This is a genomic window from Brevundimonas sp. (genome assembly GCF_036400995.1).
GTDB lineage: Bacteria > Pseudomonadota > Alphaproteobacteria > Caulobacterales > Caulobacteraceae > Brevundimonas.
Genome location: NZ_DASWWG010000014.1, coordinates 1 through 56,788, shown reverse-complemented (window position 1 = coordinate 56,788; position 56,788 = coordinate 1). Strand labels below are relative to the sequence as shown.

Here is a 56,788-nt window from a genome sequence, read left to right as displayed (position 1 = left end):
CGAGCCGAGCTCCCCGTCCAGCTGGGCGGCGGTGCGCTCCAGCGCCCGCACCCGGGTCTGGGGCGCATAGCCCTTGGCCGCCAGGTCGCGCATGCCGACCAGCTCTTCCTGGATCAGCCGCTGCTGTTCGAGGTTGGACTCTATCTGGCGCTGGTAGCCGTCGATCTGGTCGTTCAACTGGGCGATCCGCTGGCTCAGCACGCCGGTTTCGGTCGAACGGCCGGTGCGGCGCGCGCCGAACTGCAGCTGCTGGATGCGCAGGCTCTCCTGCGCCAGGGCGGCGTCGTCGGGCGAGAGGTTGGCGAACTCCTGCGGCATCGGGATGCCGCCCAGTCCGTCGCGCTCGGCCACGAGCCGGGCCCGTTGGGCCAGCAGGGCGTACACCTGGCCGGCGACGCCGCGCTCGGTCGCCCGCAGCTCGCCGCTGGACAGGGTCAGCAGGATCTGGCCGCGCTGCACGGTGTCGCCTTCGCGGACATGCAGGGCGCTGACGACCCCGCCCTCGCGGTGCTGCACCGCCTGCCGGTTGCCCGAGACGGAGATCTGGCCGTGGGCGAAGGCGCCGGCGTCCAGCGGGGCGAAGGTGGCCCAACCCATGAACAGGCCGAAGAAGACGAGGATGATCGCCCCTCCGATCCACAGCTCACGCTTCGGATTGTCGGTGACGATGACCGGGCCTTCCGGCGCGGCAGCGGTCGTCGCGGCGGCGTCCGGCGCGGCGGCGGCCGGATCATGGGGCGCGGTGGCGTCGGTCATTGGGTGCGTCGCGGGGGCTGGGCGGGCGAGGCGATGCGGGCCTGCGGGGCCTGCGCATTCGCCTGGGGCTGCGGCTGGGCGGGACCGGGCTGGCCGGGCGCGCGGGGCGCGGTGGCGCGCATCTTCTCAAGCACTTCCTCGCGCGGTCCCTCAAGCTGGACCATGCCGTCGCGCATCATCAGCAGTCGGTCGACCCGGGCCAGCACACCCGCGCGGTGCGCGATGATGACCACGGCGGCGCCGCGCGCCGATGCACCGATGATCGCCTGCATCAGGGCGGCCTCGCCCTCCTGGTCGAGGTTGGAGTTGGGCTCGTCGAGCACCAGCAGGACCGGGTCGTTGTACAGCGCGCGCGCAAGGGCCACGCGCTGGGCCTGACCGGCCGACAGCCCCTGTCCGAACGGGCCCAGAAGGGTGTCGTAACCGTTGGGCAGGCGCAGGATCAGCTCATGCGCCCCGGCGGCCATGGCGGCCTTCACGGCCCCGCGGTCAGCCGTTTCCTGATCGACGCCCACGGCGGTCGAGAAGCGCGAGATATTGTCCTTGATGGTCCCGGCGAACAGGCTGGGGACCTGCGGCAGATAGCCGATCCACCGGGCCAGTTCGTCGCCTTCGCGGGCGTCGTACTCGGCGCCGTCCAGCCGGATGGCGCCCGCCTGCGGCTTCAGCGCGCCGGCCAGCACGCGGGCGAGGGTGGTCTTGCCCGAACCGCTGGCCCCGACCACGCCCAGGGTCTGGCCGGGCTGCAGGGTGAAGGCCACGCCCCGCAGCTGCGGGTTCTCGGTGTCGGGGAACTTCACCGACACCGCCTCGACCTGCAGGCGTCCCTTGGGCGCGGGCAGGGTGGTGCGCTCGCGCTCGACGGCGGCGGTGCTCGCGAACAGCTCGGTCAGGGTCTTCCAACTGGCGGTCGCCTGCACCAGCGAGGGCCAGACGCCGACGAGCAGTTCGACCGGCGCGACGGCGCGGCTCAGCAGGACCGACGAGGCGATGATGGAGCCGGGCGAAATCTCGCTCTTCACCGCCAGATAGGCGGCGAGGCCGAGGGCGGCCGACTGCATGACCAGCCGCAGGAATTTGATCGCTCCCGAGTAGTGTCCGCCGGTCAGTTGGGCGTCCGCCTGGGCGGCGGTGGCCTGACGGCGCTGCTCGATCTGGCGCGAGATGGAGGACTGGCGCATGCCCAGGGCGCGCACGACCTCCGCCTGTCCGGCGATGGCTTCCTGCGCCGAGTAGGCGTGGTTCTGGGACTGGATCGCCTTGGCCAGACGCGGACGCGTGTCCCGTTCGTTCAGCCAGGCCAGGGTGAACAGGATGCCGCCGCCGACAAGGGTCAGCAGGCCGATGGCCGGGTGCAGCAGGAAGCAGCACAACAGGTAGATCGGGGTCCACGGGGCATCGAACAGGGCCAGCATGCCCTGTCCGCCGATGGCGCTGCGGACGTTGTCGAACTCGCGCAGGGCCTGGGTCGACGGCGCCTTGGCCTGCAGGTCCATGACCCGCTGCAGCACCTTGCCCGACAGCAGGCGGTCCAGCCGCAGGCCCGCGCGCAGCATCAGCCGTCCGCGCAACCAGTCCAGGCCGGCCAGCGAAGCCAGGGCCAGCACGGCCACGCCGGTGACCAGCCACAGGGTCTCGATCCCGCCGGTCGGAACCACGCGGTCGTACACCTGCATCATGTAGAGGGTGGGGGTCAGGTACAGCAGGTTGACCAGGGCCGAGAACACGGCCGCCCACAGGAAGTGCGTCTTGCACGCCTTCAGCGCCTCGGCGAGGGGCTCGGTCCCCGGCTTGCTGGGAAGCAGGTTTTTCAGCACGGGCGGGGTCGGGTCCTGCGGTTGTCCGGTTTCATTCTAACCCGCTGGCGGGGCAAGACATAGTGGTGTCCGGTCGTCCCGTGCAAACGCCGCGCCAGCGGGCGTCGGCGGGGCGATTTCTGACCCAACTTTAACTTGCTGCTCATGTCCCCGCGCGACACGGTGAAAGCCTGGTACGGAGGGGACGCCTATGCTGACGATTGAGAACCTGACCCACATCTACGGCAACGGGACGCGGGCTCTGGACGGCGTCAGCCTGACGATCCCCAAGGGCATGTTCGGTCTGCTGGGTCCCAACGGGGCGGGGAAGTCGACGCTGATGCGTTCGATCGCCACGCTCCAGACCCCGACCTCGGGGTCGATCCGTTTCGGCGACATCGACGTGATCGCCGAGCCCGAGAAGCTCCGTCGTGTCCTGGGGTATCTGCCGCAGGACTTCGGCGTCTATCCGCGGGTCTCGGCCTACGACATGCTGGATCACATGGCGGTGCTGAAAGGCATCGCCAACGGCAAGGAGCGCAAGGCGACGGTCGAGGCCCTGCTGCATCAGGTCAACCTCTGGCCGGTGCGCGGCAAGGCTCTGGCCGGCTTCTCGGGCGGGATGCGCCAGCGTTTCGGCATCGCCCAGGCCCTGATCGGCAATCCCGAATTGATCATCGTCGATGAACCGACCGCCGGTCTGGACCCGGAAGAGCGCAACCGCTTCCTGAACCTGCTGGCCGAGGTCGGCGAGAACGTGGTCGTCATCCTCTCGACCCACATCGTCGGCGACGTGACCGACCTGTGTCCCCGTATGGCCGTCCTCGCGGGCGGGAAGATCCAGCTCGAGGGCGTGCCGACCGACCTGCAGCACAATCTGGAAGGCCGCATCTGGAAACGCGTCATCGACAAGGCCGAGCTGCCTGATTTCAGGAAGCGGTACGAGGTCATCTCGACCCGGCTCCTGGCCGGCCGCACCGTCATCCATGTGCTGGCGGACCACCATCCGGGTGACGGCTTCGAACACGCGCCGGGCGGCCTCGAGGACGTCTACATGGCGACCGTCGCCCAGTCGCGCAAAGCGGCCTGAGGCGCGCCCGCATGTTCGCCAAGATCGCCAGCTTCGAGTTCCGCTACCAGCTGCGCCAGCCGGCCTTCTGGGTCATCGCCATCGTCTTCGGCCTCCTGGCCTTCGGCGCGGTCGCCAGTGACAATGTCTCGCTGGGCTCCGGCGGGAATGTTCACCGCAACGCGCCGTATGCGCTGGCGGTGGCGCACATCATCTTCAACGTCTTCTTCATGCTGGGCACGACGGCCATCGTGGCCAATGTGGTCGCGCGCGACACCCAGACCGGTTTCGGCCCGATGATCCAGAGCACCCGGGTGACGAAGGGGGCCTATCTGTACGGCCGGTTCTTCGGGGCCTTCGGGGCGGTGGCGCTCTGCTATCTGAGCATCGCGATCGGCACCCTGACGGGCACCCTGATGCCCTGGGTCGATCCGGAGACGGTCGGCGCCTTCCGGCCGCTCGACTATCTGTACGCCTACGGGGTGTTCGGCCTGACCGGCCTGTTCCTGACCTCGGCGTTGTTCTTCACCCTGGCCACCGTGACCCGGTCGATGATGGCGACCTATATCGGCGTGGTCGGGGTGCTGATCGTCTATCTCGCCACCACCGGCGTCCTGGGCTCGCGGCCGGAGTTCGAGACCGCCCTGGCCTGGGCCGAGCCGTTCGGCAGCGGCGCCTATTCGCTGGTCACAAAATACTGGACCGCCACCGAGCGGAACTCGGTCAATGCGCCGCTGGAAGGCGTGCTGCTGTGGAACCGGGTGATCTTCATTGCTGTGGGCGCGGCCCTGCTGGCGGCGGCCCATGGGCTGTACCGGCCCGCTACCAAGGGTGCGAAGCCGCGCAAGCAGGAGCGCCTGCGCGCGCTCGCCGAAGCCGCGGCGCCGGTCGTCGCCCAGCCGGGCGCCCTGCCGGCCCCCAGCCACGGCTTCGCCGCCGGCTGGGCCCGGCTGGTGAAGCGCACGGCGTTCGAGGTCTCCATGGTCTTCCGGAGCCCGGCCTATGTCGTCCTGATCCTGCTCGGCTTCGCCTTCGCCATGACGACGCTGTTCTTCATCGGCGAAATCTACGGCGCGCCGCTGCTGCTGGTGACGCGGGTGGTCATCGACGGACTTCGGGGCGCCTTCAACCTGATCTCGGTCGTCATCGCCATCTACTATTCGGGCGAGCTGGTCTGGCGGGATCGTGACCGCAAATTCCACGAGATCGTGGATGCGACCTCGACGCCGGACTGGACCTTCCTCGTGCCCAAGACGCTGGCGCTGGCGCTGGTGCTGCTGTCCACCGCGCTGATGGGCGTGCTGGCGGGCGTCCTGACCCAGTTGATCAAGGGCTATACGGACTTCGAGTTCGGCAAATACCTGCTCTGGTACGTGCTGCCGCAGGCCCTCAGCTTCAGCCTTCTGGCGGTGCTGGCGATCTTCGTGCAGGCCCTGTCGCCGAACAAGTTCGTCGGCTGGGCGATCATGGTCGTCTACATGATCTCGACGATCGTGATGTCGAACCTCGGCTTCAATCACCCGCTGTACCTGTACGCGCAGGGCATCGGGGTCCCGCTGTCCGACATGAACGGCACCGGCGACTACGCGGGCTTCAACGCCTGGCTGGACGCCTACTGGACCGCCTTCGCGGTGATCCTGCTGGTCATCGGCTACGGCCTGTGGCGGCGCGGAACCGAAAGCCGGTTGCTGCCGCGCGTGAAGCGCTTCCCGCGCCGCCTCGCCGGTCCGGCGGGCCTGATCGGCGGCGCGGCCCTCGCGGCCTTTATCGGCCTCGGCGTCTTCATCTTCATCAACACCAACGTCTGGAACGAGTATCGCAGCCAGAAGCAGCTGGAGCAGCTTCAGGCTGACGCCGAGAAGACCCTGCTGCGTTACGAGGACACGCCGCAGCCGTCGGTGGTCGATGTGCGGATGACGCTGGACCTGCACCCTCATGCGCCCAGCCTTGAGACCACCGGGACCTATGTTCTGGAGAACAGGACCAACGCGCCGCTGCGCGAGGTGCACCTGCGCTGGAGCGACGATCTGGACATGGAGCGTCTGGAGGTCGAGGGCGCGCGGGTGGCCCGCGACTGGCCGGAGTTCAGCTACCGCATCTATCGCTTCGACACCCCGCTGCAGCCCGGCGACCGTCGCACGGTCCGCTTCGACAGCGTGCTGGCCCAGCGCGGTTTCATGGCCAGCGGGAACACGACCCGGCTGGTCGACAACGGCACCTTCGTGAACAATTTCGAGTTCGCGCCGCTGGTCGGCATGAGCCGCGACGGCCTGCTGACCGACCGCACCAAGCGCCGCAAGCACGGGCTGCCCGCCGAGCTGCGTCCGGCCAAGGTCGAGAACGAGGCCGCCCGGAACCGCAACTACATCGGCGCGGACTGGGTGACGGCGGACATCACCGTGACGACGGACGCCGATCAGACCGTCGTCGCGCCCGGCGAGAAGCGTTCGGACACGGTGACCGGCGGTCGCCGCACAGCCCGGTTCGTCACCGAGGCGCCGGTGCTGAACTTCTTCTCGGTGCAGTCGGCCCGGTATGCGCAGAGCCGGCGGATGCACAACGGGGTCGAGATGGTGGTCTTCCACGATCCCGCCCACACCCGGAACGTGCCGCGGATGCTGGACGCCCTGTCCAACTCGCTGGACTATTTCCAGGCCAACTTCAGCCCCTACCAATTCCGGCAGGCGCGGATCGTGGAGTTCCCGGACTACGCGTCCTTCGCCCAGTCCTATCCGAACACCTTCGCCTGGTCTGAAGGCCTCGGCTTCATCGCCGACCTGCGGGACCCCAACAAGATCGACTACGTGACCTATGTCGCGGCGCACGAGTTCGCGCACCAATGGTGGGCGCACCAGGTCGTGGGTTCCGACCAGCAGGGCATGACCCTGCTGTCCGAGACCCTGGCCCAGTACTCGGCCCTGATGGTCATGGAGAAGATGTACGGTCGCGACCAGATCCGGCGCTTCCTGAAGTTCGAACTGGATCGCTACCTGCGCTCGCGCGGCACCGAACGGCTTGAGGAGCTTCCGCTCTTCCGGGTCGAGAACCAGCAGTACATCCACTACCGGAAGGGCGCGCTGGTCATGTACCTGCTGCGCGACCAGCTGGGCGAGGACGTGGTCAACCGGGCGCTGCGCCGGGTGCTGGCCCAGTACGCCTTCAAGGGCGCGCCCTACGCCCGGTCGCTGGACCTGGTCGCCGCCCTGCGCGCCGAGGCCCCCGCCGACAAACAGGCGCTGATCACCGACCTGCTTGAGAAGATCACCCTCTATGACCTGAAGACGACCGGGGTGACGGCGCGCCGCCGCCCGGACGGGCGTTGGGACGTGGCGGTGACCGTGGACGCCCGCAAACTGTATGCGGATGGCCAGGGCAAGGAGACGCCCTCGCCGCTGAGCGAGATGATCGACGTCGGCCTGTTCACCGCCGAGCCGGGCAAGGGCGCCTTCGACCAGGGTGACGTCATCCTGCTGGAACGCCGCCGCATCCGCACCGGCGTGCAGGTCCTGCGCTTCGTCACCGACCGTGAGCCGAAGTTCGCGGGGGCCGATCCCTACAACAAATGGATCGACCGGAACGCCGACGACAATGTGAGGGCGGTGGGCTAACGCGTCCCGAACAGCCGGTCGCCCGCGTCCCCCAGACCGGGCACGATGTAGCCGTGGTCGTTCAGCCGTTCGTCCACGGCGGCGGCCCAGACCGGCACGTCGGGGTGCCAGCCGCGCAGCCGCTCCAGTCCCTCCGGCGAGGCGACAAGGCAGACGAAGCGCAGGTTGGTGACGCCGCGCTCCTTCAGTCGCTCGATGGCCGCGACCGCCGTGTTGGCCGTGGCCAGCATGGGGTCGATGACGATGCACAGGCGATCCGCCACATCCTCGGGCGCGCGGAAGTAATACTCGACCGCATCGAGGGTCTCGGGCTCGCGATACAGGCCGACGTGGCCGACGCGGGCCGACGGGACGAGGTCCAGCATGCCCTCGACCAGTCCGAGGCCGGCGCGAAGGATCGGCACGAAGACCAGCTTCTTGCCCTCGATCTTCTGGCCGACGGCGGGCCCGACCGGCGTCTCGACCGGATAGTCCTCCAGCGGCAGGTCGCGGGTGACCTCGTAGCAGAGCAGGGTCGAGATCTCGCGCAGCAGGGCGCGGAAGCGGGCGGTGGAGGTGTCCTTCGCGCGCATGATCGACAGCTTGTGGGCGACCAGCGGGTGATCGACGACGGTGACCCCGTCCATCTTGAAGGCGGCTTTCGGCATCAGAAGACGGTCCCGTCGGAAAGGATGGTCAGGGGCGGTCCGCCCCCCGGTCGGCGTTCGGCGGCGGCGCGGCGTCCGGCGGCCCAGGTGCCGCCCTCCAGCACGCTGGCCAGAGGCATGGCCTCCGCGCTGACGCCCAGTTCAGTTCGCACCAGCGGCGCGATCCTGTCCAGCAGGGCGACGGTCAGGGCGCGCCAGCCGACCACCAGCGGGTCGGAGACGGGCCAGGCCTTGTCCGCGTCGGTCGGGTCCTTGAGCGTAAGCACGCCGAGATCGGCGAACAGGCCGCCGTTCCGGTACTCCGCCAGCCCGGTCAGGCCGTCGAGGTCGACCACCTTCAGTCCCGCCGTCTGCAGCGGCTCGACCAGCGAATAGCTGAGCCACTGGGACAGTTTATGGATCGGCACGAGGCCGTCGGTGGCGTCGTCGCGCCTCATCGCCGGGTGCCGCCAGCAGTCGCCCAGATCAACGCCGCCGAGGCTCAGGCGGTCCTGCCAGACCGGCCCGAAGGCCTCGAGCAGCAGTTCCAGAATGGCGGGGGCGGGCAGGGCGCCGTTGGTCGCCCGGGCGATCAGGACATCGGCCAGTCCGCCGGGGCGGGCCGTGTCGGCGCGGGCGAACAGGTCGGGCCGTTTCAGGCACTGGTCGCCGAGGCGGCGCAGCAGGGCCGCGCGGCCCTCCAGCCCGGTCAGGGGATTGGCGTCCGATACCTGAAACCCCTCGGCCAGTGCATCGGTGGTCAGGTTGGCCAGCGCGTCCGCGTCCACCCGCCATGGATCATTAAGTGTCGAGGAGAAGGCCCCCGCCTCGAACATCCGCAAGCTGGCGATGGCCAGTCCTTCGGAGCGGGTCAGGGTCTTGCCGGTGCGCGTGTCCTGATAGCTCCAGCCGGGGCCGGAGCCGGCGTCCAACAGCACCGAGACGATGGCGAGATCGAACTCGGTCCGCGCGCGGGTCGCGGCGTCGGGCCAGGCCCGGCTTTCGGCCACCGGCCCCCACAGGTCCACCCCGCCGACGGCGAAGTGTCGCCAGCGGGCGTGGAAGGGCACGGCCAGCGTCGGATACTGGTCTCGGATGACGGCGGCCACATAGCCGGCCGTCTCCGGCAACCGGTCGAGATCGACCCGCCAGTGGTCGAGCCCGCCGGCGACGCCGATCTCCAGCATCTCGTGGGCGCGCTCGCGGACGGCGGCGGGGGTCAGCAGGCCTTTCGCCTGCGTCGCTTCAGAACTGCTCAAGATCGCGGCCCACCACGCGGGTCAGTTCATCGGCGGACTTGGCGCCCTCGGGGGTGAAGTAGCCGGCGGCCTTCTTGGCCTCCATCTCGACCGAGGCATCGGGCGGGATCAGGTAGTCCGGGATCGGCACGCGCTCCCCGATCTCGATGCCCGAGCCGGTCAGGGCGTCGTGCTTCATGTTGGACATGGAGACGAAGCGGTCGATCTTCGTGACGCCCAGCCAGTGCAGCACATCGGGCATCAGTTGCTGGAAGCGGGCGTCCTGCACCCCGGCGACGCATTCGGTCCGCTCGAAATAGGTGGCGGCCTGGTCCCCGCCGGGCTGGCGCTTGCGGGCGTTGTAGACGAGGAATTTGGTCACCTCGCCGAGGGCCCGGCCTTCCTTGCGGTTATAGACGATCAGGCCCGCGCCGCCGCTCTGGGCCTCCTGCACGCACTCCTCGATCCCGTGGGTCAGGTAGGGGCGGCATGTGCAGATGTCCGAGCCGAAGACGTCCGAGCCGTTGCACTCGTCATGGACCCGGCAGGTCAGGCGGCGCGCCGGGTCGGCGATCGCGGCCGGGTCGCCGAAGATGTACAGGGTGATGCCCCCGATCGGCGGCAGGAAGACCTTGATGTCCGGCCGGGTGACGAGGTCGGCGTACATGCCGCCGGTCTGTTCGAACAGGGTGCGGCGCAGGGCGGTCTCGGTGACGCCGAAGCGTTCGGCGATACCGGGCAAATACCAGACCGGATCGATGGCGGCCTTGGTCACGGCGACGTCGCCGGTGTCATGCACCACGGTCCCGTCGACCTTGATGCGCCCGGCCGCGATGGCCTCATTGATCTCGCCGAGCTGCAGCCGGGCGCGGGTCACGGCGATGGTCGGGCGGATGTCGACGCCGTCGCGAATCTCGTCGGCGAAGTCCTCGGCCACACGCGCGCCCCAGGGGTCCAGCGAGACGATCCTGCCGCCGTCCGTCCACTGCGGGAACGGCCCCATGGGCGTGGTCGGCGCGGTGTTGGTCAGGTCGGGCCGGTTGTTCGCGCTCATCGCGCCCGACGAGACGGCCAGGGCGCGATAGACCGAATAGGCGCCGCCGTGGGCGCCGATGGCGTTGCGGTCCGGCCCGGCGTTGACGGTGCCGATCACCGGGCCGCGTTCGCGCGCGGTGGGGGCTCCCCAATGGATGGGGAAGCGGGACGCGGTTCCCGCGCCGGGGTGGGAGTTGAGCCGAATGTGGCTCGGTCGGTTCGACATGTTTCCTCACTCGTCCCGGCTGTTGTTTTTCTTGAGCCGGACTCATCAGGACACACCCGGAACGGGAGGTTGTCCAGTCTGATCGCTGTTTCGAATTTGGTTCGGGTTCGGAGCAAAGCGACCGAAGCGTAACGACGGTCGCTTGACTCCCTCACACAGTATGTCGCATACACTGTGCGTCACACACTATGTGGCGCAGAGGGAGGAGCGACGTGAGCGTCGATCCGGAACTGTTTGAAAGCATGCGGCTGGAGCTGCGCCGCGGGTCCCTGGTGTTGGCGGTGCTCGCCTGCCTGAGGACCGAGCGGTACGGCTACACCCTGCGCCAGGCGCTGGCGGCGGACGGGCTGGAGATGGAGGAATCCACCCTCTACCCGCTGCTGCGCCGGCTGGAGAGCCAGGGGCTGCTGCAGAGCGAATGGCGCGAGGAAGAGAAGCGGAAGAAGCGCTTCTACGTCCTGTCGCCCGCGGGCGTGTCGATGCTGGCCGCCCTGACTGACGAATGGCGGGGCATCAGCGCCTCGTTGGACAAGCTGCTTTGAAGATCGAGGGACGAGGGGAAGTCTGATGGACCTGATTGATCGCTACCTGAACGCCGTCGCGGCCCAGCTGCCGCAGAGCCAGCGGGCCGACATTGTCGCCGAACTGCGCGACCTGATCCTGAACCGGTTCGAGGAGAAGGAGGAGGCGCTGGGTCGCCCCCTGACCGAGGCCGAGCAGGAGGAGATCCTGCGCGACATCGGCCACCCGCTGGCGGTCGCTGCCCGCTACGGCTCGGGGCCGCAGCACGTGGTCGGGCCCGAGCTGTTCCCGTGGTGGATGTTCGGCGTGCGCGCCGGGCTGATCGTCATCGCGGTGATCGCGGTGCTGGGCGCCTTCGTCCGGACGATCGTCGGGGACATCGAACTGGGGCAGGCGCTCGGACAGGCCATCGCGGGCGTGTTCAACAGCGGGGTCACCCTGATCGGCTTCGCCACCATCGCCGCCTTCTTCATTGAGCGACAGAAGGAGAAGCCCCGCTTCCTGCGGGAGTGGCGGGTCAAGGATCTGGGGCTGTTCGAGTTCGGCGGCAGCCTGAACGCCGAGGCCATGTCCCGGGGGCTGCAGGAGGGCGACTGGTCAGCCAAGTCCGTCCGGACCGGCAAGCGGCGGGCCTCGCCGACCGCGCGGGCGCTGGGCAGCGCCGTCGGCTGGGGCGTGGTGCTGCTGTGGTGGGTCGGCTGGCTGCCGCTGACGCATACGACGCCCGCGGACCTCGGGGCGGTGGTGAACGGCGTCGACTTCGGCCGCATCCTCGCCGAGATGCACGACCTGCTCTACTGGCCGGTGACCGCCTTCCTGCTGGTGCGGATCGCCTTCGACCTGACCCGGGCCCTGCATCCGAAGGGCGTCCGCTTCACCGCGCTGGGGGACATCGGCTTCGGCGTCGCCGAGGCGGCCCTGTTCGCCTGGGTCTGGCTGTACTCGCCGATGTCGCCGGTGGTGTTCGTGCCGGACGTCGAGACCTTCGTCGACCGGGTGCGCGAGATGTTCCAGTCCGGCTGGTGGCCGCTGCCGACCATCCTGATGCTGTGCGTCGCCTTCGGCTTCATCGTCGGCGTGTTCAAGGTGATCGGCGCGCTGGGGCGGCTGATCACGGGCAAGGACGACCGGCTGCCAAAGGAAGATTGACGGCTGGAACCGGCTTCGGCTTCAGGCCCCGGCGGCGATCCGGCCGCCGGGGCCTTTTCTGTTGCGGGGGATCACACCCGTGTCCGAAAACCGCGAGCGTTTCCCCGGCGCCCGGCCTATCTTCGGTTCATGGAAAACCCCGCCGAACTTGATCAGGAGGCCTGTTACCGCGCTGTGCTGACGCGCGACGCGCGGTTCGACGGGCGGTTCTTCGGCTGCGTGAAGACGACGGGCATCTACTGCCGGCCCGTCTGTCCGGCGCGGACGCCGAAGCGGGAGAACATGATCTTCGTCGCCTCGGCGGCGGCGGCGGAGGAGGCGGGCTTCCGGGCCTGTCTGCGCTGCCGACCCGAGACGGCGCCGGACATGGGCGCCTGGCGGGGCACCTCGAACACGGTAAGCCGGGCGTTGGCCCTGATCGAGGCGGGCGCTCTGGATGAAGGCGACGTCGATGCGCTGGCGGGGCGGCTGGGCGTGGGTGAACGGCACCTTCGCCGCCTGTTCCGCCAGCATCTGGGCGCGGCGCCGGTCAGCGTGGCGCAGACGCGGCGCGTGCTGCTGGCCAAGGCCCTGATCCATCAGACCGACCTGTCGATGGCGCAGGTGGCGCTGGCCTCCGGCTTCGGCAGCGTGCGGCGGTTCAATGAGACCTTTCAGGCCCTGTACGAGCGGCCGCCCTCGGCCCTGCGGCGGCGGGGCGAGCGGGTGCATGAGGGTGGGGTGGTGCTGAGCCTGCCCTATGCGCCGCCCTATGACTGGGACGCGATGCTGTCGACCCTGGGCCGGCGGGGTGACACGGTCGAGGGACGGCGGTGGTCGCGTGCGTTGGGCCGGGACGTCGACGGGGCTGAAGGCTGGGTCCGGGTCGAGCCGGGCGAGGACGGGCGGGTGTCGGTCTGTGTCGAGACGACCGACCTGAAGGCCCTGCCGGGCGTGCTGGCGCGGGTGCGGCGGGTGTTCGACCTGTCGGCGGACCCGGACGCCATCGCGCGGGACCTGTCCGCCGATCCGCTTTTGAAGCCGCTGGTGGCGGCGCGGCCGGGGCTGCGGCTGCCCGGCGACTGGATCGATGACGGCGCCGAGCCGCCGAACGACCGGCTGAACGATGACCGCCTGACCGCGCGCGCCGAGCTGTGGCGTCCGTGGCGGGCCTATGGGGCGCTGTATCTGGCCGTGGCCGAGATCGACCCCGTGACACTGGAGATGAACGATGACCGCGACGCGGCCTGAAACCCTGACGCTGGACCGGCTGGCGACCCCGGTGGGCGAGGTGCTGCTGATCACCGGCCCTGAAGGGGCGGTGAGGGCGCTGGACTTCGCCGGATACGAGGACCGGATGCACCGTCTGCTGGCGCGGCACAGTCCGGGGGCGTCGCTGGCGGAGGGCCGTGCGCCGGATGGCTTGCGCGCGGCGGTGCTGGCCTATTTCGCCGGTGACCTGACCGCGCTGGACGAACTGCCGGTGAAGACCGGCGGCACCGACTTCCAGAGGGCGGTCTGGGCCGCCCTGCGGGCCATCCCGGCGGGCGAGACGCGCAGCTACGGACAGCTGGCGTCGGCGATCGGCTCGCCCCGGGCGGTGAGGGCGGCGGGACTGGCGAACGGCCAGAATCCGATTGCGGTGATCGTGCCCTGCCATCGGGTGATCGGGGCCAATGGAACCTTGACGGGATACGCCGGAGGCCTTGAGCGCAAGCGCTGGTTGTTGGCCCATGAAGGGGTGGCGACGGCCGCTTGACGGGTCCTCGAGTCTGCGTGTCACTGCACGCGGGCTGTGAGGGAAAATGAGTATGAGGACGGTGCTTTTCGCCGGTCTGGCCATGGCGGCCGGGCTGGGAGCGGCCGCGGGGGCGGCGGCGCAGGACGACGACTGGGAGTTCCAGCAGGATCCGGCGCAGAACATCACCATCGCCGCGGCGCGCTATGACGCCGGGCAGATGATCGTGGTCCAGTGCCGCGGCGGCGCCCTGACGGCGGTGCTGACCGGCCTTCCGCAAGCGACCGGCGAACTGACCCTGACCGCCACGCGCGCGGACGGGCGCAGCGATGTGCAGACCTGGACCTCGGCCGGGGCGCCCGGGTCCTACCGCAGCGCGGTGCCGGCGCGGGATATCCGCTTCATGCGCGGCGGCGGCCTGTATCGGGTCCATACCGCCGAGGGGGAGACGCCCGCCTTCCAGGGGGCTTTCGACCTGCCGCCGCAGTCGGCGAACCTGGACCGGGTCCTGACCGCTTGCGGCTGGGGACTGACTGACGATCGTGACGCCCTGCCCCGGGCGGAGGTGTCGCTGCTCAACCCGGAAGCCGGACCGATCCGACCGACCCGACGGGGGGCGACCTCGCGCTCGCCGCGTCGTCAGGTGGACCTGCCGCCGCCGCCGTCGACACCCGCGCCGTCGGAAGGGCAGAAGAGCTGCATTGTTCGCGAACTGCGTCTGACCGAATGCCGGACCGACCATCCGAGCCCGCCGACTCCGCCGGAGGGGCAGGCCGGCTATCTGGAGCGTCTGGAAGGCCGCCCGGTTTTCGCCCTCGGCGAAGCCTCTCCCGAGGGCGGGGTCTATTATGTGCCGAACGGGCCGGTCGCCGCGCTGGACTATCTGGTCGTTCGTCGCCGCTGATTTCATCCGGCAGGGCTTGCATTCCTCCGTCATCCGCCTAGATTGCACCTGCTTATGCTGAAAGTGAGCATAAGTCGGCGGATGGCCTCAGGGGCTGACCGCCGTTCTTCGGATCACTGATTTGCTCAGTTCGAGCAAAAGGACGGATGCGATGGCGGACGGGATGTTCGGGCTGTCGAAGGAACTGGAGCGCGAGACCGCGCCGGTGTGGGAAAAGGTCAAGGACCACGTGACCCCGCTGGAGTGGCCCGGCTATGCGGCCCTGATCAGCGAAATCAATGCGCTGAAGAAGGAGCGCGACGCGGTCATTCTGGCGCACAACTACATGACGCCGGAAATCTTCCACGGGGTCGGCGACTATGTCGGCGACAGCCTGGGACTGGCGAAGGAGGCCGCCAAGTCGAAGGCGAAGGTGATCGTCCAGGCGGGCGTGCACTTCATGGCCGAGACGTCCAAGATCCTGAGCCCCGAGAAGACGGTGCTGATCCCCGACCTGCGCGCGGGTTGCAGCCTGGCCAGCTCGATCACGGGCGCGGACGTGCGGCTGATCAAGCAGCGCTACCCCGGCCTGCCGGTGGTCACCTATGTGAACACGACCGCCGACGTGAAGGCCGAGACGGATATCTGCTGCACCAGCGCCAATGCGGTGCAGATCGTCGAATGGGCGGCCAAGGAATGGCGCGTCGACAAGGTCATCCTGATCCCTGACGAGTATCTGGCGCGCAACGTCGCGGCCCAGACCGACATCAAGATCGTCGCGTGGAAGGGGCACTGCGAGGTCCACAAGCGTTTCACGACGCAGGATATCGCCGACATGCGCGACGCCTGGCCGGACGCCGAGGTGCTGGCGCACCCGGAATGCCCCGAGGAAATCCTGCAGGCGGCGGACTTCGCCGGCTCCACCGCGGCGATGACCGACTACGTCGAGGCCCGCAAGCCGAAGCGGGTGGTGTTGATCACCGAGTGCTCGATGGCGTCGAACATCAAGGGCGACGTGCCCGACGTGCAGTTCGTCGGGCCCTGCAACATGTGCCCGCACATGAAGCGGATCACGCTGGAGAATATCCGCGACTGCCTGCGCGACATGAAGTTTGAGGTGACCGTGCCCGACGACATGATCGACAAGGCGCGAATGGCGGTGCAGCGGATGATCGATCTGCCGCCGCCGGCTGTTCCGGCGCGCTACGACCTCGTAAAGGCGCGGCATCACGTGGATGTGGAGTTGATCTGAAGTGGTTCGAGTGTGGCGCGTACCGTTTGGCTACATGATCCTGATCTGGCGGTCCCAGCAGCGCTGGGTCGCCTACAAGCCGGTGCGGGACCTGCGCCGGGTCTATGAAATACTGGCGCGCCGGGGCGTGCCCAAGAACCTGACGCGCGCCGCCCTGGTGCGGGCCAATCCCGCCGAGGCGCGGGCGCACAATCTGGACTGACCTCCGATGCACTATGTCCCGCCCGTCCGCGCCGTCGCGACCGTCGATCGCAAGACCCTGCGGCTTCTCGCCGTACTGGCCTTGTGGCTGAAGGCCGAAAAGGCCACGTCGCGGGGATGAGCGATATGGACACCCCCCGCCGCCCCGGCCCCTGGGACCCCCGACCGGAAGACCTGCCGCCCCCCGCGCCCGCCGCGGCGCCGGAAGCCGAGCCGCGCGACTTTCCGCCGGTTCGCGAACAGGGGCTGGGCTCGGCCCTGATGTCGACCCTCTTGCTGGGCAGCATCGTCTATCTGCTGACCGGCAGTCTGGTGATGGTCGGCGCCCTGCTGTTCGCCATCCTTGTCCATGAGGTCGGGCATATGCTGGCGATGAACCGCCTCGGCATGGGGCCGGCGCGGGTCTACATCCTGCCCTTCCTCGGCGCGACCGTGGGGCAACGCCCGGCGAAGAGCGAGTGGCATGACGTGCTGGTCGCCCTGGCCGGACCGGCCTTCGGCCTGCTGGCCGCCGTGCCCTTCGCGGGCCTGTACCTGTGGACCGGCGACGCGATCTGGCTGGACGCCGTGCTGGTGGTCGCCTTCCTGAACCTGATCAATCTGGCTCCAGCCCCGCCGCTGGACGGTTCGCGCGCGATCGGGCCGGTGCTGGCGATGATCCATCCGATGGTCGAGCGGGTCGTCATCCTGATCCTCGGCGTCCTCGCGGTGATCTGGGGCGTCCTGAACGGCATGTGGTTGTTCGCCATCTTCCTGGCCATCGCCCTGATCGGACACCTGAAGGCGCGGCACTGGCGCGCGGTGGCCCGCAAGCTGACCGGCGTCGAGGCCGCCAAGTCGGTGGCCCTGTTCGTGCTGACCGCGGCGGCCTGCGCCGCGGTGGGTGTGGCCGCCCTGTTGCCGGACGCCGGAACCGCGGTCGAGGCCGCGACCCACGGCGCCCGCTTCCTGGGGATCGGCCGTTGAACCGTCTGCGCCACGATGGGCCGCTGATCATCGGCGGGGGTCTGGCGGGACTGTCGGCCGCGCTGGAGGCCGGGCCGCGCCCGACCCTGGTGGTGACGCCGGCGCCCCTGCTGCAGGCCTGCTCGTCCGCCTGGGCGCAGGGCGGCGTGGCCGCGGCCCTGTCGGCGCAGGACGATCCGGCCCTGCACGCGGCCGATACGGCGGCGGCGGGCGCGGGACTGGTCGATGAGGCGACCGCCCGGGCGCTGACGGCCGACGGCCGCGCGACCGTCGAGTGGCTGGCGGCGCTGGGCGCGCCGTTCGATCGCGACGTCGACGGCGGTTTTGCGGTCAGTCTGGAGGCCGCCCACTCGAAGGCGCGCGTGGCGCGCGTGGGCGGCGACGGGGCCGGGCGGGCGATCCTGTCGGCCCTCGTCGCCTCGGTCCGCGCGGCGCCGCATGTCGAGGTCTGGGAGAACGGCCGCCTGCGCGCCCTCGTGCAGGACGCCACCGGCCGCGTGCGCGGGGCGGTGATCGAGCGCGACGGACGGCTTACCGAGGTGCTGGCTCCGGCCGTGGTGCTGGCCACCGGCGGCGCCGGCGGACTGTTTGCGCGCACCACCACTCCGGTGGCCCTGCTGGGCGAGGGGATGGCGCTGGCCTGGCTGGCCGGGGCGGAGGTGCTGGATCCGGAGTTCGTGCAGTTCCACCCCACCGCGATCGACGTCGGGCTGGACCCCATGCCGCTGGCCACCGAGGCCCTGCGCGGCGAGGGCTCGCGCCTGATCGACGCCGAGGGCCGCTTCCTCCTGGGCGACGAGCCGGACGCCGATCTGAAGGCCCGCGATATTGTCGCCCGCGCGGTGCACGGCGCCCGGGCCGAGGGACGCGGCGCCTATCTGGACGCCCGTACGGCCGTGGGGGCGCATTTCCCGACCGAGTTTCCGGCGGTGTTCGCCGCCTGCATGCGGGCGGGACTGGATCCGCGCGAGACGCCGATCCCCGTCGCGCCGGGCGCTCATTATCACATGGGCGGGATCGCGGCCGGCCGGGACGGACACACCAGCCTGCCGGGCCTGTTCGCCGTGGGCGAGTGCGCGGCGACCGGGGTGCACGGCGCCAACCGGCTGGCCTCGAACTCCCTGCTGGAGGCGGCCGCCTTCGGGCGTCGCACCGGCCGTGCGGCGGCGGCCGAGACGGGCGTCGACGGCAAGGTGCTGAAGGCCGCGCTGACGCCGGACCTGTCGCCCGAGGCCCTGACGGCCCTGCGCGTGACGATGAGCGACAATGTCGGGGTCGTGCGCGACGCCGACGGCCTGACGCGGGCGCTGGCCCTGATGGAGCGGCTGGAGCAGGCGGCGCGCGGCGCCCTGCCGGTGCTGGCCGCCCGCCTGATCGCCGGCGCGGCTCTGGATCGCCGCGAGAGCCGGGGCGGGCACTATCGGGCCGACTATCCCGGGACCGACGCCGCGCCGCGGCATACCCGCCTGCGCCGGGACTCCGGGGCGGGCCTTTCCGAGATCATGGCCGCCGAATGAGCCCGACCCTTCCTGACATCCTGATCGAACCGGTGGTCCGGCTGGCGCTGGCGGAGGACCTGGGCCGCGCGGGCGATGTGACGGCGAAGGCCTGCATCCCCGAGGGCGCGCGCATGCGGGCGGTGTTCGCGGCGCGGAAGCCGGGCCTGCTGGCCGGGATCGACTGTGTGCGTCTGGCCGTGCTGGCGATGGACCCGGCGGCGAGGGTGGACCTGAAACTGCGCGACGGCGAGGCGTTTGAGGCGGGCGCGGTTCTGGCCGAGGTGGAAGCCGACGCCCGCGCCTTCCTGTCGGCCGAGCGGACGGCGCTGAACCTGCTGGGCCGCCTGTGCGGCATCGCTACCCTGACGCGGGCCTATGTGGACGCCGTGGCGGGGACGACGGCGCGGATCGCCGACACCCGCAAGACCACGCCGGGCCTGCGCGCGCTGGAGAAGCACGCGGTGCTATGCGGGGGCGGGCTGAACCATCGCTTCGGGCTGGATGACGCCATCCTGATCAAGGACAACCACGTCGCCGTCTGCGGCGGGGTGGGTGAGGCCGTGCGCCGGGCGAAGGCTGCCGCGGGTCACCTGATGAAGGTCGAGGTCGAGGTCGACGGCCTGGATCAGCTGGACGAGGCGCTGGCGGAACGGCCGGACGTGATTATGCTGGACAATTTCAGCCTCGCGGACCTGCGCGAGGCCGTGTCGCGGGTGGCCGGAGCGGTCACGCTGGAGGCGTCCGGCGGGGTCAATCTGGACACGGTGCGCGCCATCGCGGAGACCGGCGTGGACGTCATCTCGGTGGGCGCCCTGACCCATTCGGCCGCATCGCTGGACGTCGGCCTGGACGCGGTCTGAGAACATCGGTCCGGAACAGTCCCGGCGCGGGACGGTTGTGTCTTCCCAACGGAAGGAGTGGACCGATGACTCACAGTCCGAAAATCCCGAAGGAACAACGCAGCTTCGGAGACCGGGGCGGAACGCCGATGGCCGAGGCGATGAACGCCGACCGGCGCGACATCAGCACGGGCGCGCAGTCCGGCCAGCCGGGCGACGCGGACGTGAATCTGGAAACGCAGGGCCGGTTCGGCAATCTGCGTCAGAACATGACGACGCACTGGAAGACCCAGCAGCGCTGACGGATCAGGCGGCCGGGGCTTCGCCGGCCGGCGGAACGATCGCGGGCGCGGCCGCGGCGACCGGGGTCCGGGTCACGGCAGGCGCGGGCGTCTGGGCCTGGCCGGTGGCGGCCAGATACGGCACCGGGCCCGTCGGGGCGTCGGCTTCCAGATTGGCCTGAACGATCTGCGGCGTGTCGGCGTCGGTCGAGCGGCGGGCGGCGTAGCTGAAGGCGCCGCCGGAGCCGGCGCGGCCGCCGAAGCGATAGAACAGGTGATCGCCGACCTGGGTCACGCGGATCAGGCTGCTGCGCCACTGGGGCGAGACGGCGGTGGTGTGGAAGTGGGTGGCGTTGCCGACTTCGCCGTAGACCGAGCCCGACAGGGCCGACGAGGCGATCGCGCGGGCGCGGTCCCAGGCGGCGCGGTTGACGTTGCCGCGCATCGAGCCGTTGCAGGTGAAGCTGAACTGGCAACCGGTGCGACGACCGGCGCCCTGGAAGACGACGCCGCAGACGCTCTTGGGGAAGGCCGGGTGGCGAACGCGGTTCAGGACGACCTGGGCCACGGCGCGCATGCCGTTGCGGCCTTCGCCGCGGGCTTCGTAGTAGACGGCCTGGGTCAGGCACTCGAGATCCCGCGAGGCTTCCAGCGCGCCGCCGAGGCGGAAGGGCTGTGCCGCGACCGGAGCCGACAGGTTGGCCTGACGCAGGCCCGGCGCGCGGACGCCGCGCAGTTGTTCAAGACGCGCCGTCAGCAGTTCGGCCTGACGGTCGCGCTGGGTCGGGCCGGCGACCGTATAGGGATCGTGCCGACGGGCGATGGTCAGGGCGCTTTCGTCGAGGCCGCCGGCGGCCGCCGCCAGGGCTTCCTCGGTGAAGCCCGCCGAGCTGGCGCCGTCGATGCGCGCAGCCTGATCCTGAATTGCCGAGGCCTTCGCCGCCGCGCCGCCCAGATAGGCGCCGCCGACCGCCAGTCCCACCAGTGCGCCGAACATGGCCGCCGCCGTGCCGGGCCGGATACGGGCCACACGGTCTTCAGGCGGAGTCGCGCGCGTCTGGAAAGGGGTAGGCAAAGGCTCGGTCCTGTTCGGCAGGGCGCAGTGCCGCCCCCGGGTAGTCTTGCCGCCGGGCGATCCGGGATCGCGTTCCGACTGCAGCAATTCCGATGTTCGGCGAACGGCCGGGCTTCGGAGGACGCGCCTTAAGCCAGCCATTTGTGGCTCAAATGTGGTTGATTCGCAAGAATCGTGTACGCCGCGACATTAGGTGTTAATCCTTGTGTACGGTCAGTGATTTCGCGCCGGCTGTGGCAGCTCATGCTCTCAGTCAATGCGTCATGTACTGTATTGGATGTTCTGGCGTCTTTGTCACATAGCGCTGGCTCGGCTTTCGGGCGTCTTCGTCCATCGTCAGGTCTAGTCTTTCGAAGTCGAATCCGGTGGGTGGTGACTTTCGGTCGTTCCGGGGAACCCCGATGGCCACGGTTACGTTTGACTCCCCGAACAGGAGACCAGTCATGCGCCGTATTTCCACCGTACTCGCCGTCGCCGCTCTCACCCTGGGAGCCGCCGCCTGCGGAACCACCATTGAACAGAAGGCCGCCACCGGCGCGGTCGCGGGCGCGGTCGTCGCGGGTCCGGTCGGCGCGGCTGTGGGCGGCGCGGCGGGCGCGGCGGTCGGTCACGCCGAGCGCCCCAACTGACACACTGGCAGGAGGGTGTGCATTCGCGCGCCCTCCAAACCTTGCATTTCATCCCCATATGGGGTTAGCGGACCCGCCCGGGGCTGAGCCATGCTCGCTCCGGCGTACGCGCATCTGACAATTGATCAAGGATACGACGACTCCTCGCATGAGAGATCTGAAACAAACCGGCTTCACCGATCGCATCTCGGCCCAGAAAGACGCCAAGGCCGCCCTGCTCGCCAAGTTCAAGCCGAAGGCCGCCGCGCCGGACCCGGAATTCGAAAAGCTGGCCGAAAAGCGCGCCGCCGAGAAGGAAGCCCAGCGCCAGCAGCACGAACTGGCCAAGGCCGAGGTTCGCCGTGAGAAGGCCGAAAAGGAGGCTGCCCGCATGGCCGCCCAGCAGGCCGAGCAGGACGCCGTGGACGCCGAGAAGCGCGCCGCCCGCAAGGAGCGGAAGCAACTGTCCAAGGAAGAGCAGAAGGCTGCTCGCGACGCCCGCTATGCGGCGCGCAAGGCCCGCGGTTCGAAGCGCGGCTGATCCACTGGTCGCCCGGGGCGCATCGCTCCGGGCGTCAGTCCGCTCCGGCGGGAACCTGCCCCAGAATTTCGGCCAGTTGCTCGCCTGAATAGGGCTTGCGCAGGAAGGGCCAGGGCGCGTCCGACAGGGCTTCGTCCACATCCTCGCCGGCATAGCCCGAGGTCAGGACGATGCGCATGTCCGGCCAGTCGCGCGCGCAGACGCGCGCCAGCTCGATGCCCGTCATCCCGCCGGGCATGACCACATCACTCAGCATCAGGTCGAAGCGCTCGACCTTCAGCATCTCCAGGGCGCGCGGCGCCGTGTCCGCCGCGGCCACGTCCATGCCCATGGCGGTCAGCAGGTCCAGGGCGATGGCGGCCACGCCGACGTCGTCCTCGACCAGCAGGATGCGACGGGCCGGAATCGGCGCGTAGGGCGAGGCGGAACGGCTTTCGGTCTCGGGCTCGTCGACCCGGTCCAGCGGCGGCAGGTAGAGCCGGATTTCCGAACCCCGGCCCAAGGTCGAGGCCACTCGGACACCGCCGCCTGACTGGCGGGCGAAGCCGTACACCTGACTGAGGCCCAGCCCGGTGCCCTTGCCGATCGCCTTGGTGGTGAAGAAGGGCTCGAACACACGGCTGAGCACCTCGGGATCAATGCCCGTGCCGTTGTCCGCGACGGAGATACAGACATAGTTCCCGGGCGGCAGTTCGGGCACTTCGCCCGCGCGCACGCCGGTGGTCAGGGTCTGGACCGTGATCCGGCCGCCCCTCCGGTCGCCCAGGGCGTCGCGGGCGTTGACGACGAGGTTCAGCAGCGCCGCCTCAAACTGTGAGGGGTCGACGTTCACGCGCGCGCCGCCCCGGCGCAGCTTGAGCCGGAACTCGACAGCCTCGCCGACCGCACGCTTCAGAAGGGGCTCGCTTTCGCGGATGAGGGCGTTCAGGTCCAGCGCCTCGGGGCGAAGCGCCTGACGACGCGAGAAGGCCAGCAACTGATGGGTCAGGCCCTCGCCCCGGCGAGCGGCGGCCAGCGCGGCCTCGCCGAGCTTCTTCTGTCGCGCCTTGTCGTCGGGGGAGCGCAACATCATGTCGAGCGCCCCGATGACGACGGTCAGCAGGTTGTTGAAGTCGTGGGCGACCCCACCCGTCAGGCGGCCGACGGCTTCCATCCTTTGGGCGTGCATCAGGTCGGCCTCGGCCTTGGCCTTCTCGGCCATCGCCTCGCTGACGCGCTCTTCAAGCAGTTCGTTGATGCGCTTCAGGTCTTCCTCGGCCTGACGGGCTTCGGTGACGTCGATGTTGGCGCCCACATAGCCCTGGAAATGGCCGGCGCCGTCAAACCGGGGGATGCCTTCGCAGCGCAGCCAGCGTCGGCCCATCTGGGGATGCTCGACCTCCATGATGGCTTCGAAGCGGTCGCGGTTTTCCAGCGCGCCCATAAAGCCGGCGTAGAAGGCTTCGAGGCCGTTGGCCGTCATGGTCGCGCGCCAGTTCTCCTCCAGATCCTCGTCCCGGCGGACGCTGAAGAAGGTGCGGTAGCGCTTGTTGGCGAAGACGACGTGACCGGCGTCGTCGGTCATCCACATCTGGGCCGGGGCGCTGTCGGCCACGGTGCGGAAGCGGGTTTCGGATTCGAGCAGTCGCGCCTGCGCCTCGCGAATGTCGGTCACGTCGAAGGCCACGCCGACGAAGCCGATCACCTCGCCGTCGGCGTTCAGACGCGGGCGCGAGAAGGACTTGAGCCAGCGGTATTCGCCGTCGTGACGCAGGTAGCGCGCCTCCATGGAGAAGGGCTGGCCGGTGGCCTCGCCGGCGACGGACTCGCGGATGATCCGCTCATGGTCGTCGACATGGATGACGGTGCGCCAGTCGGCCAGCCGGGCGTCTTCATAGGTCCCGCCGTTGTAGGCGACGTAGGCCTGGTTCACGAACTCCCGCACCCGGTCCTGGCCGGTCACCCAGATCAGAACGGGGGCGGTGTCGGCGATGGCCCGGAAGCGCTCCTCGCTTTCGCGCACGGCGCCCTCGGCGCGGGCCCGCTCGATTTCGCTCCAGGTGCGCCCGGCGACCTCCTGCAGCAGGTCCGTTTCCGCGTCGGTCCACTCGCGCACTTCGGCGTCGTGGGCGTAGAGGAAGGCCCGCAGACGGCCGCCGCGAATGACCGGCGCGCGCATCAGGGCCCGGGTTTCCAGACGTTCGAACACCTCCAGCGCTTCACGGGTGCGCTTGTCGTTATGGACGTCGGCGATGCGGATGAACCGCCCCTCGGCCAGATCCCGGATCAGGTCGGCGCCGAGTTCGGCAAGGCTGAACTGGCCCTGCGCGCTGACCACGCCCGCGGTCCAGTCGCGGCTCATCGACACCAGCCCTCGCGCCTGGTCCACCTCGCCGTATCCGACCCGGTCCGCGCCCAATTCGGCGCCGAGGGACCGCTCGACCTCGACCATGATGTCATCGGGCGTGGTCAGGTCCCGCAGGCGATCGGTCAACGCCAGCAGGAAGGTCTGGCGCCGATCCTGCGCCTCCAGCGCCTCGATCGCGGTGCGGGTGTCGGTGCTGTCGAAGGACATGCCGACGTAGCCCATGAAGGTCCCGTCGGCGTCGAAGCGCGGGTTCACGGCGACCCGCATCCAGCGCCAGGCGCCGTCGAACCGGTGGAAGCGGGCCTCGAAGCCGTAGGGTCGATGCTCGGGGCGGGCGACATTCATCACCGCGATGACCTCGGGCAGGTCATCCGGGTGCACGCTCCTGCGCCAGTCGACGCCGATGACCTGTTCGGCCGGCCTGCCGTAGAACTCGACGAGCGCCTTGTTCACAAACTCCACCTCGGCGTCCGCATTGGTCATCCAGACGGGGGAGGGGGCGGTGTCGGCCATCAGGCGGAAGCGGGTTTCGCTCTCGCGCAGGGCGGCCTCCGCGGCCTTGGCGGCGGTGATGTCGACCAGCACGCCGATGAAACCGATCGGCGCGCCGTCCGGGGCGGTCAGGGCGCGGACGCTGGTCAGCGCCCAGACGATCGTGCCGTCGGGACGGATGTAGCGTTTCTCGAGCCGTCCCTCGCCGCCGCCCCTGGCGGTCTCAAGCGCCTGGCCGGTGCTCTCGACGTCATCGGGATGGGTGACGTCCCGCGTGGTGATGCCGATGATCTTGTCGGGCGTCAGTCCGAGGATTTCGGCGAAGCGGGCGTTGGCGCTGACGACCCGCCCGTTCAGGTCCACGCGGGCGATGCCGGCGGAAGCCTGTTCGACCATCGCGCGCAGTTCCTGGGTGGTCTCGTCGATCAGGGTGTCGGAGGCGCTGAGCCGACGGATGGTGTCGTCCAGATTGCGCAAGGTGGATCGCAGGGACGCGGCCAGCACGGTGCCGAAGACGCCGACGACGACGAACGAGGCGACCCCGACGGTCATCAGGTTGAAATTGCCCTGAAGCAGCCCGTCGAACTGCTGGCTGATGAACAGGGCGCCCAGAATGCTCAGCAGAATGGCGGTATAGCCGGCGAGCTGTCCGCCCCACAGGGCGGCGATCAACACGGCGGGGATCATCACCGTCAGGCCGGTGATGCTGCCGAACAGGGGCTGCAGCGCAAGCCGGAGCAACAGCCCCAGAGCGGCGCACAGCAGTCCTGTCAGGACTGCCTGTCCCGGTCTCCCGGGCTGGGCCAGCGCCAGCTGTCTGAAAAACCGGTCCGCCCCCAAGGCCGCTGTATCCCTCCGCACGCATTCTCCGGCGTGCTGACTGCAACGCTATGTCGATAAAGGCGTTCCCGAACGCCGCATATATCCCTTCGTATAGTCACGCTTTCCGCAAGGCGGGCTTGGCCGGAGGCGTCGCGGCGCCTAATTGTAACGCCGAAACGCGCTTTTCATTCAGGACATCTCCCCATGACCGTGACCATCGACACCGGCCTCAGCAAGACGGATCGCAATGAGGTCGCCCAGGAACTGACCAAGGTTCTGGCCGACAGCTTCGCGGTCTATTTGAAGACGCACGGCTATCACTGGAACGTGCGCGGGCCGGAGTTCTTCAGCTTCCACAATCTGCTGGAGCAGCAGTACCGCGACATCTGGAACGCCCTGGACGAAATCGCCGAACGCATCCGCGCCCTGGGCGTGGTGGCCCCGCAGAGCTTCTCGGGTTTCGGCAACCTGACCTCGATCAAGGACGGCGACCCGGACAAGGACGCCATCCCGATGCTGAAGGAACTGCTGGCCGACCACGACACCCTGATCGCCACCGCGCGCGCGGCGTTCGAGGTGGCCGACAAGGCGGGCGACGAGGCCTCGGCCGACCTGCTGACCCAGCGTCTGGCGGCGCATGAGAAGTTCGCCTGGATGCTGCGTTCGACCCTCGGCGGTCGCTGAGACTTGACCGAACGGCGCTTTTCAGCCTGAAAAGCGCCCCCCTTCGGGGGCATGACCCTTGCTTCGGCCAACCGGCCGGAGGCTTTGGAGGCGGACACTGAACCGGACGACCCTGACGTCGGTGATGAAGACAGCGCGACGGTTCGCCGCCGCCGCGCCCGTCGCGCTGGCTGTTTTCGGCGTCGCCATGGCCGCCTCCTCGACGCCCCGGCCGGAGATCGATCAGCGGGTCGAGAACGTGCGTCGCCTGACCGGCGGTGATCTGTCCAACAAGGGGCTGGCGGCCATCATGGCGGGGATGACCCCGTCGCAGGTGGCGCTGGCCGAGCGGATGGACCCGTCGGCCCGCCAGCCGGCCCTGTATGGTCTGACGCCGGGCTGGGAGAGCCTGACCCTGATCGGCAAGCCGACCCTCGGCTTCGGCGAGGACGGCATAGACGCGCTGCGCCTGAATGCCGCCACGCCCAATGTGTCGGGCCAGTTGCGCCCGGCGCGCCCCTTTGTCTTCCGTCCCGCCAGCGCCGAGGATCGCCGCCGCGCCGTGCGCTGCCTGACCCAGGCGATCTATTATGAGGCGGCGCTGGAGCCGACCGAGGGGCAGGAAGCCGTGGCCCAGGTCATCCTGAACCGCGTACGCGACCCCAACTACGCCAACACGGTCTGCGGCGTGGTGTTCGAGGGCGCCGAGCGGGTCACGGGCTGCCAGTTCAGCTTCACCTGCGACGGGGCCCTGTCACAGGCGCCGGTCGCATGGGCCTGGGAGCGGTCGCGCAAGGTCGCCGAGCGCGCCCTGTCCGGCTATGTCTCGGAGCGTGTCGGCACCGCGACCCACTACCACGCCGACTATGTCCACCCCTGGTGGGCGCCGACCCTGAACAAGCTGACCCAGATCGGGGCGCATATCTTCTATCGCTGGAAGGGCGTCTACGGTGAGACCGCCGCCTTCCGTCAGGCCTACGCCGGCCGGGAGCCGCTGATCGACGAGGCGCGGTTCTCGCGTCCGCGCATCCAGATTCCGGAAACCGTCACCCTGGCGGAAGCCGACGCCGCCCTGGCCGCGGCGGCCGCGGCCGGGACCGGCGCCACGCGCACCGTCGAGATCGACGGCCGCACCCGTGTGGTCGGCGTGGTTTCTCTGGGCGGTCGTCGTCAGGCCACCGCCGAAGACATCGCCACGATCAACCAGCGGCTGGCGGCCTTCGAGACCCCCGCGCCGGCCCCGGCCGCCGCGCCCGCGCCGCCGCCGCCCGGGGTGACGCCGATGAACGTCGAGGAAGTCGGGCGCCCCGGATCCTGATATTCAGCGTTCGAATGTTGCAACGTCGTCATCGGCTTCGCATTAGAGTCGGACGACAGGCGCACGGCGCCGCTTGAGGCGTAGGCGTGCGAGACAGCAAGACCGGACTGAGCAGCGCGCTGGAGCGCGAGAGGATCGCGGCCCTGCGCGCCTATGGCGTCCTGCATACCCAGCCGGAGACCGAGTACGACGAGATCGCTGTGCTGGCCGCGCGCCTGTGCGAGGCGCCGATCGCACTGGTCAGCCTGGTCGCCGAGGACGAGCAGTGGTTCAAGGCCCGGGTCGGACTGGACGCCTGCTCGACCGGGCGCGACGTTTCCTTCTGTGACCACGCGATGCGGGGCGAGGGCGTCATGGTGGTGCCGGACGCCACCCTCGATCCGCGCTTCGCCGAGAACGGTCTGGTCACCGGCCCGCCCCATATCCGCTTCTACGCCGGCGCGCCGCTGGTCAGCGCGGACGGCCAGCCGTTGGGATCGCTCTGCGTGATCGACAGCAAGCCGAGGCCCAAAGGTCTGACCGACCTGCAGGCCCAGGCCCTGACCGTGCTGGCGCATCAGGTCCAGACCCTGATGGAGTTGCGCAAGGTCACCGCCCAGGATGCGGCGATCATCGCCGCCGGCGCGCGTCGCATCGCCGAGCAGGAGGCGACCGCCCTTCGCCGCGACGCCAACGACGGCTTCCGCGATGCCCGCGACGTGCGGCTGGCCGCCGTGACCCGGCAACTGGCCGAAAGCGACGCCCGCTTCCAGGCCATCGCCGATTCCATGCCGCAGATGGTCTGGTCGACCCTGCCGGACGGCTTCCACGACTATTATAACGCCCGTTGGTACGAGTTCACCGGGGTCCCGGCGGGCTCGACGGACGGCGAGGGCTGGAACGAGATGTTCCATCCCGACGACCGGCAGCGGGCCTGGGCGCTGTGGCGACACTCGCTGGCGACCGGCGAACTGTACGAGATCGAGTACCGGCTCCGGCACCGCTCGGGGGTCTATCGCTGGACCCTGGGGCGAGCGGTCCCGATCCGGGACGAAACCGGCGTCATCACCCGCTGGTTCGGCACCTGCACCGACATCGACGACCTGAAGCGAATGGAGCAGTCCAAGGAGCTTCTGAGCCAGGAACTGAGCCACCGGATCAAGAACATCTTCGCGGTCGTTTCGGCCCTGATCGCCCTGTCGGCCCGCCAGTTTCCCGAGGCCAAGGCCTTCGCCTCGGCGGTGCGGACGCGGATCAATGCGCTGGCGCGGGCGCATGAGTTCGTACGGCCGCACACGGAGACGTCCCGTCCGCTGGTGGGCACGACCACCCTCCACGCCTTCCTGAACGACCTGTTCAAGGCCTATGCGGGACCCGACGGCGCGGCGCGGGTCCGGCTGAACGGCGATGATGCGACCTTCGACGATCAGGCCGCGACCTCGGTCGCCCTGCTGTTCCATGAACTGGCGACCAATGCGGCCAAGTACGGCGCGCTTTCGGTCGACGGCGGGCACGTCGAGCTGGACACCCGGAACGAAGGCGACCGCTTTATCCTGACCTGGCGCGAGATGGGCGGGCCCGAGATCGTGGGACCGCCGCAGCGGTCGGGCTTCGGTTCATCGCTGGCCACCCTGTCCGTCGAAGGGCAGTTGGGCGGGCGACTGGAACGGAACTGGGCGTCGGAGGGTTTGCGCGTGGTCGCCGATCTGCCCGCCACCGCCCTGTCCAGAAGACGGGCGGCGCTGGTTGTCTGATAACCGACATTGGCGCGAAACCTGCACGGGGCTTGTGCGTTCCCTGTGCGCCTTTCATACGCACGTCCGAGTTTAAAAGTCTGTCTGTCCGCCTCCCATGACCGCCCGCATCCTGATCATTGAGGACGAAGCCCTCGTCGCCATGGAACTCCGCTTTGTGCTGGAAGATCTCGGCCACGAGGTTGCCGGTGTGGCGGCTGATGCGCGGACCGCCCGCAATCTGGTGCGGGAGACGGAAGTCGATCTGGCCCTCGTCGACATCCACCTGTCCGACGGCCCCACCGGTGTCGAACTGGGACGCGAGCTGGCGCAAGAGATGGGCGTGACCGTCCTGTTCATGACGGCCAACCCCGGCATGGTCCGCAACGGCGTCGCCGGGACTATCGGTGTCCTGTCCAAGCCGTCGGACGAGCGGGCGGTGCAGAAGGCCGTCGACTATGCTCTTCGTCGCCGCACGGGCAAACCGGTCGATACGGCTCCGGCGGAACTGCAACTGTTCGGCTGACAAAGCCGTGAGGCGGTGGTTGCGGTCACGCTGACCTGCCCCAGATGAAAGGCTCCCCGAAACGCAGGAGCCTCCTCATGCAGAAACGCCCCCTCGGTCGCAGCGGCCTCGAAACCGCACCTCTGGTGTTCGGCGGCAATGTCTTCGGATGGACCGTGGACCGGGATCGGTCCTTCGCCTTGCTCGACGCCTTCGTGGACGCGGGTTTCAACGCCATCGATACGGCGGACGTCTATTCGCGCTGGGCGACCGGCAACCGGGGCGGTGAGAGCGAGACCATTATCGGTGAATGGCTGAAGGCGCGCGGCCGGCGCGACGATGTCCTGCTGCTGACCAAGGTCGGCTCGCCGATGGGGCAGCACGCGGACGACCGCACGGATCTGTCCGGCGCCTGGATCGAGCGGGCGGTCGAGGACAGCCTGAAGCGCCTCCAGACCGATGTGATCGACCTGTACCAGTCCCACTGGCCTGACCCGAACACGCCGCAGGAGGAGACCCTGCGCGCCTACGACAAGCTGGTGCAGGCCGGGAAGGTCCGCGCCATCGGGGTTTCGAACCACACGGCCGAGGCGACGTCCGAGGCGCTGGCGATCTCGGCCCGCGAGGGGCTGCCGCGCTACGAAACCCTGCAGCCGCACTACAACCTGTACAGCCGCAAGACCTTCGAGGGGCCGCTCCAGGAACTGGCGGTCGAGCAGGGGCTGGGGGTGATTACCTACTACAGCCTCGAAAGCGGCTTCCTGACCGGCAAGTACCGGACGGCGGAAGAGGCGGCCTCGACCACGCGCGGCGCCGGGCTGAAGGACCGGTTCGACGAGCGCGGCATGCGGGTGCTGGCCACGCTGCGCGGGGTGGCGGACCGGAATGAGGCGACGCCCGCCCAGGTCTCCCTGGCCTGGCTGTTGACCCGGCCCGCCGTGGCGGCGCCGATCGTCAGCGCGACCTCGCTGGAGCAGTTGTCCGATATCCTGAAGGCGGCGACCCTGACGCTGTCGGCCGAGGATGTGGCGGAGCTGACGGAGGCGTCGGAAGACTGACCTTGCCAACGGATCGGGGTCACCAGACCCCGATCTTCTCCGCTTCCTTGTGCGAAATCGGATGGTGGGCCTTGGCGTGGTCTTCCTCGGCGAGGAAGCGCACGGCCTCGAGCGCGGCCATACAGCCCATGCCCGCCGCCGTGACGGCCTGGCGGTAGATGTCGTCGGTCACGTCGCCCGCAGCCCAGACGCCCTCGATGGCGGTGGCGGCGGTGCCCGGCTTCACGACCAGATAGCCGCCCTGCTTGGTCTCCAGCTGGCCGGCGAACAGCTCCGACGACGGGGCGTGGCCGATGGCGATGAAGACGCCGTCCGCGGTGATGTCGCGGGTCTCGCCGGTCTCGACGTTCTTCACCCGGGCGCCGGTGACGTTGACGCCGCCGAAGCTGTTGGTCTCGCCGAGGATTTCATCGATGGCGTTGTTCCAGACCACCTCGACCTTCGGGTGGGCGAACAGACGGTCCTGCAGGATCTTCTCGGCGCGGAATTCGTCGCGGCGGTGCACGACGGTGACCTTGGAGGCGAAGTTGGTGAGGAACAGGGCCTCTTCCACGGCGGTGTTGCCGCCGCCGACCACGATGACGTCCTTGTTGCGGTAGAAGAAGCCGTCGCAGGTCGCGCAGGCGGAGACGCCGAAGCCCTGGTATTTGGCCTCGCTCTCCAGACCCAGCCACTTGGCCTGGGCGCCGGTCGAGATGATCACCGTCTCGGCCAGCATCTCGGTCCCCGAATCCAGCGTCAGGCGGAACGGGCGCTGCGACAGGTCCGCCTTCACCACGATGTCGTGGATGACCTCGGTCCCGACGTGCTCGGCCTGCTTCTGCATCTGCTCCATCAGCCAGGGGCCCTGGATGACGTCCGCGAAGCCGGGATAGTTCTCGACGTCGGTGGTGATGGTCAGCTGGCCGCCGGGCTGCAGGCCGGCGATCACGACCGGCTTCAACAGCGCGCGCGCGGCGTAGATGGCGGCGGTCCAGCCGGCGGGGCCGGAGCCGATGATGGCGACGCGGACGGTACGGAGAGTGCTCATGACGCCTATTTAAGGGCTGATTCCGGATTCCGCGATGGTAGGCTCGCCTGAGGGAACAAGGAGTCGGGGATGAAGAAGACCAATCCAGCAGCCTTCCTGCCGATCGGCATGGGGATGGGCGTCGCCATCGGCACTTCGCTGGGCGTCGCTACAGACAATCTCGCCGTCTGGCTGCCGATCGGCATCGCCATCGGTTCAGGCTTCGGCGTCGCCATGATGGGCGCCGCGAATGCGAAGGCGAAGAAGGACGGTTCGGACGGCGGCGGGACTCACGTCGACGGCGGCGACAGCGGCTCGGACGGCGGTGGCGACGGGGGCGGTGGCGGCGGGGACTGACCCGCCTCGGGATCGCGCGCCCAGACCGCGAACTTGCACCCCACGGGCTCCAGCAGAACCCAGACTTCCCGGTCTTCCGCGCCGAGAGGCACGAGGGCGGGCACGCCGTCGATCGGGCTTATGATGCGATTGTACCGACGAAACGGCCAGTCACCGAGCGGTTCGACGCCCCGGAACTCATAGACCAGCCCGCGGACCGTCAGGGGGCTGCGGTCGCGGTACCAGTCCCGGCCGTGCGCGGTGGCCTCGCGCAAGGACTCAAAAGGCGCTGCGGTTTCCGCGAGCGTCGCATACCACCAGACCTGACCGTCGGGACGCCTGTAGCCGGTGTGGCGATCCAGCGATCCCTCCTGCGCCGTGCAGATCGACACAGGCGGTCGGGCCGCCTCCCCGGCGGTGGTCTGCGTCGTCGACAGGGCGGCGAGGGCGAGCAGGGTGAGCATGGAGAGCAGGAAGCCACGCCCGGCCGCCGACGTCGAGCTATCCGTTCCTGACGGCCAGCCGGTTCAGGATTTCGCGCGCCGCCCGGTCGGTCTCCACCAGCGGAGTATAGGTCCAGCTCTCCAGCGTTCCGTCAAACGGCCGGGCGGCCCCGCGCTCGCGCAGGTCGGCGTGCAGCCGGGCGAACTTGTCGGCGGGCTTGGTGGCGACCATCGGCAGGATGTGCACCGGCTTGCCTGTTGAGGCGGCCTCGGCGGCCATGTTGGCGCTGTCCTCGGTCACGAGGATGTGGTCGGCGAACTGAAGGAAGGCGAAGTAGGGGTTCGGGCCCTCGCCGTCCCAGATCAGGCCCGGCAGGCCGGACAGACGCGCGGTCATCGCCGCCTTCGCCGCCTCGGGCGTTCGGCGCGAGAAGGTCAGCATCAGGGAGCCGCCCGTCGCCGTGACGGCCGTTGCGATGCGGTCCGCCAAGAGGGCGGCGTGATCTTCGGGCAGGTCGTAGGCGCGGGACTTGCCGCCGATCAGGACCGCCACGCGCGGGCGCGGCAGGGACTCCAAACGGTCCGCGAAGGTCTTCGCCCCCTCGGCCAGCCGCTCGGCGGAGATGCGGTGGGGAGAGCCGGTGATCGACAGGACATTCGGCCCCGCGATCCCGTCATGGCGGGGCGCGACCACCAGATCATAGTCGCCGGTGCGCCAGCGCGGGTCCTGGGTCTGGACCACGAAGGTCTTTCCGCCGGAGCGGCGCCTGGCCATCAGGGACAGGGGCAGGGTGGCGCGGCCGGTGGCGATCCACACGTCGGGCCAGGCGTCGCCGGCCCCGGGAAGGGGATCGTCCGACGCGGGGTCCAGCATCCACGGCGCCTTCAGGGCCGACGGCAGCTTGTCGAAGGCCTTGCGCCACTTTACGCGACGAACGGTGATTTCAGACGGCGAAAGGCGCTGGAGGGCTTCCGCCAACCCCAGCGCCTGATTTTCCATCCCGATCCGGCCGTCCGAGACGACGCGGATCGTGAGTGCTTTCGGCGGTGAGCCTACTTCCACTCGACCTTGAGGATTTCGTACGCCTTCACGCCGCCGGGCGTGTTGACCTCGACCACGTCGCCGACCTCTTTCGAGATCATGGCGCGGGCGATCGGGGAGGCGATGGAGATTTTGCCCGCCTTCACGTCGGCTTCGTGCTCGCCGACGATCTGGTAGCGACCCTCTTCCTCGGTGTCCTCGTCCACCACGGTGACCGTGGCGCCGAACTTCACCTGCGAGCCCGACAGCTTGGAGACGTCGATCACCTGGGCGCGGGACAGTTTGTCCTCGATCTCGGCGATCGATCCCTCGATCCAGCCCTGGCGCTCCTTGGCGGCGTGATACTCGGCGTTTTCAGACAGGTCGCCGTGTTCGCGGGCCTCGGAAATGGCCGCGATCACGTTCGGCCGTTCAACCGACTTCAATTGCTTCAGCTGATCGTCGAGGACACGGTAGCCCTCGGCCGTCATCGGCACTTTTTCCATATGTCGTGAATTTCTTGCTTCGCCCGACTGACAGACTACTCGGCACAGAGATCGCTGGGCGCACGCGACCGGCCCAAGAGGGTAGGGCGCCCGGCGAAAAGGTTCAAGGGCGCGTGAGTGTCGCGGTCTTCCGGCCCCGCACGGCGTTAACCTGCCGGATCAGGCTGAGGGCCAGCCAGGCCACGGCGGCCAGGCCCAGGGCCATGAACAGGCCTGACACCAACAGCACCCCGGCGGCGATGAAAGCCATGATGAAGGCGATGGCCGCGGTCAGGGCGGCGATAATCTGTACGGTCTTCAGGCGCATGGCCCGTTAACGTCTGGTTCAGGACCGGGTTTCCCCCGGTCTCCCGCTCTGACGAAACCGTGTCCTGAATGTTACGCAGCCGACTCAGGCGTAGGCGTAGGGCCCGCCGCGCTCGAGCGCCCGCTGGTAGGCCGGGCGGGCGTGGATGCGCTTCAGGAAGGCCGCAGCCTTCGGCATGCGGTCCCCGAAGGGCGCGCGGGAGCCGGCCGCCTCCAGCGGGAAGCTCATCATGATGTCCGCGGCCGTGAAGCGTTCGCCGGCGAACCACTCCGACTTGTGCAACTCGGCTTCCCAATAGCCGAGGTGGCTGGCGATCTGCGGGTCGATCAGGCTGGCCCCGACCTTCTTTGAAATCCCGCGCGCGATCGGGCGGATCAGGGCGGGGGAGCGCTGGGGGATGACGCCGAAGATCAGCTTCAGCAGCAGGGGCGTCATGGCCGACCCTTCGGCGTAGTGGAGCCAGTAGGTGTAGCGCCGGGCTTCCGGCGTTCCGGACGCGGGCTTCAGTCCGGCGTCGGGGAAGGTTTCCAGCAGATATTCGACGATGGCGCCGGTCTCGGCCACGATGACGTCGCCGTGCTGGATCACCGGCGACTTGCCGAGCGGATGGATGGCCTTCAGCGCGGGCGGCGCCAGCCGGGTCTTCGCATCCCGCTCGTAGCGTTTGACCTCGTACTCGACGCCGAGTTCCTCAAGCAGCCACAGCACACGCTGCGAGCGCGAGTCGTTCAGATGGTGGACGATGATCATGATGCGGCTCCCGTCAGCAGACCGGACTGTGGGCGGTTTACGCAGGGTCCGTCCAGAGGCCTGTAGCCATCCGGCGTCACCTTGCCTAAGCCAACGGGCATGGAGACCGTCGAACCCCCTCTCACATCACTGGCCCACGGCGGCGGATGCGGCTGCAAGCTGGCTCCGGCCGTGCTGCAGGACATTCTGAAAGGGATGCCGGCGGCGGCGCCGTTCGCCAATCTGATGGTCGGAGCCGAGACCAGCGACGACGCGGCCGTGTGGCGGCTGAACGACCAGCAGGCGCTGGTGGCCACCACGGACTTCTTCATGCCGGTGGTCGACGATCCGTTCGACTTCGGGCGGATCGCGGCGACCAACGCCATCTCGGACATCTATGCGATGGGAGCGACGCCCATTCTGGCGCTGGCGCTTGTCGGCATGCCGGTGGGAGTGCTGTCGACCCGGACCATCGGACAGATCCTGGAGGGCGGGGCCTCGGTGTGCGCCGCGGCGGGCATTCCGGTGGCCGGAGGACATTCGATCGACAGCGTGGAGCCGATCTACGGTCTGGTGGCGCTGGGGCTGGTGCATCCCGATCAGGTCCTGACCAATCGCAACGCCCGGGCGGGGGACCTGCTGATCCTGACCAAGGCGCTGGGCGTCGGCATTCTCAGCGCCGCGTTCAAGGGCGGACGGCTGCATGAGGCCGGCTATCAGTCCCTCATCGCGTCGACGACCCGGCTGAACAGCGTGGGCAGCAAGCTTGCGGGCCGCGCCGGGGTGCATGCGGTCACCGACGTCACCGGCTTCGGTCTGCTGGGGCATGCGCTGGAGATGGCGCGCGGCGCCGGGGTGAGCGTCGAACTGACCGCATCCCCGCCGCTGCTGGACGGTGTCGCCGGCTTGCTTGAGGCGGGCGTCAGGACGGGTGCGTCGGGCCGCAACTGGGACAGCTACGGCGAGGCCGTGGACGGGGCGGACGGCCTGTCGCGGGCCACGCGGGATTTGCTGACCGATCCCCAGACGTCCGGCGGCCTGCTGATCGCCGTGGCCGCGTCCGAGGCGGAGAGCCTGCTGGCGATGGTGAGGGCTGACGGCTTCGATCAGGCGGCGGTCGTGGGCCGTGTGGTGGAGGGCCCGGCGCGGGTGCGCGTGACCGGATGATCCGGCGCACGGCCGACATCTCCAGGCCGGCGCTGGACGGCTTCCACGCCGTCATCGACGTGCGCAGCCCCGGGGAGTTCGCCGAGGACCATATCCCGGGGGCGATAAACCTGCCGGTTCTGGACGATGCCCAGCGGGCGGAGATCGGGACGGAGTACGTCCGGGGCTCGAAATTCGTGGCGCGACGCCGGGGCGCGGTGCTGGTGGCGCGGAACATCGCGGCGTATCTGGAAGGCCCCCTCGCGGATCGGGACGGCGGGTTCCGGCCGCTGGTCCACTGCTGGCGCGGCGGGCAGAGGTCGGGGGCCATGGCGGAGGTAATGAGCCAGGTCGGCTGGCCGGTCACCGTGCTGGACGGCGGCTACCAGACCTGGCGACGACAGGTGTTCGCGGGACTGTATGAGGCCGAGCTCGATCACCGGCTGGTGCTGCTGGACGGCCCGACGGGCGTCGGCAAGACCGCCCTGCTCGGCGTCCTGGCAGAGGCAGGGGCGCAGGTGCTCGATCTGGAAGGACTGGCGGGACATCGGGGGTCGGTGTTCGGCGGCCTGCCGGAGGGCCAGCCGCCGCAGAAGCTGTTCGAGAGCCGGCTGTACGATGCGCTGTCCCGACTGGACCCTGCTCTCCCCGTGGTGGTCGAGGCAGAGAGCAGCCGGATCGGCCGCCGCGTGCTGCCGCGCACGGTCTGGGCGGCGATGGCGACGGCTCCCGTGGTCGAACTGGACGCTCCCGTCGCCGTCCGTGTCGAACGGATCGTCGGGGACTACGCCGCGATCGCCCGGGACGCCGCCGCGCTGGATCGGGCCTTGTCGGAGTTGCCGCGGCATTTGTCGAAGGTCGACCGGTCGGACTGGCGCGCCATGGCGGCGCGCGGGGAGACCGCGGCGCTGGCGGAAAGCCTGATCCACGCCCACTACGATCCGGCCTATCGCAGACAGGGGCAGGGGCGTGAGCGGCAGGTGCTGGCCCGGATCACGGTGGCGGGCGCCGGGCAGGCCGATCTGGCGGTCGCCGCGAGAACAGTGATCGAGGCCCTCGACCGAAGGCCTTCCGCCGCATAGCTTCGCCGGATGGCCGTTTCCCGACTCCGTTCCGCGCTGAAATCCCTGAGCCTGTGGGTGATGATCGCCCTGTTGGCCGGCCTGTTCGCGGGGGCGGCGGCGCAGGCCTGGGGCCTTCCCGGCGGGGAGGGGACGGCGGCCGTCATCGGCTCGATCGGCACCCTGTGGCTGAACGCCCTGAAGATGACGATCATTCCGCTGGTGTTCGGCCTGCTGGTGACCGGCGTGGCCTCTATCGCCGACGCCGCGGCGACCGGACGACTGGCGCTGAAGGCCCTGCTGGTCTTCGGCCTGATGCTGACCGGCGCGGTGATCTACGCCTTCCTCGCGTCGGAGGGGCTGCACATGCTCTGGCCGGTCAGCGCGGAAGGCGCGCGGACCCTGCTGGCCAGCGCGCCTGACGCCTCCACCGTCACCAGCAACGCCCATAGCGGCGGCCTGCCCGCCTTCCTGGCCAGCCTGGCGCCGCCCAATGCGGTGCGCGCGGCAGCCGAGGACGCCATTCTGGGCATCGTGGTCTTCGCCATCGCGTTCGGCTTCGCCACCACCCGGCTGGACGCCCGGCTCCGGCTCCCGCTGGTGACCTTCTTCGAGGCGGTGTCCGAGACGATGATCGTCATCGTCCACTGGGTGCTGCTGGCCGCTCCGATCGGCGTGTTCGCCCTGTCGATGGGCGTGGGGCTGAACGCCGGGCTCGGGGCGCTGGGCGTGCTGGGGCATTATGTGGCGCTGGTGGTGCTGGCCCAGGTCGGGCTGATCCTGCTGATCTATGCGGTCGCCGTGCCGTTCGGACGGATCGGTCTGGCGCGGTTCGCCCGGGGCGTGGTCCCGGCGCAGGTGGTGGCCTTCTCGACCCAGTCGTCGCTGGCCAGCCTGCCGGCCATGGTCGAACAGGCGCGCACCGCGCTGGGCGTATCGACGGCGACGGCGGGTCTGGTCCTGCCGCTGGCGGTGGCGGTGTTCCGGATCACCAGCCCGGTCGCCAATCTGGCGGTGGTCATCTACGTCGCCCACCTGCACGGCATCCATCTGGGCCCGGCGCTCTGGGTCGTGGGCGGCCTGACTGCGCTGGCGGTCTCGGTCGGCACCGTGGGCCTGCCGGGTCAGGTCAGCTTCTTCGTGTCCATCGCGCCCATCTGTCTGGCCATGGGCGTGCCGGTTCAGGTCCTGCCGCTGCTGCTCGCGGTGGAGGTCATCCCCGACATCTTCCGCACCATCGGCAACGTCACCGCGGACCTCGCCGCGGCCCGCATCGTCGAGGGCCGCGACGCCGATCTGGACCCCGAGCCGGGCGCGGGGATCTAGGCGGCCAGAGCCGCCGTCGCGCCGGACCGGTCGGACGGCAGGCGGAAGCCCGCGATCAGCTCGCCCAGCCGCTCCGCCTCGCGATTGAGGACGGTGACCGCCTCATTGGTCTCGTCGACCACGGCGCCGTTTTCCTGAACCGTGCGGTCGATCATGGCGACCGCCGTGTTGACCTGTCCAAGGCCTTCGCTCTGCTCGGCGCAGGCGCGGGAGATTTCACGGATCAGGCTGTTGATCTCGGTGAATCGCTCGACCATGCCGTCGATCGTCGAGCCGGTCTGGCCGACCATGGCCACGCCGTCGCCGACCTGACGCCCGGACTCCTGGATCAGGGTCCGGATTTCCTTCGCCGCTTCGGCCGACCGCTGGGCGAGAGCACGGACTTCCGAGGCGACCACCGCGAAGCCGCGACCGGCTTCGCCCGCGCGTGCCGCCTCGACCCCGGCGTTCAGGGCCAGCAGGTTGGTCTGGAAGGCGATCTCGTCGATGACGCCGACGATCTGGCTGATTTCGCGTGAGGAGTTGTCGATCTGGGTCATGGCGGTCACCGCCGACTGAACCACCTCGACCGACTGGTGGACGTGGGTGCGGGCCTGAGCGCTGACGTCGGCGACGCGGTCGGCGCCCTGGGCGGTCGATCCCGCGGTGGTGGTGATCTCCTCCAGCGCCGCGGCCGCTTCCTCCAGACCGGCCGCCTGACGCATGGTGCGCTGGGCCAGTTGGTGGGCGGCCCGGGCCAGCTGGTCACTCTGCCCGCGCAGACCGCCGCTGACGTCCGAGATCGCCGCCATGGAGGCCGCCAGCCGTTCGACGGCGGCGTTGAAGTCGTCGCGGAGCAGACGGTAGGCCTCGGGGAAGTCGGCGTCGATCCGCGTGGTGAGGTCGCCTTCCGCCAGTCGGGACAGCCCCTGTCCCAGACGGGTGACGGCGCGTTCCTGCTCACGGGCGTTGCGTTCGCGCTCGGCGATCGACTGATCCCGGAGATGCTGCTGCGCCTCTTCACTCTCGCGCGCCTGACGGTCCGCCAGTTCGGCGGCCTCACGGGCGGCGGCGGTCTCGGCCATGGTTCGTTCGATCCGCTCGAACATGGTGGAGACGCTGTTGGTGACCGCGACCAGCACCAGGGTCTCGACGATCAGGATCACCGCGTGCACGACCACCCGGGCGAGGTCGCCGCCGCCGGGGAAGACCACCGCCGGCAGGACGAAGTTGAGCGCGAGGTGATGGACGGCGACGGCGGCGGCGCCGGCGGCGATCACGCGCCAGTCGCTGAACACCACCAGCACGGCGAGGGCGGCGAAATAGGCCATGTGCATGTCGACCTGCCAGCTGTGTCCGGCGAGGGCGCCGACCAGCATCGAGACCTGCGCCATCAGGACGGCCGCCAGCCCCATCTGGGCGAGGGCGGCGCCCCGTCCGATCCGCCAGAGCAGTCCGGCGGCCCCGGCCAGCACCGTCGCGGTGACCAGGGGGGCGATGACGGCTTCTCCCGTCAGCAGCCGTGCGGCGGCGACCATCGGCGCCAGCAGGGCGATCAGCCCGATCACCACCCGGCCGCCGACGCGGCGCTGGAGGTCGAGGGTTTCAGTCGTCATCGGAGTCTCCGGGAACGGTTCCGCACCAGCGGGCCAGCGAACCGTCAAGAATGAGCCAGGCGCCGCTCTCGCGCACCGCCGCGCGTTGGGCGGGCGTGCGGGCGGCGGACAGAACAATGAACGGGGATACGCCCATGCCGAGTACGGGCGCGGCCGCCCCGGCGCGGGCGAAGGAAGACGTGGAATCCAGCCACGGCGGGTACACAGCCGCGACTGGAGCGCCTTTTTCACTACCTGCAGATGTATTGGCGGCCAGCGCCGCTGTACAGGATGCAAGAACGAGCATCCCGACGGCGAGCGGCCTGAGTATCGAGCCGAACCGCACTGACAACGCCTTTAACCACATTGGAATTGTGGTGTTGCGCCCGGCCAGCCTAACGGACGGTTAAGCTACGTATTACTGACTATTCGACGGGATCGAGCGTCAGTCTTCAGTCGTTGCGTGGCATGAGAGCTTCGGCTGACGCAACGGAAGCTTCCACGCCAGTAATCACCGCCGGGCGCGGCGTGATGCGGAACAGGGGCGAATGGTGCCCCGGCGCATCGGCCACCTCGGCGGCGGGCGTGCCGCCGACGCTGAAGTAGACGCCCTTCACCCCGCTCTCCGGCGTGACGAAATAGGCGAAGTCTTCGGCGCCCATGCCGGTGCGGGGTTCGTCGATCAGCACCCCCTCGCCGAGCCCTGCGGCGACGGCGGTCCGGACGCGGGCGGCGGTGGCGGCGTCGTTGATGGTGGCGGGCGTCGTCTCGGTGGTCGAGCGGGTGACGACGGGCAGGCGATCCTCGGGCACGCCCAGCGCCAGGGCGGTGTTGCGGGCGATCCGGTCGATGCCGTCCAGCAGTTGCGCGCGCACCTCGGGGCTGTCGGCGCGAACGGTCAGCTGCAGCTCGGCGTGGTCGGAGATGATGTTGTGCTTGATGCCGCCGTGGAAGCTGCCGACGGTCACGACCGCGCCTTCCAGCGGGTTGGTCTCGCGGCTGCGCAGGGACTGGAGCGAGACCACGATCTGCGAGGCGACATAGATCGGATCGACGCCCATGTGCGGATAGGCCCCGTGCGTGCCGACGCCGCGCACGGTGATGTCCACGCTGTCCGAACTGGACGAGGTGACGGCCAGCGGCACGTCCACCCGGCCGGTCGGCATGTCGGCGGCGACGTGGAAGGCGATGGCGTAGTCCGGCTTGGGGAAGCGGGTGTACAGGCCGTCGTTGACCATGGCCCGGGCGCCGAAGATGCGCTCCTCGGCCGGCTGGGCGATCAGGACGAGGGTGCCGGACCAGCGGTCGCGGCGGGCCATCATCTGCCTCGCGGTGCCGACCAGGGCGGTGATGTGCACATCGTGGCCGCAGGCGTGCATGACCGGCTTCTCGGTCCCGTCGGCATCGACCTGGCGGGCGGTGGAGGCGTTGGGCAGGCCCGACTGTTCCTGCAGGGGCAGGCCGTCCATGTCGGCGCGGATCATGACGGTGGGCCCGTCGCCGTTGCGCAGCACCGCGACCACCCCGGTCCCGCCGACGCCCTCGGTAACCTCATAGCCCAGGGCCCGCAGCTCGCTCGCCATGCGGGCGGCGGTCTGCGTCTCCATGCCGGAAAGCTCGGGATTGCGATGGAAATGATCGAACAGGGCGCCGAGGTTGGCGTCATAGTCGGCCTCGACCGCCGCGCGCAGGGCGGTGTCCTGGGCGAAGGCGGGCGCCGCCGCCAGCGTCAACGCGGCCATCGCCGCCGTCAGCATCAACCGTTTCATCATCTGCTCCCCCTTGTCCGATGACGAGCTTGGACCGGACGGGGAGGGCGGGCAAGCCGGGGCGGGAGCGCTATCGCAGAAGCCACCACAACATCGTCACCACCCCGATCAGGTGCAGGATGATCGCCCCGCCCAGAAGCGACCGGAACGGCTCCTTGCGGGTCTTGTGGCGCAGCAGGTGCTGGGCGAGCCAGGCGCCCGGACCGCCGAACAGGGCGCCGAGCAGCAGGGTGCGTTCCCGCACCCGCCAGTCGCCGTTGCGGGCCTGAACCTTGTCGAACCAGAACAGGCAGAACACCGCCGCCTGCAGGACGGCCAGCACGATCAGCGCCTGATCGACGCGCGTGAGGCCGTCCATCGCCGGGTCAGGCGTAGTTCTGGATCGGACGAACGTCGAGTTCGCCCGCCTTGATCGCCCCGATCGCCTGGGCGGCGGCCAGGGCCCCCGCGGCGGTGGTGTAGTAGGGGATCTTCATCATCAGGGCGGTGCGGCGCAGGCTGAAGCTGTCCTGCAGCGACTGCTTGCCCGAGGTGGTGTTGAAGACCAGCTGGACCTCGCCGTTCTTCATCGCGTCGACGATGTGCGGACGGCCTTCCAGCACCTTCTTCACATGCCCGACCTCAAGGCCTTCGCCCACGAGGTAGGAGTGGGTGCCCTCGGTGGCGATCAGGGTGAAGCCTTCGGCCAGCAGGGTCTTCGCGGCGTCGAGGATGAAGGGCTTGTCCTCATCCTTCACCGAAATGAAGGCGCAGCCCGAGGTCGGCAGGGTGGTGCCGCCGCCCAGTTGCGACTTGGCGAAGGCGCGGGCGAAGGCGGGGGCCATGTCGGCCTCGCCGTCGCGCTTCCAGTCCAGACCCATGACCTCGCCGGTCGAGCGCATTTCCGGCCCCAGGATGATGTCGACCCCGGCGAAGCGGGCAAACGGGAAGACCGCCTCCTTCACCGCGATGTGGTCATAGGGCTTGTCGGTCAGGCCGAAGGACTTCAGCGGCACGCCGGCCATCACCTTGGCGGCGATGGCGGCGATCGGCTGGCCGATGGTCTTGGCGACGAAGGGGGCGGTGCGCGAGGCGCGCGGATTCACTTCCAGCACGAAGATGCGCGGGTTTTCGCTGTGCGGCTCCTCGATGGCGAACTGGACGTTCATCAGGCCGCGCACCTTCAGCGCCCGGGCCATGGCCTCGGTCTGGCGCTTCAGCTCGGCGACGGTCTCGGGACGCAGCGACCACGGCGGCATCGAACAGGCGCTGTCGCCCGAGTGGACGCCGGCTTCCTCGATATGCTCCAGCACGCCGGCCACGAAGACGGTCTCGTCATCGCACAGGGCATCGACATCCACCTCGGTGGCGCGGTTCAGATAGTGGTCGATCAGGACGGGATCGTCGCCCGAGACCTGCATGGCCTCGTGGACGTAGCGGTCCAGCTGCTCGCGGTCGTGGACGATCTGCATGCCGCGGCCGCCCAGCACATAGGACGGACGCAGGACGACCGGATAACCGACCTCTTCCGCCTTCTGCGCGGCTTCCTCGGCGCTGCGGGCCAGGCCGTTCGGCGGCTGGGTCAGGCCGATCTCGTGCAGCATCTGCTGGAAGCGCTCGCGGTCCTCGGCCAGGTCGATCGAGTCGACCGTGGTGCCCAGGATCGGCACGCCGTCTTCCTGCAGCGCATGGGCCAGCTTCAGCGGCGTCTGGCCGCCGAACTGGACGACCACGCCGACCAGTTCGCCCTTCGAGCGCTCGACGTCGATCAGCTCCAGCACGTCCTCGGCCGTCAGCGGCTCGAAATACAGGCGGTCGGAGGTGTCGTAGTCGGTCGAAACCGTCTCGGGGTTGCAGTTGACCATGATCGACTCGACGCCGATGTCGTCGAAGGCGAAGGCCGCGTGGCAGCAGCAGTAGTCGAACTCGATGCCTTGGCCGATCCGGTTGGGCCCTCCGCCGAGGATGATCGCCTTCTTGCGGTCCGAGGGATCGGCCTCGTTCTGCGGGACCTGGCCCAGGGCACCGGTCTCATAGGTCGAGTACATGTAGGCGGTGGCCGACGCGAACTCGGCGGCGCAGGTGTCAATGCGCTTGAAGACCGGGCGGACCTCCAGCGCGCGACGCGCCTTGCGGACATCGGCTTCGGTCTTGCCGGTCAGCTGGCCCAGACGGGCGTCCGAGAAGCCCTTGGCCTTCAGTTTGCGGAAATCGGTGGCGGTCGTCGGCAGGCCCTGCACGACGACATGACCCTCCGTGCGGACGATGTCGGCGATCTGGCGCAGGAACCACGGCTCGTAAGAGCAGGCGGCGTGGACTTCCTCGACGGTCAGGCCGTGGCGGAAGGCCTGGGCGATGACGCGGATGCGGTCCGGGGTCGGCACGCCCAGGGCGCGGATCACCGCCGCGCGGGCCGAGGCGTCGTCCTCGGCGCCGGAGACGCCGTCGATCTCGACCTCGTTGAAGCCGTTCAGGCCGGTTTCGAGGCCGCGCAGGGCCTTCTGCATCGATTCCTGGAAGGTCCGGCCGATGGCCATGACCTCACCCACCGACTTCATCGAGGTGCCCAGCAGGGGCTCGGAGCCCGGGTATTTCTCGAAGGCGAAGCGCGGAATCTTGGTGACGACGTAGTCGATGCTCGGCTCGAACGAGGCGGGCGTGACCTGGGTGATGTCGTTCTGCAGTTCGTCCAGGGTGTAGCCGACGGCCAGACGGGCGGCGACCTTGGCGATCGGGAAGCCGGTGGCCTTGGACGCCAGCGCCGACGAGCGCGACACGCGCGGGTTCATCTCGATGACGACCATGCGGCCGTCGGCCGGGTTGATCGCCCACTGGACGTTCGAGCCGCCGGTCTCGACGCCGATCTCGCGCAGGACGTTGATCGAGCCCGTGCGCATGCGCTGGTACTCTTTGTCCGTCAGGGTCAGGGCCGGGGCGACGGTGATCGAGTCGCCGGTGTGGACACCCATCGGGTCCACGTTCTCGATCGAGCAGATGATGATGCAGTTGTCCGCCGTGTCGCGGACGACCTCCATCTCGTACTCCTTCCAGCCCAGCACCGACTCCTCGATCAACACTTCGGTGGTCGGCGACAGGTCGAGGCCGCGCAGGACGATCTCCTCGAACTCCTCGCGGTTATAGGCAATGCCGCCGCCGGTGCCGGCGAGGGTGAAGGACGGACGGATCACGGCGGGCAGGCCGACGAACTCCAGACCCTCCAGCGCCTCTTCCATCGAGTGGGCGGCCTTGGAGCGGGGGCTTTCCAGACCCAGCTTGTCCATGGCGTCGCGGAATTTCTGACGGTCCTCGGCCTTGTCGATGACCTCGGCCTTGGCGCCGATCATCTCGACGCCGTGGCGCTTCAGGGCGCCGGACTCTTCCAGCGCCAGCGCCGTGTTCAGCGCCGTCTGGCCGCCCATGGTCGGCAGCAGGGCGTCCGGCTTCTCCTTGGCGATGATCTTCTCGACGATCTCGGGCGTGATCGGCTCGATGTAGGTGGCGTCGGCCACCTCCGGATCGGTCATGATCGTGGCCGGGTTCGAGTTCACCAGAATGACCCGGTAGCCCTCGGCCTTCAGCGCCTTGCACGCCTGCACGCCGGAATAGTCGAACTCACACGCTTGCCCGATGACGATGGGACCGGCGCCGATGATGAGGATCGACTTGATGTCTGTGCGCTTGGGCATGGCCTGAGGCTCTTCTTCTTGATCGTCAGTTCGTCACGACCGCGCACTCCCAGCCGTCGTAGTCGAGCTGGAAGGCCGCGGCCCAGGATTGCATCATGGCGGAAACGGGCGCGAACGAGGCTTCGTCCACGGGAATCGTCGTTTCCAGAACGGTCATGTCCCCCTGGCCGCGGGTCACGAAACCGGCGCGCCGCGCGACCTCGTTCAGGTCGTCGTGGTCACCCTCGCCATAGAAGTAGAAGAGGGTGTGGCGCGGGGTGACGCCGTTGTCGCCCTGTTCCGCCAGGGCCGCGCGCACAGCGGCGTCGCGTTCTTCATGGCTGGCGTCGGAAGCGAACACGGGCGGGGGAGGCTCCTTGCGCGCGCGAACCCGCAACGGCGAGCGCCGCGCGGTCCGGTCGGGTTGTCGGTTAAGCGGCCCGTCTAAAGACGCAGACCCCCGGGGGCAAGCGGGATTCCGCCCTTTAACGACAAAGGGCGGCCCTTGCGGGCCGCCCTCCATTCTCGTTGCGTCGTTCGATCAGAACGGACGGTAGTTCAGGCCGATGAAGAAGCGACGGCCGTAGGGGTCGAAGTTCGAGTAGAGCGTCGTCCCCAGGTAGGTCGCCTGCTCGGCGTCGAAGGCGTTCACGACACCGGCGCGCAGCGACAGATCGTTGCGGACGTTCCAGCGGACGGTGAAGTCGTGCCGGGTGAAGTCGCCGGTGGTGAACTCGTCATACTCACGCTGGTCGGCGTTCGAGACGGCGTCGCGGATCTGGATGATGTCCTGGCTGGCTTGCCAGTCAGCGGTCCAGTTGACGCTCCAGACGTCGTTCGGCGTCCAGGTCAGCGACGAGCTCAGGCGGACCTTCGGATAGTAGAGGGTCCCGGCCAGCGAGGTCTGGTCCGACGGATCGTCGGCGTTCAGGTACTCGTTCTGGTCGATCAGCCACGAACCGGCCAGGGCGTAGTCCAGCGTGCCCCAGGCCTTGCCGGTCACGGCCTCGAGGTCGAGGCTGTAGCGACCGGTGAAGTCCAGACCGCGGGTCTCCAGCTTGGCGTAGTTGACCGAGCCTTCGATGAAGCCGCCGATCGGGTCACCCACCGGGGCGCCGATGCCGAAGTCGATGTCCGGGTTGTTCCGGAAGATCGTGGCGCAGGCCGCGGTGTTCAGGGTCGCGCCGCTGACGCAGTTGTTGGCGACGGTCTGGGCCGACACCGACGAGATCACGTTGTCGATCTGGATTTCATAGTAGTCCAGAACCAGCGAGAAGCCCGGGAAGAAGCGGGGCTGCAGCACCGTCGAGAAGGTGAAGCTGTCCGACTCTTCCGGCTCCAGGAACGGGTTGCCGCCGCTGACGCCGGCGATGCCCGAGGTGTAGACCGGGTTGAAGTCGTCCGCGTTGGTGGCCGTCGCGCCGGCGAAGTCGAAGGTGTAACCCGCCGCCGTCGCCAGAGCCGTACAGTTGTTGATGCGGTTCTCACGCGTTTCGGCGTCCTGGGCCGCGATCACCAGGGTGGCGCAGGGGTCGACGACGCCGTTCAGGAACGTCTGGCTGTACGGCGAGAAGTTTTCGGCCAGATCCGGCACCCGGACCGAGCTGTTGAAGCTGGTCTTGAAGGCGATGTCGCGGATCGGGCGGTAGACCAGGTTCACGCCGTAGACGTCGACGTTGCCGACGGTCGAGTAGTCGGCATAGCGGTACGAACCGCTGATCTCGGCGTACTCGCCCAGCCAGGTGTCGCGGAACAGCGGCACGGACAGTTCGGCGAACACTTCCTCGCTCTCGTACTCGACGAAGTCGAAGTCCGGACCCGAGTTCAGGAAGAGGAACTGACGACCGGCGGTGTCGCGGTCGCGACCCGTGGCCTCGGTGCCTTCACGACGGTATTCGGCGCCCAGGGCGACGCCGATCGGGCCGGCGCCCCAGAAGTCCCACAGCTCGCCCGAGACCGAAGCGATGGCCTGCTCCTGCTCGTTCCGCTCGGTGACGCCGATGACGGCGTCGATGTAGGCCAGGGCCTCGGCCGACTGGTTGCCCTTGCCGAAGACGTTCAGCGGGGTGCACTCGGCGATCGAACGACGGCCGTACTCGCTGTCGCGCAGGTCCTCGCCCGTGCCCATGTCGAGGGCGCCGGCGGGGGCGTTCTGGGCGTTCAGCAGCTGGGCGCGGCAGACGATCTGGCCCGGCGCGCCGTTGACGACGCCGGCGACGTCCACGACCGCGTCGGCGGCCAGGGCCACGCGCTGCGAGTCGGTGCCGCGTTCGCGGTTCTCAACCTCGACCTGGCCGTAGGTGTAGCCGATGTCCCAGCTGATGTTGCGGACGAAGCCGATGCCGTCCGAGTCGCCGCGCAGGCCGACCACGTAGCGCTGCAGTTCGCGGCTGTTGTCCTGGGTGCGGTCCGGGCCGAACATGCTGTGACGCGCGTTCTGCAGCAGGATCGGGGCCAGGGCCGCGCCCGCCGTGGTGCTGGTCGGCTGGGCGTACGGGGTCACCATGTTGCTGGCGATCGCGTCCTTGACGTTCTGCGGCAGGAACGCGTTGTCGCTCCAGCGCAGGTCGAAGTTGGCGACGTTGTAGATCGGGTTGACCGAGCCGGCGCTGTACGAGTTGACCAGATCGATGTCGTAGAAGGTCGGCTGCGACAGGTCGAAGGTGTCTTCGGTGACGTACTTGGCCTCACCGTACAGCTCGATGCTGTCGGTCAGGGCGAAGGTGGCGCCGGCCTGGAAGCGGGCCGATTCCGAACGCGGAACGCGCGAGCCGGTGCTGAATTCCGCCGGGTTCTCACCGTCGCCGCCGATGTTGTACGGGCGGTTGATGCCGGTCTCGCCGACGCGCTCGCCGAAGTTGGCCAGACGGGCGGTCGTGCCGTCGTACCAGTAGGTCTTGCCCGGCTGCACGCCGAAGCAGTTGGCGCTGTACGAGAAGCCCGCGGCCGAACCGGTGCCCGAGAAGCAGTCCACGTACGGGACGTTCGGGTTGTTCAGGGCGCTCGGCTGCGAGACGTTGGCCAGGGTGGTCTGGCCCCAGCGCGGCAGGTCGATGCGGCGCACGCCGGTGTAGACGCGGGTGTCCAGGATGCCGTCGTTGCGGGCGGTGGTCGGGTCGGCGTCGACGCCGATGCGGACCGGGGCGTCACGCAGCCAGTCGATGTCCAGCGAGGTGACTTCGTCGACCTGCTCGTACTCGCCGTGCAGATAGACGTTCAGGCGGCCGTCCAGCAGGTTGGTCCCGGCCAGGGCCGAGATGCGGGTGTTGGCTTCGCCGTTCTGGTTGATCATGCCGTAGTTGGCGTCGATCTCCAGACCTTCGAAATTCTTGCGCAGGACGAAGTTCAGCACGCCCGAGACGGCGTCGGCGCCGTAGACCGACGAGGCGCCGCCGGTGACGATCTCGATGTTCTCGATCAGCAGGCGCGGAATGGTGTCGACGTCGACCGACAGCTGACCGCCGCTCGAACCCACGTGACGACGACCGTCGACCAGGGTCAGGGTGCGGTTGGCGCCGAGCGAGCGCAGGTTCGGCAGCGACAGGCCGCCGTCGCCCAGGCCCGAGCCCGTGGTGTCGGACGGAACGACCGAGTTCGACAGGGCCGGGATGGTGGCCAGGTAGTCGATGACCGTGGTCTGGCCGGTCGACAGCAGGTCTTCACGCTGGACCTGGATCAGCGGCGTCGGCGAGTTCTCGGCGCTGCGGCGGATACGCGAGCCGGTGACGACGACTTCGCCCAGTTCAGTGGTGTCTTCCTGCAGGTCCGCGCCCGGCGCGGTGGCCAGCGACTGATCTTGGGGGGCGGGGGTCTGCGCCCACGCCGGAGCGGCGACGACGATTACACCGGCCAGCACGGTGCTGGCCAGCAAGTGGCTACGCATAACAGTCATTCGTGAGTTTCTCGATCCAGTGAGGGGTACCTGCGTCTGCCTCCCCCAAGCCAGAGCGACGCCACAAACTCACCTCAGATGTGTCTGGTCAAGCTGTTTTCTGACATTATCGAAACATTTCGCCGTTATTTATGACGACTATGCGGCGTGTCAGCATCACCTCAAGAAAACTGTGCTCTTTCTCGGAACAAACCGTCGTTATCTGTTCCGCGTCGCGTGATCCGCGATCCAGACGGGCAGATCGTCGATCCGGTCGAGCGCGCCGTAGCGGGGATGACCCTCTGGCGGGTCGGCCAGTTCATGAGCCCAGGTGATGACGTAGGGGATGTGGACGGCGAAGGCGCCGGCCTGCAGCGCGGGCAGGACATCCGACTTCATCGAATTGCCGACCATCACCGCCTCTTCGGCGCCGGTGCCGTGACGGGCGAAGATGTGGGTGTAGGTGTCGACGGTCTTTTCCGAGACGATCTCGACCGCCGCGAAGAGTTCGCCGAGACCTGAGGCCGCCACCTTGCGCTCCTGATCCATCAGGTCGCCCTTGGTGATCAGTACAAGCCTGTATTTCTCGGAAAGGGCCGCGAGGGCTTCATCGACGCCGGGCAGGGTCTCCACCGGATGGGCCAGCATCTCGCGTCCGGCGGCGAGGATCTCGCGGATCACGGACGGGGGCGCATTGCCGTCGGTCAGTTCCATGGCCGTTTCGATCATGGACAGGGTAAACCCCTTAACCCCGTATCCGTAGAGGCGGAGGTTGCGTTTCTCGACCTCGGCCAGACGGGTCTCGACCGTCTCGCGATCGCCGTGCGGCGACAGCAGGTCGGCGAACCGGTCGTGGGTGAGCCGGAAGATGGTCTCGTTGTGCCAGAGGGTGTCGTCGGCATCGAGGCCGACCGTGGTGATGCTCATGGGCCGTTCCCTGAACCCGATTCGCCCCGACGTCGAGCGCCGCCCGGACGGGCGTTAATGATCAATTCGAAACTGACCATGTTTGTCAGCGATATCTTCGCGAAGGCGGCGGAGGCTGATCGTTCAGGCAGATCCCGGGGGGCTTCGCAAGGAGCCGGTTATGGTAGGGATTCCGACGGGACGGATCGGTCCGCCCGAGGAGGCGTCGGCGGGTGATGAGGACCCGCCTTCGCGAGTATCGGTGGAGCGTCGCGCATACGCGCCGCCGGATGAACAGGAGCCGCCGGAGGCCGTCCTGCCGCTCGAGCGCCGCGCCTATGCAACGCCTTACGAGAGCCTGACCTTCACCATGGTGACCCGGGCGCGGCGGGAGCTGACGGTGACGCTGGCGGCGCAGCCCGTGTTTGATCTGGCGCGCTCGACGCCCGTCAGCCGCCGCATCCGGCGAACGGTCCGGCATCAGGGCGGGGAACGGGCGCTGACCGGGCTGGGGCGCCGGACGCTGGAGCAGGTCGACCTGCAGAGGATCGACCTTCAGACCCTGCATCAGGGGCTCGACATGCTGAAGCTGGGCGTGAACGAAAGCGGCGTCCTGCCCGCCTTCTGGCGCACCGTAGCGACCAGCCGGGGACGGTTCTCGCTGTTGTGCACCGAGCTGCAGCACGACAGGCCCGGCACCCTGCTGGTCGAGGTGATGGGCGGGCTGGAGCAGGCGCCGCCCGAAGCCGTGCAGTCGGCGATCAGCCACTTCGAGACGACCTCTCAGGGGGCGATCCTGCATGTGGCGCCGGACACCGGCGCGGTGCGGCGGCTGGCGGGGGTGACGGCGCGCTGTCTGTCGATCGATTTCGCGGGGGTCAGCCACGAGCATCCGAAGGACTGGGCCCCTGCGGCCCAGCTGATCGCCGTCGCCCGACAGGTCTGCGGGCAGGTGATGCTGCTGAACCTGCGGCCCGACCGGGGGCTGGCGGCGCATGAGGCCGGGGCGACCCATGCGGTCTTCGCCGGCATGGAGACGGTCTCGATCTGAGGCCGTCGGCCCGGCGGCGGTTGACGCAGGGCCTCGCAGGGGGGCACCTGCGCGCATGAGCCACGTCGAACATCCCGTCCCCCTGCCCGAAGACCCGCTCTCGGACCGGCACAAGCTGGGATGGGGGCTGGCCGCGCTGGTCGTGGCCGGGAACATGATCGGCTCGGGCCTCTACATGCTGCCCGTCAGCCTTGCGGCGACCGGCAGCTCCAGCCTGATCGGCTGGCTGGTGGCGGCGGTCGGGGCCTGCACCCTGGCGCTGGTCTTCGGCGCCCTCGGACGCGTGGCGCCCAGGGCGGACGGCCTGTCGGGCTTCGCCGAGAAGGGGCTGGGCCGGTTCGCGGGCTTCCAGGTCTCGCTGGCCTTCTGGATGGCCTGTCTGGTCGGTAACGTCGCCGTGGCGGTCGCGGCGACCGGCTATCTGGGCTTCTTCTGGCCGATCCTGAAGAATCCGGTGGCGGCGACCCTGTGCAACCTTGCCCTGATCTGGATCGCCACCATCGCCTACATCATCGGCGCCCGCACGGCCTCGTGGCTGGCGGCGGCGGCCCTGGTCATCGGCCTGATCCCCATCGTCATCGCGGTCGCCGCGGGCGCGACCGCCTTTGATCCGGAGGTCTTCGCCGCCTCGTGGAGCCCGTCGGGCGAACCGCTGCTCAAGTCCGTTCCGGCCTCGCTGGCCATCATCTTCTGGGCCTATCTGGGCGTCGAGAGCGCCGCGGCCCTGTCGCACCGGGTGCGCCATCCGGCGGTGGACGTGCGCCGGGCGTCGGTCGCGGGCGCCCTGCTGGCCACCGTGGTCTATGTCGCGGCGACCGTAGCGGTGTTCGGGGTGATCCCGGTCAGCGCGCTGGCGCATTCGAACAGCCCCTACGCCGACCTCGCCGGCCGGGTCTTCGGCGCCTCGATCGCGGGCGTCGTCGCGGTCTGCGCCATCGCCAAGACCCTCGGCACCATCGGCGGCTGGACCATGATGGGCGGCGAGACCGCCCGCGCCGCCGCGCAGCAGGGCTATCTGCCGTCCGGTTTCGGATCGGCCACGAAGACCCCGGTGGTCACGCCCATGCTGGGCGCGGCCTTCATGAGCGTTATCGCCATCCTGTCGGGGCAGCCGACGCTGGGTGGGCAGTTCAGCATGCTGGTCGGCGTGACCTCGGTGCTGACGCTGAGCATCTATGCGGTCTGTTCGCTGGCGCTGTTCCGGCTGGCGAAGACGCCGGGCGCCCGGATCGTGGCGGTGCTGGGGCTGGTGTTCGCCGTCGCGGCGGTGGCCGCCGCGGCCCCGGGCTATATCCTGCCGACGGCCGGTTTCGTCGCCCTGATGACCCTCGCCTGGTTCGTATTCCTGAGAAAGTCAGGATCGCGCGTTGACCCTGAGGGTCAGGGGGCCTAACCACGCCGCCGTTTGTTCGCCGGATAACGGCTTTACGGAGCGCGCCATGACCCAGACCCTTCTTCCCGGCGTCACTGGCGTTCTGGCGCTGGCCGACGGCACCATCTTCCAGGGCGTCGGCTGCGGCGCGACCGGCACGGCGCTGGGCGAGGTGGTCTTCAACACCGCCATGACCGGCTATCAGGAAATCCTGACCGACCCGTCCTACATGAGCCAGATCCTGGCCTTCACCTTCCCGCACGTCGGCAACGTCGGCACGAACGTCGAGGATATCGAGCAGATCGGCGGCGGCTCGGACACCTCGGCCAAGGGCGCAATCTTCCGCGACGTGCCGACCGACCCGGCCAACTATCGCGCCGAAAGCGACTTCGACGGCTGGATGAAGCGTCGCGGCGTCGTGGGCCTGGCGGGAATCGACACCCGCGCCCTGACCGCCCGCATCCGCGACACCGGCGCGCCGCACGCGGTCATCGCCCACGATCCGGACGGCAATTTCGACCTCGACGCCCTCGTCGCCGAGGCCAAGGCCTGGACCGGCCTGGTCGGCCTCGACCTGGCCAAGCCCGCCTCGACCCTGCAGGCGTTCGAGTGGGATGAAGGTCTGTGGGAATGGCCGGAAGGCCACCCGCGCGTCGACGCCGCCGACAAGAGCGTGGTGGTCATCGATTACGGCGTAAAGCGCAACATCCTGCGCGCCCTGGCCTCGACCGGCGCCAAGATCACCGTGGTGCCCGCCACCACCACCGCTGAAGAGGTTCTGGCCCGCAACCCGGACGGCGTCGTCCTGTCGAACGGTCCGGGCGACCCCGCCGCGACCGGCGAGTACGCGGTGCCGGAGATCAAAAAGCTGGTCGAGAGCGGCAAGCCGGTCTTCGGCATCTGCCTGGGCCACCAGATGCTTGCGCTGGCGCTGGGCGCGAAGACCGTGAAGATGGATCAGGGCCACCACGGCGCGAACCATCCGGTGAAAGACCTCACGACCGGCAAGGTCGAGATCGTGTCGATGAACCACGGCTTCACCGTTGATCGCGACAGCCTGCCGGAGGCGGTGGAGGAAACCCACGTCAGCCTGTTCGACGGCACCAACTGCGGCATCGCCCTGAAGGGCAAGCCGGTGTTCAGCGTCCAGCATCACCCGGAAGCCTCGCCGGGGCCGACGGACAGTCTGTACCTGTTCCAGCGTTTCGCGGACTCGATGAAGTAGTCCGAAGGTCGCCCTCCCCGTCGCGGGGAGGGCGATTTCGTTTCAGGTCACTCCAGCCCGAACCGCACGGCGACGCTGACCAGGGCGTTCTCGCCGTCGTGCGAGCGCATCAGCACCGAGACGTAGCGGACCTGCCCCAGGGGGCGGCCCGAGGCAGCGGCGATGGCCTCGGCCTGCGCGCGGGCGCGGATGACGGCGTCGGCGGTGGCGGCGTTCCAGATCTCCTCGCCCGGATCGCGTGCGGTATCCAGACCCAGCAGGGACAGGAAGGGCTGCATCGCGCCCAGGTTCACGCCGTTCAGACTGTCGTCCAGATCGGTGACGCCGGCGTCGACAAGGGCGTCGATGAAGGCCGGCATACGGGTTTCGTTCGGGCGGTCGATCTTGACCTGAACTGAGGCGGTGATGGTCCGAGCGGCGGCAGGAGCCTCCTCTCCCGCGGCCGCGGCTGCCGCATCGACGGCTGCAGCCGCGGCGTCGGCGGCGGCCGCGGCGGTGATCGCGTCCTCATCGTCCCAGTCGATCGACGCCCAGGCGTCCTCGCCGTCACCGATGCCCCAGGTGGTGGCCCCGACCTCGACGGCGGCGTCGAAATTGTTGGCCGCCGAACGGACGCGCTCGAGTTGGGCGTTCCGGTCGGCGACGGCTTCGGCGGCGGTCTTGCCCTCGCCCTTGATGGTCAGGGTCAGCGGCAGGCCGTTGCTGTGCGGCAGCGGCGCGCGGCCCTGGGCGGTGACGAAGACGCCCGGTCCGCCGGTCATGGACTCCGCGACGCCCTGACCGAACTGGTCGACGGCGGCGGCGACCGGGCCGGCGAAGTCCTGCGCGGCGGCGGGCGTGACGATCAGGACGGCGGCGACGGCCGCGATGACGGTCTTCATGGCTGGTTTCCCCCTCAGCTTCGGCCGGAGAGAACACCGACGCGCGCGCGGCGCCTAGCCCCGAAGTGAGGGACGGGGCGTCGCAGCCCGGTCACCGTCAGGGCAGGGGGGCGAAGCTGGCGTCTTCCCGCAGGGCGCAGGCCTTGCGCACGGCGACCGGGGCCGCGTGCAGCCAATAGTCGGCGTCTTCCGGCCGGTTTGCCCGCCGTCGCTCCAGTCCGCGCATCCGCCGCAGGGCGGCGTTCTCGAGCAGGCGCGCATGCAGGGCGCGGGGCGAGGCGAAGGGAATGGCGGGGGAACCGGGGACGGCGACGGCGTCGGGGCCTTTGGGCTCCACCGCCGGACGGGCGATGGCGATGAACATGAAGCGGCTTTCGATCCGGACGTCCCCCGCAGCGTCCGCTGCGAAACCGTCAGAGGCCGTCCTGTTTCTGGGACGGTTGCGTGGATAATCCACAAGGCCTGTGGATAGTTCCGTAAAATTGCGCTTTGAATCAGACGGTTAGAGCCGCTGTTTCGCCTTTTTGGTTAATGAAAGGTAAATCGCGTCCATTGGGCGAGTCCCGCGCTATAAGGCGACGGTGCGCTTTGACGATCGCTTCATCGAGGAACTGAAGGCCCGCCTTCGCCCGTCCGACATCATCGGACGGTCGGTGAAGCTCAAGCGTCAGGGACGGGAGTTCGTCGGCCTGTCGCCCTTCTCGAAGGAGAAGTCGCCGTCCTTCTTCGTCAATGATGACAAGGGCTTCTTCCACGACTTCAGCTCGGGCAAGCACGGCGACGTCATCAGTTTCCTGCAGGAGACCGAGCGGCTCAGTTTCGTCGAGGCGGTGCAGCGGCTGGCGGCGGAGGCGGGGATGCAGCTTCCCGCCGAGGACCCGCAGGCGCAGGAGCGGGAACAGAAGCGGCAGGGCCTGAACGACTGGATGGACCTGGCCCAGAAATGGTTCGCGGCCAATCTTCGCCGGTCGCCGGGCAAGGCGGCGCGCGAATATCTGGAGCGTCGCGGCCTTCCCGAGGATCAATGGGAACGGTTCGGCCTCGGCTACGCGCCCAATGATCGCGAGGGGCTGAAGCAGGCGCTGGTCCAGCGCGGCGCCCGGCCGGGCGATCTGGTCGAGGCGGGGCTGCTGATCTCTCCGGAAAGCGGCGGCCAGCCCTATGACCGGTTCCGCGACCGGCTGATGTTCCCGATCCTCGACGCTCGCGGACGGATCGTCAGCTTCGGCGGGCGCGCGATGAACCCGGACGACCGGGCCAAATATCTGAACGGTCCCGAAAGCCCGCTCTTCCACAAGGGCGCGACCTTGTACGGCCTGCCGGAAGCCCGTCGCATCCTCGGCGCAGCCTCGCGCGGCGAGCAGGGGATCGTCGTGGTCGAGGGCTATATGGACGTGATCGCCTGCCAGCGAGCGGGCATCCCGGCCGTCGCGCCGATGGGCACCGCCCTGACCGAGGAGCAGATGGAACGGCTGTGGCGGGTCTCGTCCGAGCCGGTGCTGTGTTTCGACGGCGACGCGGCCGGCCGGCGGGCGGCGTACCGGGCCATCGACCGGGCCCTGCCGCAGCTGAAGTCCGGCCGCTCGTTTCGCTTCGCCCTGCTGGAGGCGGGGCAGGACCCGGATGACATCCTGCGCGACAGGGGGGCGCCGGCCTTGCGTCAGGCGCTTGCCGCCACGCGAACCTTCGCCGAGGTGCTGTTCCAGAGGGAGGCCGAGGCCGAGCCGCTGGACACGCCGGAACGCCGGGCCGGGCTGAAGGGGCGGCTGCGCCAGGCGGCGTCGGCGGTGCAGGACAAGGATCTGGC

50 protein-coding genes (1 of these 50 cut by a window edge) are annotated in these 56,788 nt (G+C 69.0%); 28 read left to right on the top strand and 22 right to left on the bottom strand.

The window, feature by feature from the left end; translation table 11 throughout:
* On the bottom strand, positions 1 to 756 hold the 5' portion of the coding sequence (locus VGE03_RS01780) for an HlyD family type I secretion periplasmic adaptor subunit (protein ID WP_331044754.1). The gene continues 633 nt to the left of window position 1, outside the view; the window shows 756 of its 1,389 coding nt (coding positions 1–756); its start codon is at positions 754 to 756; its stop codon lies off the left edge, out of view.
* Positions 753 to 2,573 carry a type I secretion system permease/ATPase gene (locus tag VGE03_RS01775; RefSeq protein ID WP_331044753.1) on the bottom strand — a complete coding sequence of 607 codons (1,821 nt, stop codon included), beginning with the start codon at positions 2,571 to 2,573 and terminating at the stop codon, positions 753 to 755. Before VGE03_RS01775 ends, VGE03_RS01780 begins: the two co-directional genes overlap by 4 nt.
* Positions 2,574 to 2,763: 190 nt before the next feature.
* On the opposite strand from VGE03_RS01775, the gene VGE03_RS01770 reads away from it, so the two are divergent.
* Both VGE03_RS01770 and VGE03_RS01765 read left to right on the top strand, forming a co-directional pair.
* The gene (locus VGE03_RS01770) at positions 2,764 to 3,642 is read left to right on the top strand and encodes an ABC transporter ATP-binding protein (protein ID WP_331044752.1); all 879 of its coding nucleotides are present in this window, start codon (positions 2,764 to 2,766) and stop codon (positions 3,640 to 3,642) included.
* Between the two features lie 11 nt (positions 3,643 to 3,653).
* Positions 3,654 to 7,229 carry an ABC transporter permease/M1 family aminopeptidase gene (locus tag VGE03_RS01765; RefSeq protein ID WP_331044751.1) on the top strand — a complete coding sequence of 1,192 codons (3,576 nt, stop codon included), beginning with the start codon at positions 3,654 to 3,656 and terminating at the stop codon, positions 7,227 to 7,229.
* Here the strand turns inward: VGE03_RS01765 and upp are convergent.
* From upp to VGE03_RS01750, 3 genes are read right to left on the bottom strand one after another with little or no spacing between them, the layout of a single operon-like run.
* Positions 7,226 to 7,855 carry a uracil phosphoribosyltransferase gene (upp, locus tag VGE03_RS01760; RefSeq protein ID WP_331044772.1) on the bottom strand — a complete coding sequence of 210 codons (630 nt, stop codon included), beginning with the start codon at positions 7,853 to 7,855 and terminating at the stop codon, positions 7,226 to 7,228. The two genes, VGE03_RS01765 and upp, sit on opposite strands and share 4 nt — an antisense overlap.
* A gap of 20 nt (positions 7,856 to 7,875) precedes the next feature.
* Positions 7,876 to 9,114 (bottom strand): URC4/urg3 family protein, encoded by a 1,239-nt coding sequence (locus VGE03_RS01755; RefSeq protein WP_331044750.1) that lies wholly within the window; start codon positions 9,112 to 9,114, stop codon positions 7,876 to 7,878.
* Positions 9,101 to 10,354 (bottom strand): GTP cyclohydrolase II, encoded by a 1,254-nt coding sequence (locus tag VGE03_RS01750; protein ID WP_331044749.1) that lies wholly within the window; start codon positions 10,352 to 10,354, stop codon positions 9,101 to 9,103. Before VGE03_RS01750 ends, VGE03_RS01755 begins: the two co-directional genes overlap by 14 nt.
* Positions 10,355 to 10,566: 212 nt before the next feature.
* Here VGE03_RS01750 and VGE03_RS01745 point away from each other — a divergent pair, with 212 nt between their 5' ends.
* From VGE03_RS01745 to VGE03_RS01695, 11 genes are all read left to right on the top strand, one after another.
* Positions 10,567 to 10,896, top strand: coding sequence for a PadR family transcriptional regulator (locus tag VGE03_RS01745; RefSeq protein WP_331044748.1), 330 nt, complete (start codon positions 10,567 to 10,569; stop codon positions 10,894 to 10,896).
* A gap of 25 nt (positions 10,897 to 10,921) precedes the next feature.
* A complete protein-coding gene (locus tag VGE03_RS01740) occupies positions 10,922 to 12,025 on the top strand; it encodes an HAAS signaling domain-containing protein (RefSeq protein ID WP_331044747.1) in 1,104 nt (367 codons plus the stop codon).
* Positions 12,026 to 12,154: 129 nt separating this feature from the next.
* Complete coding sequence (locus tag VGE03_RS01735) at positions 12,155 to 13,255, top strand: bifunctional transcriptional activator/DNA repair enzyme AdaA (RefSeq protein ID WP_331044746.1); 1,101 nt, start codon at positions 12,155 to 12,157, stop codon at positions 13,253 to 13,255.
* Complete coding sequence (locus VGE03_RS01730; RefSeq protein ID WP_331044745.1) at positions 13,236 to 13,763, top strand: methylated-DNA--[protein]-cysteine S-methyltransferase; 528 nt, start codon at positions 13,236 to 13,238, stop codon at positions 13,761 to 13,763. Before VGE03_RS01735 ends, VGE03_RS01730 begins: the two co-directional genes overlap by 20 nt.
* 52 nt (positions 13,764 to 13,815) lie before the next feature.
* Positions 13,816 to 14,646 (top strand): hypothetical protein, encoded by an 831-nt coding sequence (locus VGE03_RS01725; protein WP_331044744.1) that lies wholly within the window; start codon positions 13,816 to 13,818, stop codon positions 14,644 to 14,646.
* Between the two features lie 151 nt (positions 14,647 to 14,797).
* Positions 14,798 to 15,877 carry a quinolinate synthase NadA gene (nadA, locus tag VGE03_RS01720; protein ID WP_331044743.1) on the top strand — a complete coding sequence of 360 codons (1,080 nt, stop codon included), beginning with the start codon at positions 14,798 to 14,800 and terminating at the stop codon, positions 15,875 to 15,877.
* 10 nt (positions 15,878 to 15,887) lie between these two features.
* Complete coding sequence (locus tag VGE03_RS01715) at positions 15,888 to 16,079, top strand: hypothetical protein (protein ID WP_331044742.1); 192 nt, start codon at positions 15,888 to 15,890, stop codon at positions 16,077 to 16,079.
* Between the two features lie 125 nt (positions 16,080 to 16,204).
* Complete coding sequence (locus VGE03_RS01710; RefSeq protein ID WP_331044741.1) at positions 16,205 to 17,044, top strand: metalloprotease; 840 nt, start codon at positions 16,205 to 16,207, stop codon at positions 17,042 to 17,044.
* Entirely contained in the window at positions 17,041 to 18,561 is a 1,521-nt protein-coding gene (locus VGE03_RS01705) for an L-aspartate oxidase (RefSeq protein WP_331044740.1), read from the top strand. Before VGE03_RS01710 ends, VGE03_RS01705 begins: the two co-directional genes overlap by 4 nt.
* Complete coding sequence (gene nadC / locus VGE03_RS01700) at positions 18,558 to 19,403, top strand: carboxylating nicotinate-nucleotide diphosphorylase (protein ID WP_331044739.1); 846 nt, start codon at positions 18,558 to 18,560, stop codon at positions 19,401 to 19,403. Before VGE03_RS01705 ends, nadC begins: the two co-directional genes overlap by 4 nt.
* Positions 19,404 to 19,468: 65 nt before the next feature.
* On the top strand, positions 19,469 to 19,684 hold the full coding sequence (locus tag VGE03_RS01695; RefSeq protein ID WP_331044738.1) for a hypothetical protein: 216 nt from the start codon (positions 19,469 to 19,471) through the stop codon (positions 19,682 to 19,684).
* Positions 19,685 to 19,688: 4 nt separating this feature from the next.
* Here VGE03_RS01695 and VGE03_RS01690 read toward each other — a convergent pair whose 3' ends face one another.
* Complete coding sequence (locus VGE03_RS01690) at positions 19,689 to 20,693, bottom strand: cell wall hydrolase (protein ID WP_331044737.1); 1,005 nt, start codon at positions 20,691 to 20,693, stop codon at positions 19,689 to 19,691.
* A gap of 488 nt (positions 20,694 to 21,181) precedes the next feature.
* Between VGE03_RS01690 and VGE03_RS01685 the strand changes: the two genes are divergently transcribed.
* Both VGE03_RS01685 and VGE03_RS01680 read left to right on the top strand, forming a co-directional pair.
* Positions 21,182 to 21,367 carry a hypothetical protein gene (locus tag VGE03_RS01685; protein ID WP_331044736.1) on the top strand — a complete coding sequence of 62 codons (186 nt, stop codon included), beginning with the start codon at positions 21,182 to 21,184 and terminating at the stop codon, positions 21,365 to 21,367.
* A gap of 148 nt (positions 21,368 to 21,515) precedes the next feature.
* Positions 21,516 to 21,887, top strand: coding sequence for a DUF6481 family protein (locus VGE03_RS01680; protein WP_331044735.1), 372 nt, complete (start codon positions 21,516 to 21,518; stop codon positions 21,885 to 21,887).
* A 34-nt stretch (positions 21,888 to 21,921) separates the two neighbouring features.
* Here VGE03_RS01680 and VGE03_RS01675 read toward each other — a convergent pair whose 3' ends face one another.
* Positions 21,922 to 25,467, bottom strand: a complete 3,546-nt coding sequence (locus tag VGE03_RS01675; RefSeq protein WP_331044734.1) for a PAS domain S-box protein — start codon at positions 25,465 to 25,467, stop codon at positions 21,922 to 21,924.
* A gap of 285 nt (positions 25,468 to 25,752) precedes the next feature.
* Between VGE03_RS01675 and VGE03_RS01670 the strand changes: the two genes are divergently transcribed.
* The 5 genes from VGE03_RS01670 to VGE03_RS01650 all read left to right on the top strand — a co-directional run bounded on the left by VGE03_RS01670 (position 25,753) and on the right by VGE03_RS01650 (position 30,804).
* The gene (locus tag VGE03_RS01670) at positions 25,753 to 26,232 is read left to right on the top strand and encodes a Dps family protein (protein WP_331044733.1); all 480 of its coding nucleotides are present in this window, start codon (positions 25,753 to 25,755) and stop codon (positions 26,230 to 26,232) included.
* 124 nt (positions 26,233 to 26,356) lie between these two features.
* A complete protein-coding gene (locus VGE03_RS01665; protein ID WP_331044732.1) occupies positions 26,357 to 27,529 on the top strand; it encodes a cell wall hydrolase in 1,173 nt (390 codons plus the stop codon).
* 86 nt (positions 27,530 to 27,615) lie between these two features.
* On the top strand, positions 27,616 to 29,262 hold the full coding sequence (locus VGE03_RS01660; RefSeq protein ID WP_331044731.1) for a PAS domain-containing protein: 1,647 nt from the start codon (positions 27,616 to 27,618) through the stop codon (positions 29,260 to 29,262).
* A 97-nt stretch (positions 29,263 to 29,359) separates the two neighbouring features.
* Entirely contained in the window at positions 29,360 to 29,767 is a 408-nt protein-coding gene (locus VGE03_RS01655) for a response regulator (RefSeq protein WP_331044730.1), read from the top strand.
* A 77-nt stretch (positions 29,768 to 29,844) separates the two neighbouring features.
* Positions 29,845 to 30,804: an aldo/keto reductase gene (locus tag VGE03_RS01650; protein WP_331044729.1), complete on the top strand. Its 960-nt coding sequence runs from the start codon at positions 29,845 to 29,847 to the stop codon at positions 30,802 to 30,804.
* Positions 30,805 to 30,823: 19 nt separating this feature from the next.
* Here the strand turns inward: VGE03_RS01650 and trxB are convergent, their stop codons facing one another.
* Entirely contained in the window at positions 30,824 to 31,834 is a 1,011-nt protein-coding gene (gene trxB, locus VGE03_RS01645) for a thioredoxin-disulfide reductase (RefSeq protein ID WP_331044728.1), read from the bottom strand.
* A 69-nt stretch (positions 31,835 to 31,903) separates the two neighbouring features.
* On the opposite strand from trxB, the gene VGE03_RS01640 reads away from it, so the two are divergent.
* Positions 31,904 to 32,170: a hypothetical protein gene (locus VGE03_RS01640; RefSeq protein WP_331044727.1), complete on the top strand. Its 267-nt coding sequence runs from the start codon at positions 31,904 to 31,906 to the stop codon at positions 32,168 to 32,170.
* Here VGE03_RS01640 and VGE03_RS01635 read toward each other — a convergent pair.
* The 5 genes from VGE03_RS01635 to VGE03_RS01615 form a co-directional block, all read right to left on the bottom strand.
* Entirely contained in the window at positions 32,104 to 32,613 is a 510-nt protein-coding gene (locus tag VGE03_RS01635) for a hypothetical protein (RefSeq protein ID WP_331044726.1), read from the bottom strand. The two genes, VGE03_RS01640 and VGE03_RS01635, sit on opposite strands and share 67 nt — an antisense overlap.
* A gap of 37 nt (positions 32,614 to 32,650) precedes the next feature.
* Entirely contained in the window at positions 32,651 to 33,655 is a 1,005-nt protein-coding gene (locus tag VGE03_RS01630) for a mitochondrial fission ELM1 family protein (RefSeq protein ID WP_331044725.1), read from the bottom strand.
* The gene (gene greA / locus VGE03_RS01625; RefSeq protein WP_141625921.1) at positions 33,646 to 34,119 is read right to left on the bottom strand and encodes a transcription elongation factor GreA; all 474 of its coding nucleotides are present in this window, start codon (positions 34,117 to 34,119) and stop codon (positions 33,646 to 33,648) included. The genes VGE03_RS01630 and greA overlap by 10 nt, the downstream gene beginning before the upstream one ends.
* Positions 34,120 to 34,222: 103 nt before the next feature.
* Positions 34,223 to 34,426: a hypothetical protein gene (locus VGE03_RS01620; RefSeq protein ID WP_331044724.1), complete on the bottom strand. Its 204-nt coding sequence runs from the start codon at positions 34,424 to 34,426 to the stop codon at positions 34,223 to 34,225.
* A gap of 84 nt (positions 34,427 to 34,510) precedes the next feature.
* The gene (locus VGE03_RS01615; protein ID WP_331044723.1) at positions 34,511 to 35,176 is read right to left on the bottom strand and encodes a glutathione S-transferase; all 666 of its coding nucleotides are present in this window, start codon (positions 35,174 to 35,176) and stop codon (positions 34,511 to 34,513) included.
* A 99-nt stretch (positions 35,177 to 35,275) separates the two neighbouring features.
* Between VGE03_RS01615 and selD the strand changes: the two genes are divergently transcribed.
* From selD to VGE03_RS01600, 3 genes are read left to right on the top strand one after another with little or no spacing between them, the layout of a single operon-like run.
* On the top strand, positions 35,276 to 36,322 hold the full coding sequence (selD, locus tag VGE03_RS01610; protein ID WP_331044722.1) for a selenide, water dikinase SelD: 1,047 nt from the start codon (positions 35,276 to 35,278) through the stop codon (positions 36,320 to 36,322).
* The gene (gene mnmH, locus VGE03_RS01605; RefSeq protein WP_331044721.1) at positions 36,319 to 37,383 is read left to right on the top strand and encodes a tRNA 2-selenouridine(34) synthase MnmH; all 1,065 of its coding nucleotides are present in this window, start codon (positions 36,319 to 36,321) and stop codon (positions 37,381 to 37,383) included. Before selD ends, mnmH begins: the two co-directional genes overlap by 4 nt.
* Positions 37,384 to 37,392: 9 nt before the next feature.
* Entirely contained in the window at positions 37,393 to 38,688 is a 1,296-nt protein-coding gene (locus tag VGE03_RS01600) for a dicarboxylate/amino acid:cation symporter (protein ID WP_331044720.1), read from the top strand.
* Here the strand turns inward: VGE03_RS01600 and VGE03_RS01595 are convergent.
* From VGE03_RS01595 to VGE03_RS01565, 7 genes are all read right to left on the bottom strand, one after another.
* Positions 38,685 to 40,283, bottom strand: coding sequence for a methyl-accepting chemotaxis protein (locus VGE03_RS01595; protein ID WP_331044719.1), 1,599 nt, complete (start codon positions 40,281 to 40,283; stop codon positions 38,685 to 38,687). The genes VGE03_RS01600 and VGE03_RS01595 overlap by 4 nt on opposite strands.
* Before the next feature lie 431 nt (positions 40,284 to 40,714).
* Complete coding sequence (locus tag VGE03_RS01590) at positions 40,715 to 42,031, bottom strand: amidohydrolase (protein ID WP_331044718.1); 1,317 nt, start codon at positions 42,029 to 42,031, stop codon at positions 40,715 to 40,717.
* 70 nt (positions 42,032 to 42,101) lie between these two features.
* On the bottom strand, positions 42,102 to 42,389 hold the full coding sequence (locus VGE03_RS01585) for a DUF1294 domain-containing protein (RefSeq protein WP_331044717.1): 288 nt from the start codon (positions 42,387 to 42,389) through the stop codon (positions 42,102 to 42,104).
* A gap of 7 nt (positions 42,390 to 42,396) precedes the next feature.
* Positions 42,397 to 45,696 (bottom strand): carbamoyl-phosphate synthase large subunit, encoded by a 3,300-nt coding sequence (gene carB, locus VGE03_RS01580; protein WP_331044716.1) that lies wholly within the window; start codon positions 45,694 to 45,696, stop codon positions 42,397 to 42,399.
* 25 nt (positions 45,697 to 45,721) lie between these two features.
* Positions 45,722 to 46,036 (bottom strand): hypothetical protein, encoded by a 315-nt coding sequence (locus tag VGE03_RS01575; protein WP_331044715.1) that lies wholly within the window; start codon positions 46,034 to 46,036, stop codon positions 45,722 to 45,724.
* A gap of 180 nt (positions 46,037 to 46,216) precedes the next feature.
* Positions 46,217 to 49,558, bottom strand: a complete 3,342-nt coding sequence (locus VGE03_RS01570) for a TonB-dependent receptor domain-containing protein (RefSeq protein WP_331044714.1) — start codon at positions 49,556 to 49,558, stop codon at positions 46,217 to 46,219.
* A 207-nt stretch (positions 49,559 to 49,765) separates the two neighbouring features.
* Positions 49,766 to 50,473: an HAD family hydrolase gene (locus VGE03_RS01565; RefSeq protein WP_331044713.1), complete on the bottom strand. Its 708-nt coding sequence runs from the start codon at positions 50,471 to 50,473 to the stop codon at positions 49,766 to 49,768.
* Between the two features lie 160 nt (positions 50,474 to 50,633).
* Here VGE03_RS01565 and VGE03_RS01560 point away from each other — a divergent pair, with 160 nt between their 5' ends.
* Genes VGE03_RS01560 through carA form a run of 3 tightly spaced genes read left to right on the top strand, consistent with a single transcriptional unit; the run spans position 50,634 to position 54,100 of the window.
* Positions 50,634 to 51,503, top strand: a complete 870-nt coding sequence (locus tag VGE03_RS01560) for a hypothetical protein (protein WP_331044712.1) — start codon at positions 50,634 to 50,636, stop codon at positions 51,501 to 51,503.
* Between the two features lie 55 nt (positions 51,504 to 51,558).
* On the top strand, positions 51,559 to 52,896 hold the full coding sequence (locus VGE03_RS01555) for an amino acid permease (protein ID WP_331044711.1): 1,338 nt from the start codon (positions 51,559 to 51,561) through the stop codon (positions 52,894 to 52,896).
* A 46-nt stretch (positions 52,897 to 52,942) separates the two neighbouring features.
* Positions 52,943 to 54,100 (top strand): glutamine-hydrolyzing carbamoyl-phosphate synthase small subunit, encoded by a 1,158-nt coding sequence (carA, locus tag VGE03_RS01550; RefSeq protein WP_331044710.1) that lies wholly within the window; start codon positions 52,943 to 52,945, stop codon positions 54,098 to 54,100.
* A gap of 47 nt (positions 54,101 to 54,147) precedes the next feature.
* Here the strand turns inward: carA and VGE03_RS01545 are convergent, their stop codons facing one another.
* Positions 54,148 to 54,981 (bottom strand): SIMPL domain-containing protein, encoded by an 834-nt coding sequence (locus VGE03_RS01545; protein ID WP_331044709.1) that lies wholly within the window; start codon positions 54,979 to 54,981, stop codon positions 54,148 to 54,150.
* Between the two features lie 97 nt (positions 54,982 to 55,078).
* Entirely contained in the window at positions 55,079 to 55,345 is a 267-nt protein-coding gene (locus tag VGE03_RS01540) for a hypothetical protein (RefSeq protein WP_331044708.1), read from the bottom strand.
* Positions 55,346 to 55,562: 217 nt separating this feature from the next.
* Here VGE03_RS01540 and dnaG point away from each other — a divergent pair.
* Positions 55,563 to 56,788, top strand: a 1,226-nt coding sequence (gene dnaG / locus VGE03_RS01535) for a DNA primase (RefSeq protein WP_331044707.1), incomplete at its 3' end; no start/stop codon positions are given.

What these genes read in the sequence shown, in the direction of transcription:
- VGE03_RS01770 (WP_331044752.1), top strand. Translation starts at nt 2,764, where the DNA reads ATGCTGACGATTGAGAACCTGACCCACATCTACGGCAACGGGACGCGG.
- VGE03_RS01765 (WP_331044751.1), top strand. Translation starts at nt 3,654, where the DNA reads ATGTTCGCCAAGATCGCCAGCTTCGAGTTCCGCTACCAGCTGCGCCAG.
- upp (WP_331044772.1), bottom strand. Translation starts at nt 7,855, where the DNA reads ATGGACGGGGTCACCGTCGTCGATCACCCGCTGGTCGCCCACAAGCTG.
- VGE03_RS01750 (WP_331044749.1), bottom strand. Translation starts at nt 10,354, where the DNA reads ATGTCGAACCGACCGAGCCACATTCGGCTCAACTCCCACCCCGGCGCG.
- VGE03_RS01740 (WP_331044747.1), top strand. Translation starts at nt 10,922, where the DNA reads ATGGACCTGATTGATCGCTACCTGAACGCCGTCGCGGCCCAGCTGCCG.
- VGE03_RS01735 (WP_331044746.1), top strand. Translation starts at nt 12,155, where the DNA reads ATGGAAAACCCCGCCGAACTTGATCAGGAGGCCTGTTACCGCGCTGTG.
- VGE03_RS01730 (WP_331044745.1), top strand. Translation starts at nt 13,236, where the DNA reads ATGACCGCGACGCGGCCTGAAACCCTGACGCTGGACCGGCTGGCGACC.
- VGE03_RS01725 (WP_331044744.1), top strand. Translation starts at nt 13,816, where the DNA reads ATGAGGACGGTGCTTTTCGCCGGTCTGGCCATGGCGGCCGGGCTGGGA.
- nadA (WP_331044743.1), top strand. Translation starts at nt 14,798, where the DNA reads ATGGCGGACGGGATGTTCGGGCTGTCGAAGGAACTGGAGCGCGAGACC.
- VGE03_RS01710 (WP_331044741.1), top strand. Translation starts at nt 16,205, where the DNA reads ATGGACACCCCCCGCCGCCCCGGCCCCTGGGACCCCCGACCGGAAGAC.
- nadC (WP_331044739.1), top strand. Translation starts at nt 18,558, where the DNA reads ATGAGCCCGACCCTTCCTGACATCCTGATCGAACCGGTGGTCCGGCTG.
- VGE03_RS01695 (WP_331044738.1), top strand. Translation starts at nt 19,469, where the DNA reads ATGACTCACAGTCCGAAAATCCCGAAGGAACAACGCAGCTTCGGAGAC.
- VGE03_RS01685 (WP_331044736.1), top strand. Translation starts at nt 21,182, where the DNA reads ATGCGCCGTATTTCCACCGTACTCGCCGTCGCCGCTCTCACCCTGGGA.
- VGE03_RS01680 (WP_331044735.1), top strand. Translation starts at nt 21,516, where the DNA reads ATGAGAGATCTGAAACAAACCGGCTTCACCGATCGCATCTCGGCCCAG.
- VGE03_RS01670 (WP_331044733.1), top strand. Translation starts at nt 25,753, where the DNA reads ATGACCGTGACCATCGACACCGGCCTCAGCAAGACGGATCGCAATGAG.
- VGE03_RS01665 (WP_331044732.1), top strand. Translation starts at nt 26,357, where the DNA reads ATGAAGACAGCGCGACGGTTCGCCGCCGCCGCGCCCGTCGCGCTGGCT.
- VGE03_RS01655 (WP_331044730.1), top strand. Translation starts at nt 29,360, where the DNA reads ATGACCGCCCGCATCCTGATCATTGAGGACGAAGCCCTCGTCGCCATG.
- VGE03_RS01650 (WP_331044729.1), top strand. Translation starts at nt 29,845, where the DNA reads ATGCAGAAACGCCCCCTCGGTCGCAGCGGCCTCGAAACCGCACCTCTG.
- trxB (WP_331044728.1), bottom strand. Translation starts at nt 31,834, where the DNA reads ATGAGCACTCTCCGTACCGTCCGCGTCGCCATCATCGGCTCCGGCCCC.
- VGE03_RS01640 (WP_331044727.1), top strand. Translation starts at nt 31,904, where the DNA reads ATGAAGAAGACCAATCCAGCAGCCTTCCTGCCGATCGGCATGGGGATG.
- VGE03_RS01635 (WP_331044726.1), bottom strand. Translation starts at nt 32,613, where the DNA reads ATGCTCACCCTGCTCGCCCTCGCCGCCCTGTCGACGACGCAGACCACC.
- greA (WP_141625921.1), bottom strand. Translation starts at nt 34,119, where the DNA reads ATGGAAAAAGTGCCGATGACGGCCGAGGGCTACCGTGTCCTCGACGAT.
- VGE03_RS01620 (WP_331044724.1), bottom strand. Translation starts at nt 34,426, where the DNA reads ATGCGCCTGAAGACCGTACAGATTATCGCCGCCCTGACCGCGGCCATC.
- VGE03_RS01615 (WP_331044723.1), bottom strand. Translation starts at nt 35,176, where the DNA reads ATGATCATCGTCCACCATCTGAACGACTCGCGCTCGCAGCGTGTGCTG.
- selD (WP_331044722.1), top strand. Translation starts at nt 35,276, where the DNA reads ATGGAGACCGTCGAACCCCCTCTCACATCACTGGCCCACGGCGGCGGA.
- mnmH (WP_331044721.1), top strand. Translation starts at nt 36,319, where the DNA reads ATGATCCGGCGCACGGCCGACATCTCCAGGCCGGCGCTGGACGGCTTC.
- VGE03_RS01600 (WP_331044720.1), top strand. Translation starts at nt 37,393, where the DNA reads ATGGCCGTTTCCCGACTCCGTTCCGCGCTGAAATCCCTGAGCCTGTGG.
- VGE03_RS01595 (WP_331044719.1), bottom strand. Translation starts at nt 40,283, where the DNA reads ATGACGACTGAAACCCTCGACCTCCAGCGCCGCGTCGGCGGCCGGGTG.
- VGE03_RS01590 (WP_331044718.1), bottom strand. Translation starts at nt 42,031, where the DNA reads ATGAAACGGTTGATGCTGACGGCGGCGATGGCCGCGTTGACGCTGGCG.
- VGE03_RS01585 (WP_331044717.1), bottom strand. Translation starts at nt 42,389, where the DNA reads ATGGACGGCCTCACGCGCGTCGATCAGGCGCTGATCGTGCTGGCCGTC.
- carB (WP_331044716.1), bottom strand. Translation starts at nt 45,696, where the DNA reads ATGCCCAAGCGCACAGACATCAAGTCGATCCTCATCATCGGCGCCGGT.
- VGE03_RS01570 (WP_331044714.1), bottom strand. Translation starts at nt 49,558, where the DNA reads ATGCGTAGCCACTTGCTGGCCAGCACCGTGCTGGCCGGTGTAATCGTC.
- VGE03_RS01565 (WP_331044713.1), bottom strand. Translation starts at nt 50,473, where the DNA reads ATGAGCATCACCACGGTCGGCCTCGATGCCGACGACACCCTCTGGCAC.
- VGE03_RS01560 (WP_331044712.1), top strand. Translation starts at nt 50,634, where the DNA reads ATGGTAGGGATTCCGACGGGACGGATCGGTCCGCCCGAGGAGGCGTCG.
- VGE03_RS01555 (WP_331044711.1), top strand. Translation starts at nt 51,559, where the DNA reads ATGAGCCACGTCGAACATCCCGTCCCCCTGCCCGAAGACCCGCTCTCG.
- carA (WP_331044710.1), top strand. Translation starts at nt 52,943, where the DNA reads ATGACCCAGACCCTTCTTCCCGGCGTCACTGGCGTTCTGGCGCTGGCC.
- VGE03_RS01545 (WP_331044709.1), bottom strand. Translation starts at nt 54,981, where the DNA reads ATGAAGACCGTCATCGCGGCCGTCGCCGCCGTCCTGATCGTCACGCCC.
- VGE03_RS01540 (WP_331044708.1), bottom strand. Translation starts at nt 55,345, where the DNA reads ATGTTCATCGCCATCGCCCGTCCGGCGGTGGAGCCCAAAGGCCCCGAC.